The sequence below is a fragment of the Paenibacillus eucommiae genome (assembly GCF_017874215.1).
Classification (GTDB): Bacteria; Bacillota; Bacilli; order Paenibacillales; family NBRC-103111; genus Paenibacillus_AI; species Paenibacillus_AI eucommiae.
In genome coordinates, this window is the sequence record NZ_JAGGLB010000009.1 from 1 (window position 1) to 57,671 (window position 57,671).

The 57,671-nt window shown below is 47.0% G+C and carries 44 protein-coding genes (1 of these 44 running past the window's edge); 7 read left to right on the forward strand and 37 right to left on the reverse strand.

Annotated features, from left to right (window positions below):
* Positions 1-588: 588 nt before the first annotated feature.
* The 7 genes from J2Z66_RS14740 to J2Z66_RS14770 all read right to left on the reverse strand — a co-directional run bounded on the left by J2Z66_RS14740 (position 589) and on the right by J2Z66_RS14770 (position 8,398).
* Positions 589-2,103 (reverse strand): methyl-accepting chemotaxis protein, encoded by a 1,515-nt coding sequence (locus J2Z66_RS14740; RefSeq protein WP_209972210.1) that lies wholly within the window; start codon positions 2,101-2,103, stop codon positions 589-591.
* A gap of 186 nt (positions 2,104-2,289) precedes the next feature.
* The gene (locus J2Z66_RS14745) at positions 2,290-3,015 is read right to left on the reverse strand and encodes an ABC transporter permease (RefSeq protein WP_209972211.1); all 726 of its coding nucleotides are present in this window, start codon (positions 3,013-3,015) and stop codon (positions 2,290-2,292) included.
* Positions 3,016-3,018: 3 nt separating this feature from the next.
* Entirely contained in the window at positions 3,019-3,732 is a 714-nt protein-coding gene (locus tag J2Z66_RS14750) for an ABC transporter permease (RefSeq protein WP_245375561.1), read from the reverse strand.
* Positions 3,732-4,646: an ABC transporter ATP-binding protein gene (locus J2Z66_RS14755; protein WP_209972212.1), complete on the reverse strand. Its 915-nt coding sequence runs from the start codon at positions 4,644-4,646 to the stop codon at positions 3,732-3,734. Before J2Z66_RS14755 ends, J2Z66_RS14750 begins: the two co-directional genes overlap by 1 nt.
* Before the next feature lie 71 nt (positions 4,647-4,717).
* The gene (locus J2Z66_RS14760) at positions 4,718-6,205 is read right to left on the reverse strand and encodes a sensor histidine kinase (RefSeq protein WP_209972213.1); all 1,488 of its coding nucleotides are present in this window, start codon (positions 6,203-6,205) and stop codon (positions 4,718-4,720) included.
* Positions 6,202-6,954, reverse strand: a complete 753-nt coding sequence (locus J2Z66_RS14765; protein WP_209972214.1) for a response regulator transcription factor — start codon at positions 6,952-6,954, stop codon at positions 6,202-6,204. The genes J2Z66_RS14760 and J2Z66_RS14765 overlap by 4 nt, the downstream gene beginning before the upstream one ends.
* Before the next feature lies 1 nt (position 6,955).
* Positions 6,956-8,398, reverse strand: coding sequence for a vWA domain-containing protein (locus J2Z66_RS14770; protein ID WP_209972215.1), 1,443 nt, complete (start codon positions 8,396-8,398; stop codon positions 6,956-6,958).
* 230 nt (positions 8,399-8,628) lie between these two features.
* On the opposite strand from J2Z66_RS14770, the gene J2Z66_RS14775 reads away from it, so the two are divergent.
* A complete protein-coding gene (locus tag J2Z66_RS14775; RefSeq protein WP_209972216.1) occupies positions 8,629-9,066 on the forward strand; it encodes a DUF1648 domain-containing protein in 438 nt (145 codons plus the stop codon).
* A 70-nt stretch (positions 9,067-9,136) separates the two neighbouring features.
* Positions 9,137-9,559, forward strand: a complete 423-nt coding sequence (locus J2Z66_RS14780) for an organic hydroperoxide resistance protein (protein WP_209972217.1) — start codon at positions 9,137-9,139, stop codon at positions 9,557-9,559.
* 702 nt (positions 9,560-10,261) lie between these two features.
* Here the strand turns inward: J2Z66_RS14780 and J2Z66_RS14785 are convergent.
* From J2Z66_RS14785 to J2Z66_RS14850, 14 genes are all read right to left on the reverse strand, one after another.
* Entirely contained in the window at positions 10,262-11,335 is a 1,074-nt protein-coding gene (locus tag J2Z66_RS14785) for a serine hydrolase domain-containing protein (RefSeq protein ID WP_209972218.1), read from the reverse strand.
* 15 nt (positions 11,336-11,350) lie between these two features.
* Positions 11,351-12,613, reverse strand: coding sequence for a sialidase family protein (locus J2Z66_RS14790; protein WP_209972219.1), 1,263 nt, complete (start codon positions 12,611-12,613; stop codon positions 11,351-11,353).
* A gap of 485 nt (positions 12,614-13,098) precedes the next feature.
* Positions 13,099-15,099, reverse strand: a complete 2,001-nt coding sequence (locus tag J2Z66_RS14795; RefSeq protein WP_209972220.1) for an AraC family transcriptional regulator — start codon at positions 15,097-15,099, stop codon at positions 13,099-13,101.
* 297 nt (positions 15,100-15,396) lie between these two features.
* Positions 15,397-17,706: an ATP-dependent DNA helicase gene (locus J2Z66_RS14800; RefSeq protein ID WP_209972221.1), complete on the reverse strand. Its 2,310-nt coding sequence runs from the start codon at positions 17,704-17,706 to the stop codon at positions 15,397-15,399.
* Between the two features lie 52 nt (positions 17,707-17,758).
* Positions 17,759-18,979 (reverse strand): MFS transporter, encoded by a 1,221-nt coding sequence (locus J2Z66_RS14805; RefSeq protein ID WP_209972222.1) that lies wholly within the window; start codon positions 18,977-18,979, stop codon positions 17,759-17,761.
* A gap of 82 nt (positions 18,980-19,061) precedes the next feature.
* Complete coding sequence (locus J2Z66_RS43805) at positions 19,062-21,827, reverse strand: heparinase II/III domain-containing protein (protein WP_209972223.1); 2,766 nt, start codon at positions 21,825-21,827, stop codon at positions 19,062-19,064.
* Between the two features lie 22 nt (positions 21,828-21,849).
* Positions 21,850-22,734, reverse strand: a complete 885-nt coding sequence (locus J2Z66_RS14815; RefSeq protein WP_209972224.1) for a carbohydrate ABC transporter permease — start codon at positions 22,732-22,734, stop codon at positions 21,850-21,852.
* Positions 22,735-22,764: 30 nt separating this feature from the next.
* Entirely contained in the window at positions 22,765-23,676 is a 912-nt protein-coding gene (locus J2Z66_RS14820) for an ABC transporter permease (protein ID WP_245375562.1), read from the reverse strand.
* Between the two features lie 95 nt (positions 23,677-23,771).
* Complete coding sequence (locus J2Z66_RS14825) at positions 23,772-25,424, reverse strand: type 2 periplasmic-binding domain-containing protein (RefSeq protein WP_209972225.1); 1,653 nt, start codon at positions 25,422-25,424, stop codon at positions 23,772-23,774.
* Between the two features lie 269 nt (positions 25,425-25,693).
* A complete protein-coding gene (locus J2Z66_RS14830; protein WP_209972226.1) occupies positions 25,694-26,506 on the reverse strand; it encodes a M55 family metallopeptidase in 813 nt (270 codons plus the stop codon).
* Positions 26,506-28,278 carry an NHL repeat-containing protein gene (locus tag J2Z66_RS14835; protein WP_209972227.1) on the reverse strand — a complete coding sequence of 591 codons (1,773 nt, stop codon included), beginning with the start codon at positions 28,276-28,278 and terminating at the stop codon, positions 26,506-26,508. The genes J2Z66_RS14830 and J2Z66_RS14835 overlap by 1 nt, the downstream gene beginning before the upstream one ends.
* Positions 28,279-28,438: 160 nt before the next feature.
* Positions 28,439-30,220, reverse strand: coding sequence for a cache domain-containing sensor histidine kinase (locus tag J2Z66_RS14840; protein ID WP_209972228.1), 1,782 nt, complete (start codon positions 30,218-30,220; stop codon positions 28,439-28,441).
* Positions 30,204-31,835, reverse strand: a complete 1,632-nt coding sequence (locus J2Z66_RS14845; protein WP_209972229.1) for a response regulator transcription factor — start codon at positions 31,833-31,835, stop codon at positions 30,204-30,206. The genes J2Z66_RS14840 and J2Z66_RS14845 overlap by 17 nt, the downstream gene beginning before the upstream one ends.
* A 573-nt stretch (positions 31,836-32,408) precedes the next feature.
* A complete protein-coding gene (locus J2Z66_RS14850) occupies positions 32,409-32,786 on the reverse strand; it encodes a DUF4240 domain-containing protein (protein ID WP_209972230.1) in 378 nt (125 codons plus the stop codon).
* Between the two features lie 179 nt (positions 32,787-32,965).
* Here J2Z66_RS14850 and J2Z66_RS14855 point away from each other — a divergent pair, with 179 nt between their 5' ends.
* On the forward strand, positions 32,966-33,331 hold the full coding sequence (locus J2Z66_RS14855; protein WP_209972231.1) for a DUF4190 domain-containing protein: 366 nt from the start codon (positions 32,966-32,968) through the stop codon (positions 33,329-33,331).
* A 283-nt stretch (positions 33,332-33,614) separates the two neighbouring features.
* On the opposite strand, the gene J2Z66_RS14860 is transcribed toward J2Z66_RS14855, so the two are convergent.
* The 5 genes from J2Z66_RS14860 to J2Z66_RS14880 all read right to left on the reverse strand — a co-directional run bounded on the left by J2Z66_RS14860 (position 33,615) and on the right by J2Z66_RS14880 (position 39,366).
* Positions 33,615-34,145 carry a YceI family protein gene (locus J2Z66_RS14860; RefSeq protein WP_209972232.1) on the reverse strand — a complete coding sequence of 177 codons (531 nt, stop codon included), beginning with the start codon at positions 34,143-34,145 and terminating at the stop codon, positions 33,615-33,617.
* Positions 34,146-34,385: 240 nt separating this feature from the next.
* Positions 34,386-35,291 (reverse strand): SDR family oxidoreductase, encoded by a 906-nt coding sequence (locus J2Z66_RS14865; RefSeq protein WP_209972233.1) that lies wholly within the window; start codon positions 35,289-35,291, stop codon positions 34,386-34,388.
* Between the two features lie 1,169 nt (positions 35,292-36,460).
* Positions 36,461-37,327: a glycine betaine ABC transporter substrate-binding protein gene (locus J2Z66_RS14870; protein WP_209972234.1), complete on the reverse strand. Its 867-nt coding sequence runs from the start codon at positions 37,325-37,327 to the stop codon at positions 36,461-36,463.
* 6 nt (positions 37,328-37,333) lie between these two features.
* On the reverse strand, positions 37,334-38,170 hold the full coding sequence (locus J2Z66_RS14875; RefSeq protein ID WP_209972235.1) for an ABC transporter permease: 837 nt from the start codon (positions 38,168-38,170) through the stop codon (positions 37,334-37,336).
* Positions 38,167-39,366, reverse strand: a complete 1,200-nt coding sequence (locus tag J2Z66_RS14880) for a quaternary amine ABC transporter ATP-binding protein (protein ID WP_209972389.1) — start codon at positions 39,364-39,366, stop codon at positions 38,167-38,169. Before J2Z66_RS14880 ends, J2Z66_RS14875 begins: the two co-directional genes overlap by 4 nt.
* 268 nt (positions 39,367-39,634) lie before the next feature.
* Between J2Z66_RS14880 and J2Z66_RS14885 the strand changes: the two genes are divergently transcribed.
* Positions 39,635-40,195: a GbsR/MarR family transcriptional regulator gene (locus J2Z66_RS14885; RefSeq protein ID WP_209972236.1), complete on the forward strand. Its 561-nt coding sequence runs from the start codon at positions 39,635-39,637 to the stop codon at positions 40,193-40,195.
* Positions 40,196-40,347: 152 nt separating this feature from the next.
* Here J2Z66_RS14885 and J2Z66_RS14890 read toward each other — a convergent pair whose 3' ends face one another.
* From J2Z66_RS14890 to J2Z66_RS14905, 4 genes are all read right to left on the reverse strand, one after another.
* The gene (locus J2Z66_RS14890; RefSeq protein ID WP_209972237.1) at positions 40,348-41,502 is read right to left on the reverse strand and encodes a hypothetical protein; all 1,155 of its coding nucleotides are present in this window, start codon (positions 41,500-41,502) and stop codon (positions 40,348-40,350) included.
* A gap of 278 nt (positions 41,503-41,780) precedes the next feature.
* Complete coding sequence (locus J2Z66_RS14895) at positions 41,781-42,395, reverse strand: TVP38/TMEM64 family protein (protein WP_209972238.1); 615 nt, start codon at positions 42,393-42,395, stop codon at positions 41,781-41,783.
* Between the two features lie 1,091 nt (positions 42,396-43,486).
* Positions 43,487-46,108, reverse strand: coding sequence for an SLC13 family permease (locus J2Z66_RS14900; protein WP_209972239.1), 2,622 nt, complete (start codon positions 46,106-46,108; stop codon positions 43,487-43,489).
* A 49-nt stretch (positions 46,109-46,157) separates the two neighbouring features.
* Positions 46,158-47,072: an L-lactate dehydrogenase gene (locus J2Z66_RS14905; RefSeq protein ID WP_209972240.1), complete on the reverse strand. Its 915-nt coding sequence runs from the start codon at positions 47,070-47,072 to the stop codon at positions 46,158-46,160.
* A gap of 213 nt (positions 47,073-47,285) precedes the next feature.
* On the opposite strand from J2Z66_RS14905, the gene J2Z66_RS14910 reads away from it, so the two are divergent.
* Positions 47,286-47,594, forward strand: a complete 309-nt coding sequence (locus J2Z66_RS14910) for an antibiotic biosynthesis monooxygenase (protein WP_209972241.1) — start codon at positions 47,286-47,288, stop codon at positions 47,592-47,594.
* 1,019 nt (positions 47,595-48,613) lie between these two features.
* Positions 48,614-49,228, forward strand: a complete 615-nt coding sequence (locus J2Z66_RS14915; protein ID WP_209972242.1) for a DedA family protein — start codon at positions 48,614-48,616, stop codon at positions 49,226-49,228.
* 317 nt (positions 49,229-49,545) lie between these two features.
* On the opposite strand, the gene J2Z66_RS14920 is transcribed toward J2Z66_RS14915, so the two are convergent.
* The 3 genes from J2Z66_RS14920 to J2Z66_RS14930 all read right to left on the reverse strand — a co-directional run bounded on the left by J2Z66_RS14920 (position 49,546) and on the right by J2Z66_RS14930 (position 52,144).
* Positions 49,546-49,983 carry a helix-turn-helix domain-containing protein gene (locus tag J2Z66_RS14920; protein WP_209972243.1) on the reverse strand — a complete coding sequence of 146 codons (438 nt, stop codon included), beginning with the start codon at positions 49,981-49,983 and terminating at the stop codon, positions 49,546-49,548.
* A gap of 13 nt (positions 49,984-49,996) precedes the next feature.
* Positions 49,997-50,317, reverse strand: coding sequence for a DUF6932 family protein (locus tag J2Z66_RS42635; RefSeq protein WP_245375563.1), 321 nt, complete (start codon positions 50,315-50,317; stop codon positions 49,997-49,999).
* A 399-nt stretch (positions 50,318-50,716) separates the two neighbouring features.
* Positions 50,717-52,144: an extracellular solute-binding protein gene (locus J2Z66_RS14930; protein WP_209972244.1), complete on the reverse strand. Its 1,428-nt coding sequence runs from the start codon at positions 52,142-52,144 to the stop codon at positions 50,717-50,719.
* Positions 52,145-52,417: 273 nt separating this feature from the next.
* Between J2Z66_RS14930 and J2Z66_RS14935 the strand changes: the two genes are divergently transcribed.
* Positions 52,418-53,407 (forward strand): zinc-dependent alcohol dehydrogenase, encoded by a 990-nt coding sequence (locus J2Z66_RS14935; protein WP_209972245.1) that lies wholly within the window; start codon positions 52,418-52,420, stop codon positions 53,405-53,407.
* An 817-nt stretch (positions 53,408-54,224) separates the two neighbouring features.
* On the opposite strand, the gene J2Z66_RS14940 is transcribed toward J2Z66_RS14935, so the two are convergent.
* The 4 genes in view from J2Z66_RS14940 to J2Z66_RS14955 are tightly spaced (each overlapping or abutting the next) and all read right to left on the reverse strand, a layout consistent with a single transcriptional unit that may run on beyond the window.
* Positions 54,225-55,091, reverse strand: coding sequence for a DUF8832 domain-containing protein (locus tag J2Z66_RS14940; protein WP_209972246.1), 867 nt, complete (start codon positions 55,089-55,091; stop codon positions 54,225-54,227).
* Complete coding sequence (locus J2Z66_RS14945; RefSeq protein ID WP_209972247.1) at positions 55,072-56,124, reverse strand: hypothetical protein; 1,053 nt, start codon at positions 56,122-56,124, stop codon at positions 55,072-55,074. The genes J2Z66_RS14940 and J2Z66_RS14945 overlap by 20 nt, the downstream gene beginning before the upstream one ends.
* On the reverse strand, positions 56,121-57,125 hold the full coding sequence (locus J2Z66_RS14950; RefSeq protein WP_209972248.1) for a hypothetical protein: 1,005 nt from the start codon (positions 57,123-57,125) through the stop codon (positions 56,121-56,123). Before J2Z66_RS14950 ends, J2Z66_RS14945 begins: the two co-directional genes overlap by 4 nt.
* Positions 57,115-57,671, reverse strand: partial view of a sigma-70 family RNA polymerase sigma factor gene (locus J2Z66_RS14955; protein ID WP_209972249.1) — the 3' portion only. Its footprint extends 19 nt past the window's final position; 557 of the gene's 576 nt are visible here — the last part of the coding sequence; the start codon falls outside the window, past its right edge — the gene reads right to left on this strand; its stop codon occupies positions 57,115-57,117. The genes J2Z66_RS14950 and J2Z66_RS14955 overlap by 11 nt, the downstream gene beginning before the upstream one ends.

Here is a 57,671-nt window from a genome sequence, read left to right on the forward strand (position 1 = left end):
TTGTTTTTGTCCATGAAAACATCATCATAATTTACCTTATTTAGTAAATTATTCTTCATTACATTTCATGTCAGATTCAATGCATGCTTAATGTGAAAAACATCGTTAAATGGGGCACCCGCCATCTATTCGGGGGAGTCGGGCTGCTGCTATCGCTCTTCCTTCCGTATCCCTTCCCTCTAGCATCAAAGTGCCAAACATGCCACGCTCAAACGGGCTGCAAGTAGAGTTTGCTAGAGTTTGCTTTCCTGAGGGAAAGGGATAGTGGCCATATGGAAAAACTGTGCTTCCTTTATGCTTCCCTTAGAGAATGAATGGCAATATCGAGTACTTTATCACTACAAAGCGTCACCTTGTGAAATAACATTAAATCCAGTCATCCTCCAATAATTTATACTTCCCAATAAAAAAACATAAAAAAGCCAAAAAACCTGGCGAGTCGCCAGGTCCTTCCATGCATATCTTCATATGTTTCCCATATGTTTCCCACACATCTCCATATGTTTTCCACGTGTTATTCATGCGTAAACTATAAATGTTCCACGTGAAATCTCACATGCTCCAAACCGCTGTTTGTTCCGCAAACCCTTAAGATACATTTCGCAGATTCGTTTCTGCTTCTTTAATCCGATCCAGACTGATTCGGTTATTCTGGAGCAGCGACTGCAATGTTGCGGAAAGCTCTTCAAGCGTCGCAGATGCTTCCTGGCTAATAGAGGCAAGATCATTGGTGGAGTCGGCAATAGCTCCGGAAGAGCTCGTAATATTGTTCATCAACCCTTCATATCCCATAGAAAGCTGCTTCAGCTGTGAGACTGCGTGGGTAATCGATTCAAAAGAATGCTTGGTCTGCTCTGTAATCTCATTGCTTTGCTGCATACGAACGGCTGCTTGATTCATTTTGCTGCGGGTTCGCTCCGACTGGTCAGAAAACTCCTGAAGCTGCTCCGTAATACGTACTGCCGCTTGTGCGGTCATATCGGCAAGCTTGCGAATTTCCATAGCCACCACAGCAAAGCCACGCCCCTGCTCTCCAGCTCTTGCAGCCTCGATGCTAGCATTAAGTGAAAGCAGATTTGTCTGACTGGCGATATCTTGAATGGTCGCGCTGAAATGGCTGGTTTCTGCAAGGCGATCGATTAGCACTGAGGTTTCCAAAGAAACCGATTCAAGATCCGTCCGAAAGCTGGAATTCGTTGCGGACAGCATATCCATATTGCTTTTGCCCTGATCCGATAATTGTGCCGCTTCACTCGTCCTCTCCAGCAAAGTATGAATGGAATCCGACATTTCTTGAACCAGCAGGTTCATGCCCTGAATCGAATCATTAATGGAAAGTGTTGAATCCACCTGATTGCTCGCACCATGAGCGATTTCTTGAAAAGCATTATTCATCTCCTCGAACGAATAGTTGCTGTCCTCCCCTGCCTTAGTGACGGTATTCAGATGGGAGGTTACGCTCATCACATGGTTAAGAACATTTTGCTTTTGCTCCTGCTGCTGCCTGGACAGTAATTCCGCCTGTTCTCTCGCTGCCTCCATGCTTTTGATCATTTGCGTTGAAACCCTTAAGAGGGCGAACAGCATGACAGCAATCAGCACATAAATAATGATATAGCTTGATGCTTCTGAGGAAGCGATTAGCAAATCATCTATTTGCACCGTCATCATATAAAGCAGCATCGCAAAGCCGATGGAAATACTAATGACAATAGGCCATAATTTCATAAAAATCATCGCAAGAATCAGCAAATAAAATAGCGAAAACGTATTGGAAACACTAGGATTCAAAAATATCTGGGAAATGGAGCTGGCCGCGCTGGATAAAACCGCAAAATAACAAATCGTTTGAATTAATCTGCGGGAAAAATGCAAATATCCAAAAATCACAGTAGTCCCCACCTGCAGCACCATAACCATTAAAGTAGAACTATCCAGCATCGCCCCACCTAAAGCAAAAATACTCGATAATGTTAATACAGCGGTGAAAACCATGGCAATAAACACGACCAAATTACGCCTGGTCATATCCAGGTCTGCCACTGACAGATACTGATCTCTCTTGTTTAAGGTAAATTGAAACTTATCGGTTATCCATTTCATCACTTTTTTCCCCTTTTTTTGCTGAATGTTGCATGAATTCGACAAGATCTTCCACATTCCTTTATAAAAAAAGATAAGCAGGAGAAAACAAAAAAAGACCTGTCGAGGTCTCTTAAAAGATTCTCAACAGGTTCAATTCTTAAATTCTTAAATCCTCAATCCTTAAATCCCTAAATCCCTAAATCCCTAAATCGCTTTGCGGGTAAAATGGATCAATCCAGATACCAGGAAAATTGCGAAACTGCCAAGAATCACAATAAACAAGGTTGTCGGCCCCACATTGAAGGCCCCAAACCCCTGATCTCCAAAAGGCACCATCGCAAGCAGAGGCTGCGCCCACGGATAGTAAGGGCCGTATTCAGCCGAGTTGACAATCAACATATTCGGCAGTGTAAAGATAACATTCACGGCCAATGGTGCTGCAAAGCTTGCCCAAGCGGTTGAAACAGCCATTTGCAGCGCGGCAAGCGGCAAACATGCGACCCAGCCTCCAATAACCGCCCAGCTTATTTCGTACCAAGGAATCGGCGCCGTATAGCCTTTAATAGTGCCGAGCAGCAGGAGACCACCAACGATGAGCACTTGCACTACAGCCAGAAGCAGCATCACCATCGCAAGCTTGACCAAGTATACACTGCTTCGCGAAACCGGCAGAGCAAGCATTTGCTTCCAGCCACCCCCAACATGCTCATAGCGGCAAACGAAAGCAGCGAATACCCCTGTAAGTAAAGGCAAAAAAAGCATCGCATGCAGAAAAGCCATCAGGGCTAGTGTCCCAAGCCAAGGGTCAAGATCTTCATTAAAAGACTCAGCCATCCCTAACACTACGGACAATATCGGACTGACAAAAATAAGCAGCCAAATCGGCGATTTACGCAGCTTTAGTATTTCAGCTTGAATAACACCCCACATCGGTTAATTCACGTCCTTTCTAACAAACTGCAGCATCCCTATTACATAGAGCAGCAGTCCCAGGACTAAACCGGCTGCCACGGAATAAAGCGGCTCATTCCACTCATTTTTCAAATAGGGCCATTTCCAAGGCAGCCAGTCTGCGAGAATAAAGGCAAAGAAGGACAGCAACATTCCGACAATTCCCGCAGTCAGCGGAATGGCCTGGTTACGGATACTCATCGACAGCCAAGCCTGCAAGGCCAAGAAGGGCATCGCCGCCAAATAGGGGTAATAAGCCAGCTGCAGCAGCTGGTCAAAAGGAATCTGGCTGGAATCCATCCCCAGACAAAGACCCAGAATGATGGTGCCCATCCAGAGCAGCGTACTGGAGCACAGCAGCAAGACAGCAAGACATACAAACTTGCTGGATATGATCGTAAGCTTGGAAACCGGCAAGGCAAGCAGCAGCTTCCAGGCATTCGTCTGGTGCTCTATATTAGCTATCATAGAGGCAACAATCGTTAAGCCCATCAGGAGGACGGGAACGACCAACATGCCCGTATTCGTAATCAAACCTCCCCAGAAGTCGGAGGCATACTGCTGCTTCATATAATCGTAGCGAAGTCCGAAGTTCGCAGCCTGCAAGCCTACGACCCCAATAGGGCCCAGAAAGACAAGGAACCAAATCATAGTCCGGCGAAGCTTCAAAAAGTCGGAGGCTAACACACGCAGCATTATAAGCCTCCCTCTCCGCCGGTAAGCTCAAGAAAGATCTCCTCGAGCGACTTGCTTTGCTCTTCAACGCGATAGACGGAAACCTGATTCTGGACCAGCTGTTTCACAATATCCGCAATCTGCATATTAGACGCTGAATCCAGCAGCAGCTTGCCTCCATGAAGATCGGCGTGAATCCCTTGGGCACGTATAAGCTGCCTGGCAAAATCGGGCGTATCTACTTCCATCCGGATATGGCTCTTCGCCCTTTGGCGCAAGACTTCAATTGTATCCTGGAAGATCAGCTTGCCTTTTGTAATAATGCCTACCTTTGTTGCCATTTGGTCCATTTCAGCCAACAGATGACTCGATACCAGAATGGTTACGCCAAATTCCGTCGGCATCCGCTTCAGCAGCTCGCGAATCTCGAGAATTCCCGAAGGATCGAGTCCATTCGTAGGCTCATCCAGAATGAGCAGCTCAGGCTGCCCAAGCAGCGCTGTTGCTATACCAAGCCTCTGCTTCATGCCTAGTGAGAAGCCTTTAACCGCGCGGCCCGCCTCCTTAGTCAATCGGACAATGGAGAGCACCTCATCAATCCTCGCTTTGGGCACACCCAGGATTCTCCGCACAGCTTCTAAATTCTCGTAGGCATTGAGATGCCCGTAGTAAGAGGGGTACTCCACGAGCGAGCCAACCTTACGGAGAACCGCTATTCGCTCCTTCTGCATATCCTTGCCGAAGATGCGGATCGATCCTCTGGTCGGCGTCATTAATCCGAGCAGCATCCGAATCGTCGTCGTTTTGCCCGCCCCGTTCGGACCCAGGAACCCGTAAATATCCCCTTTATTAATTTGTAAATTAATTTGATCCACGACAGCAGTTCTCCCGATTCTTTTCGTCAAGTCCCTGCATTCTATCGCATATGAACCCATAACAAATCACCTCGTAAACCATCATAACGGATGAAGGTTAAATCCCGAGGTGCTTGAAGTTTAAATTTAGGTTAAAAAAAGAGGCGGATTCGGGTCCCCTCGTGACTGCTTTGAACATCCCACTTGAGCTTCATCTCCTTGAGCATAAGTGAGACAATGGACAGTCCGATGCCAGCCCCCTTGCCGGATGACTCTCCTTCCATACCTGGCCCGTGATCGGTAATCTCAAGTATCGCTTGCACGTCTGCAAACTGTGTCTGTACTTGCGTCTGTGCTTGCGTCTGTGCTTGCGTCTGTGCTTGCGTCTGTATTTGTGACTTTACCTGCGACTTTACCTGTGACTGTTCCCGTGACTGTTCCTGCTTCTTCTGAACGCGAGCCTCTACACGCATCTGCACGGAAACATAGCTCCCCGAACGAGCATGATTAAGAACATTCTGGAATAAATTATCCAGTACACGTTCGAACCACTGCGGATCGATCTCTATGAATAGAGCCGAGTCGGGCAGCTCAGAAACAATGACGAATTGCTCCCGCTCAAAAACAGGATACCAGTTGGCAAACACGGTTCTGACCAGGCGGACAATATCGGCAGACTCGGCATGATACGGATACTTGCCTGCGGATAATAAAGTAAACGAGAACAGATTCTCAATCAGCTGGCTGAGATAACCGATCTTCCGGTCAATCAGGTCAATCGAGGCTTTGCCCTTCTCACTGAGCGGCTCCTGTCTCAAGCTGTAGGCATGCCCCCGAATCGTCGTTAACGGTGTCCGCAAATCATGCGACAAATTCGCAATCAGCTCTCTGCGCAGCACGCCTTCTTCCTGCTCCCGCTGCCGGCTCCGCTCCAGCTGCAGAATCATATCGTTGAAAGCCTTGTCCAATCTGCCGATCTCATCCTGTCTCTCGATCAGCACGGGCGTTGGCAACCCCGTTTCATTAGGAGTTGTCATGGCAACCTGCAGACGAAGCAGTCGCTTGCGGATACGGTAAAAAAACACCCACGAAACAAACAGGAACAACCCGAGCATAATAAAAGCTCCGAGAAGGATGATGTTGTTATAAAGAATAAAAGCCTTATTGCTGTTGCTTTTTAGGATAGTACGCTCCATCTCAAGCACCATAAATCCCTGGCTTCGCTGTGTGCCTATAAAAGCTACTACCGTAAAGGGATCTGCACCATACCTTTTTTGCATGAATTCAATCGTATCGGATGCATTCCAGTGATGGGGCAGTGCTTCCTTGATGCCAATCTGGAGCTGTGTATCACCCTGCCCGTCAACCCAGAACAGCGCCGCGTCCTGATAGATTACCTTCAGCTCCAGCAGCCTCTTGTCAATCTGCTCCTTTGTCGCTCCATCAAGCTTCCTGGCGGCAGCATGCCAATTCTGCTGAAGCTCGCTCCCGCTTCTGTAATCTGTGGCATCACCTTCCGTGAAATTCTGCGGATAAAAGTTAAGCAGCAGCGCTACCAGCGGGAACGCGAAGGGCACAAGTACAATAGCCAGCAAAATAATGAGCATGTATTTGAACAGCAGTGAATTTCTCAGCTTCATTGTTTAACCCTGTAGCCGAGGCCGCGAATCGTCTCAATAATAACCGGATCACTGGGATCAAGCTCGATCTTTTCCCGCAAATGCCGGATATGCACCATCAAAGTCTTGTCCCCTTCCATGAACGATTCGCCCCAAACGGCCTCATAAATTTGCTCCTTGGTCAGAATGCGGTTCGAATGCTGGAGAAAATACATCAGAATGTGATGCTGCTTTCCCGTTAAAATAATCTCACTATCCGTACGATGATCCAACAGAGTGTTATGATCCAAATTGACGGTAATATGCCCCAGTTTAACTTCCCTGGAGGTGCCGCCTCCGATCATTCTGGAGCCTCCGTTGATTCCGGAGCTTCCAGTGATTCCTGCGCTTCCGGAGTTTCCGGCGCTTCCTTGCCTCCGGAGCAGCACTTCAAGCCGCGCAGCAAGCTCTTCCGGATGGAAGGGCTTGGTCAGGTAATCATCGGCGAAGTGCAGGCCCTGCAGCTTATCTTCTACAGACGTCCGGGCAGATAGCATCAGGATCGGTGTTGAGGGAGACTCCTTCTTTAACCGCTGGCCTACAGTGAACCCGTCGAGACCCGGGAGCATCACGTCCAGAATAACTATATCTGCTTGATGCACCTTGGCTGCCGCATTGTCACCCGTATATAACCATTCAATCGCATAGCCTCTGCCCTCCAGGTCATCTTTCACCCAGCTGCCAATTTCATGATCGTCTTCTATATATAAAATCCGTTTGCTAGTCGTCATTTTAAGTAAGAAGTCCTTTTTGTTTAGCTTGTTTAAGCCATACTGGATACTCGTCAAACATTCTGTCATACAATTCCTCATCGCTTACCTTGTCCAAATCATCCAGAGCAAAGAAATTAGCATTATCGATGAAACGCCCCGGCAAATCATCCAGCTTACGCAAAACGCCGTAATTAGCATTTCCTATCCCAACAAACTGCCAGAATATATTCGTTTTGGAGCTTTGTACTAGCAGCTTCGCTATTTTCTTAGTCTCGTATATACCCCCGTCACTGAAAAAAATGATATAGGTGGGCATCGATTTATTGGGTTCTTCTACCGTATACTTTTTGATCACATCTTCCATCACTACAGGCTCATTATTTCCTGGGCCAAGACCACCGAATGCCTTGGGGCTCGGATAAGTCCGCTTCACGTAATCTTCATAGTCCCGTTCAGTAACGCTGGGCGCCCGCATGGATTTGCTTCCAAAAAACCATACATCCAACGTTCCGTCATCATCCATGCAAGCTGCAATCGCCAAAACCCTTTCGAAAGCCCGCTGCACGGTCCCTTTGGAATAAAGTTGACTCATCGAGCCCGATGCGTCGAACACGACAGCGACACGGGCTTTGCCGTCATCCAGCTTTTTTTTCTGGAGCGATATCGATACTTTTTTCTTGAGCAGATCGATTTTTGTCAGATTGATGCTGGACGTTGGCGGTTGTTGAGATTGTTGCGACTGATGTGATTGTTGGGCTTGAGAAGGCTGTGAATTTTGCGAAGGCCTCGCTAGATTCATTGGCTGCCCGGTGGTAGATGCTGCTACAGAACCAGCTGCAGGTGCTGGCGTCGATACTGGTGTTGCAGGTGTTGATGCAGAAGTTGACACAGGTGCCTTCACAGGCACTTGAGGAGGTGCCGCTTCAACCGCTGCAGGCTCATCTTCCACAACCACGCCATGGGCCTCAGCCAAAGGCTTAAGTCCCCCATTAAAGCCGCGGCCAACCGCGCGAAGCTTGAACCAGCCTTGATGCCGGTATAATTCCATCAGCACCAGCGATGTTTCCTCTTTTACATCCTTGATGTCATAGTGTACTTCTGTCTGCGAGCTTCGGGCAATAGCCCTGCAGCCCTGCACGCCTGTAAACGTTCCGGGTCCATCCAAAGTAGCCGCGAATGTACATTTATCTATTTCTGTTGCCAGCAGCCCTTCCAAGTTAATTGTGAATTTGGTTGCATGACCTCCCACTGAGGAGAATTGAATATGTTTTTTAGGATCATTGGGCTGGTTATAAAAAATAAAATAATCATCGGAAGGCACTGAGCCTGTAGCATTGACCATAAAGCAGCTTACATCCAAATCGGCCGGGGAGCTTTTCCATTCAATCGTGATCTCCAGCATCTTTTCTTTGTCCAGCGGCGTATTAGCGCCTGTAACAAGAGTGATCGTATTATTCGGCATCTGTCCGTCCTCCATCTTTGTGTTTCCTCTTATTGCCACTCTTATATGATAACATAACCCGATAGCGACTTGAAGGAATGCACAGCACCTAGAGCGAATGTAAAAGTAGCAGCTAAAAAAGAGAATGCAAGCACATCAGTTAAACAGAGAGGAAGATTGCTATCACTACTACAACCAAGCGACCCGTATTATCGATCCCCAAAACAAAAATGGAAGTATTCCACGATATTTTGTCCCTTATTGTTCTTGTAGGCATTATCGGTTATTTATTTTCTGTGTGGTCTCAACTTCCTGAGCAAGTACCTCAGCACTATAATGCAGCAGGTGAAGTAGACAAATGGGGAGGACGAGGAGTCTTGTTCCCGCTGCCGATCCTTAGTGCACTCTTGTATGCAGGGCAAAGCGTATTAAGCAAGTTTCCTCAAAGCTTTAACTATCTTAGTCCTGTTACAGAAGAAAATGCGCCGCGTCAATATATAACCGCCCGTATGATGATTAGCTGGTTAAAGCTGCAGCTTGTGGTCCTCTTCAGTTACATAGAGTGGGATATGATCCAGAGTGCACTTGGAAAATCAGGCGGTTTAGGATTATGGTTTTTGCCAGTCACGCTAGTTGTAGTATTTGGCACAATCATTTTTTACGCCGTTCGATCCGTGCGAATAAAGTAGCTTATTGGTTCATCAGGCGGTATAAAGGGTAACCAGTACGTGAACCTAATTCAAGAGAGGAGCGATCAAGATGGGAACAGATTATACGGCTCAAGTTACTTCACGTGGAGGACGGGACGGCTTCGTTCGTTCGTCGGATGGACAACTCGATTTGAAAGTAGGAACACCTAAAGAAGGGGAAAAAGAAGGCACAAACCCCGAGCAATTATTCGCGGCAGCCTACTCAACCTGCTTCCATAGTGCCTTAAAAAGTGTGGCAGCAAGCAAAAAGATCAGCACCGAAAACTCTGAGGTCACAGCCAAAGTTACGCTGCATAAGGATGGTGACTCCTATCATCTTTCCGTTCAAATGGAGGTCACGGTTCCCGGATTGGATCAGGATCAAACCTTGAAGCTGGCAGAAGCAGCCCATCAAGTATGCCCTTATTCCAAAGCTACACGGAATAATATTGAGGTTGAACTGCAAGCACGTACTGCGGTGACCAATAAATAAAGAAGCAATTAAGGAAGGCGCCTTGCGGTGTCCTTTGAGGTGCATGTTCGTGACTTGGGTGCGTTGCGGAGGTAATGGCTGTGGGCTCCAGCCGCTGTTAAAGATTTGTTCCCTTAAGTGGTATCGATGAAGAGGTAGGAACAAATCTTTAAAGGCGGACGCTACCGCTCTTCCTCCCACAGCCTTTCCCTCTCTTTAGCTACAATCGCACGAATCACACGAAACACCACGCTCAAACGGACAGCCAGCAAGGCTTTTTCTTTTGGTTAGTAGAGATTTCCTAGCGGGCGCGGGCGCGGGCGGGGGAAGAAGAGAACGAGGTGAGAAGGATTTGCTACTTTAACGATGTTTTCATCGTTAAAGTAGCAGTTCCTCTCCACAACCTTGCTTTAACGATGAAAAACATCGTTAAGTGAAGCATACCGCTCATTTCTTCCAGGGGAACAGGGCTGCTACTAGCGCTCTTCCGCCCACAGCCCTTCCCCCTCTAAGCTACAATCGCACGAACACCAAACTCAAACGGACATCCACCAGTCGTCTGGTTCCTGAGCAAAAGGGATAGTTATCCTAAGGAAATTCCGGACTTATTTACTGATTTTCACTTTTTACTGATTCAATTATTTTGATCATTATCCCAATTTACCGCTTTAAAGCGCGATGCTTTTTTATTAAAAATACCTATTCCAAGCAAAAGCCAACCCTCTATTCCCTTGCGCCGCTCATCGCCATGACAAGACTGCATACCCGGCTATAATTGTTCCAATCCGCATGCCATGTCAAACTATTGGTCAGTATGGCCGCAGCAATATCAAATTCGGGATCAATCATCAGCATGCACCCGCTAAATCCGGTATGTCCAACCGCTGACGGAGAATGAAGATCACTGAAACAGCCATAGGTATCCTGCTCTCCCTTGCGCCAGAAAACTGGCGTTTTATTCAAGCGCCGATCTGGAATTTCACGCAGCATGCATGCGATTGCCGCAGAGGAAAACACTTTTGCGTTTGTTGCAGGATTAACACCGCCATTCAGAAACACGCTCGCGAATCGAAGCAAGTCGGTCGCTGTTGTGAACAACCCCCGATCACCAATAGTCGCTGTCTTTGCTTCCCGCTCCAGAAATCTGCCACTCTCCTGGTGCCATGGAAGCACATATTCACGCCCTTCCAGCAAATCGGCTGAGAAGACGGAGTCTTGCATCCCTAGCGGTTCAAAAAGGGTCGCGCGAACAAACTCTTCAAATGGCATGCCGGATACGCGTTGAACCACATCCATCAGAATGCAGTAGCCCCACGAGCAATAGTTACAAACCTCGCCCGGTTTATGGAGTAGATGACTGATTTCGTAAATACGCTGCAAGTAATGAGGCACGTCCTCATCGGAAACCGGGGCTTCAATATGGTCAGCGTCTGACGTATTGAACCCAGCCGTATGTGTCAGCAGATGAAGGATCGTTACCTCGGGAAATCGGAACTCTGGAATATGGCGGCTAATAGAATCGTTCAGCTTGAGCCTGCCCATCTCTATTAGTTTGACAAGGGCAGCACCGGTTATCGGTTTCGTTACGGACCCGACATTGAACATGGTTCCCTTACTGATTGGAGCTGCAAAACCTGGTATCGGCGAAGAGTCTCCGTGATAAAATTCATAAACAATACGATCTCGTTTCAGTACCGCAACCGATAAGCAGGACGTTTTCCCTTCCTGAATTATAAGCTCAAGTTCAGCATTGCAGCGTTCCGTATTGCGTTTTAATTCCGTATGATCGATACGCATGTCAGCTCCCCTTTCTTAATAAACAAGGTCCCGAAATCTTGGAATCGAATGAAACGAAATGATATTGCCATTGTGCGCGTCGGCCGCATGTGCATCTCCCGAGCGGCTCACAAGATGAAGATCCTCACCATCGATAACCATACTCGCATAATGCCGGCACTCTCTGTCCGTTCCGCCAGTGGCAACCAGCCCTGCGAAACACCAGTCTATGCAATTTTTAGAAAAATGAAGCTGCAGCCGATGACGTTCGTTGTTCGGGAGATTGAAACGCTCAGGGGAAAGCAGCTCCGCTCTTGTCATGCTGTCGGTTGCTTGCGAACTGAGCAGCCAATAGAGCCTAGTGACCTCGTCATAGAGAATATGGAATTTCATTTGCCCACCAGGACAAGGAACGTAAACAACAGTTTTACCAGAAGGTACAGTTTCAAGCATGGTCGTCATTGAACCATCGCTATGCTCCACCACTTTGGCAAGGGCCGCATAACCAGTTCCCCCAGTATGGGCGCGCATCCATAAATGAAAGGTACGCTCTTCCGAATACCAATAATGGCTCGGGTCGACGATCTGCACGACATTGGTTTCCAGCCATCCGATCGGGGATGCTTCCCTGCCGGGCGCAATTGCCACTAGCGATTTAGGCGGGGTCAGGAAGAATGGAACGCCAAAATAGTTCAGCTCCTGAGCCGGCACCGCATCCCGGAACACAAGTTCAGAGGCAAACGTCCAATTCTCCCGCTTCGTCAAGTCGGTGTCAAGCCGTCCTCTCATCAATACTGGAGCAAATACGCTGACTGGCCACCCCAACATATCATTATGCACTTTTTTCTCCATGACCAAATAGATACTGTCCTGCGTATAGTGGACGTTGCAAGGTGCTTGATGCCATTCCTGTCCATCCGTCAGCCGAACGGGCTCCGACCACGTCTCCCCTTCATCATCAGAGCGCATAATGGTCAGATCATGGCAATGACCAAGCACATATAGGGAAGAACCAGCGGTGAAAGGCCGGGCATGCATAAAAGGAAAATCGGTCTTGTGTGTCCAGGTGCTTCCTCGATCATCCGAGGTGAACACCTTGCCAGACCACCAAAAGCCGGCTTCGATTTGCTGCCAGGGCCCTGGTAGCTCCCTTGCCCCTGGTCCGCTTAAATCTAAACTGACGACTAATCTTCCCGAGGAAAGCCGGGTAATCCCGGGACTGTAGCAATAAACAGAAGCTGGAAGCGGTGATTCATACACTTTGACGAATGACTGGGCCAATGGCTGAATGGCACTCATGTCCATCATCTCCCTCACTATATTCAAATTTGTTAAACACTCGCACATTACGGCGAATGATCTCGATATAGCTTTCCGTTTTATAGGGTGTTGGAATAGTCCCTTAGAGTGTAGAAATTAGACACAAAAGTCCCAATTCCTGTTTCTGATTCCGTACTTGTAGGAATTCCTTTTATTTGTGTTGGATATGCTGCAAAAAGATGTCTATTGGCATTTTTTTTGGGGGAGGCGTGCTCATTGCGTGATCATTGCATGCTTATGGCGTGCTTATTAGAATGGACTTGGATAACGAGAGGGGTTTAAGGACGAAAAAAACGCTGGAGGAATGGTTCTGGTTGAGGCTCACAACTAACATCGCGAGGAAATTTTTTAGAACTGGGAGATAAAGCAAAGCAAGTAAGCACAGGAAAAAGCTGCCGTATTGTACGTACAGCCTATTGTATCTACAGCCTTTCTCCTGCACAAAACCTTGCCCTCCAAGAAAGTTACTTCACCGTAGCCAGCAAGCTGTCCACAATAAAGTCAAGCTGCTTGTCAAGCGAATAAATATCACTGTAGTAGGATAAGCCAAAGCCGATCTCAATGAGCCGCCCTTCCTTCACAGCCGGAATGCTGTTCCAGATGGCGTTATCCGATAAGTCTACCATGCCTTCATACGAAGAGCGGAACACATAATCGCCAGCGTAATCGGCCAAAAGCTCGAAGGAGACGTCGTGTCCGTTCCCGCTATCGGAGGTTTGAACCTCCTCATTAATAATTTTCGGAGCCTTCATCCCCAGGTACTCATAAATCACTTGTGAGCCCCGGCCGTAGTTTTTGCTGGCAACAACACCCATGCTGCCTTTACCGCCTTCCATAATAGTTACCGTCTTATCCAAAATGCCGGCTTCCTTCAGCTTCTTCTTGGCCTGCTCCACCTTCGCATAGAAGTTGTCCAGCAATACCTGAGATTCGCCCTCCTTGCCAATCACTTCCCCAATCTGCTTCAGGCGCTCGTCTACTGACATCTTCTCATAGGGGATATAGACCGTTGGCGCAATTTGCTTGAGCATTTGATAGGTTTCTTCAGAAGGAACAATGATGACATCGGGATCAAGCGCAAGCACCGCCTCAGGGCTCGGCTCGAACCATGTGCCCAAATCGCTGGTTCCGTCCATCTCTTTCTCGAATGCCGCCCCTTCGTAAGCACTAGAGGATCCAATTGGCTTCACGCCAAGTGCAAGCACATCGCCCACCAAATACAGGACAACGACCCGCTGCGGGTTAACTGGCACTTCGACATCTCCTTTTACGGTCGAGATGGTTTTGGTCTGCGGCTGAGCCGCTCCCTCTGCTGGCTGATTGGTACTGGTATTTCCGCTCGTATCGCTCGCGTTAGCCGCAGCAGTAGTCTGGCTGGTTGGCTGTGTGCCTCCATTTGATGCGTTTCCTGCTGTGCCCGTAGAGCACGCGCTGAGTAATAGCGTAAGGCATAGCAATAAGGTTATGCCTAAAGATAATTTGTTGTTGCGGTACATAGGTAAGTTTCCCCTTTCGTCTAATTGATAATGATTATCATGACCATTACCAATATAACGCCGCGCATTCTTCTGTACAATGTCATATCGAGCCACAGAGGATGGCATATAAGGACTAGCATTCTGCTTCTTCGGCTTCGTGTTATCCGAACGGTAGCGAATCGGCGCAATTCCAACGAATTTTTTGAACATTTTCGCGAAATAATAGCTGTCCGGATAGCCGATGCCCTCGGCAATTTCCTGCAGGGTGGCATCCGACGCAAGCAGCATCTCCTTAGCCTTGTCCATCCGGATCTGGATCACATAATCTATGGGGCTGCTGCCGGTTTGGCGCTTAAACAGCCTCGTTAAATGACGTGGGCTGCTGTCCAGCACCTCCGCTAACAAATCCAAAGTAATTGGCTGCGCATAATGCTCTTGCATGTAACGAATGGCCTGCGCCACAAGGTCGGTCTGTATCGTGGGAATGTGATGACTGTGAATCTGCCACAACAGCTCAAATACAAATTGATAGAACAGAGCCTTCACATGGAATCGCTCCAACGGCCCCTGTTCCTCCCATTCCCTATGCATGAGCTGCACCTTGTGCAGCAAGGAAGCAGGATGGTCTGGTATGAAGCCATGCTGCATATGAAATGGATTATTCCGTTCCATCATCGCTATAATTTCCTGGCGGACGGGCAGTGGGATCATAGCTTTGTAATAAATCATATAGTACTCAAAAGACTCTTCTATCGGGCAAATATCCAGACAGCAGCCCTTGCCGCCATGCAAAATATGAAAGCGATTTGCCTGATGCTTCACCCCATCGAGCTGTACATAAGCGCCGCCGCGCACCGCAAACAAGAAACCGCTGGCTGGCAGCCGATAGGAGAGGAACTCTTCTCCGAGCTTCATAGTTATATGCCGGATATCCATCAATTTAATAGATGCCTGGTTCCATAGTATAAGCTGTTCACTTAACCGCATTGTATCCGTTCAACTCCTTGGCAATCATCAGCGACCCGTACACAGATAGTTGAATTACAACTTCGCATATTCATTATATGTGATAATGGTTCTCATTATCAACAGTCTTGCTTCCTCGAATCTAACTCCACATCCCAAAAATCAAAAGTCCCCACTTAAAAACCAAGTGAGGACTATCAAGTATGATAACGAATGGCGCATTCTGCTTCGTTATGGCCATATGCAAATCTTTTTTTATCGCAAAATCAGCAAATCAGATTTCCGCTCGTGGTATTACACAGTATTGCAAAGCAATACCTACAACAAAGCCCCAAGCTCAGAGCGAACCACAGCATAATGCTTCCATTCCTCAGGCAGCAGCTGCTGATAATGGGGCTGCAAATACCGGTCATCGACAAGCACCAGCACGCCGCGGTCTTGCTCCGAACGGATTAATCTGCCCCCTGCCTGCAGCACCTTGTTCATGCCTGGAAACTTATAAGCGTAATCATACCCGTCTTTTCCCAAGTCGTTAAAATAATTCTTGATAATGTTACGCTCCAATCCAAGCTGCGGCAGGCCAACTCCAACGACAACAACTCCGTTCAGCCGGTTTCCAACCAAATCAATGCCTTCCGAGAAAATGCCGCCCATAACAGCAAAGCCCAGAAAGGCTTCCGCATTATCAGCATCAAAAGCAAGCAGAAAGCTTTCCCGCTCCTCCTCCGACATATCTGCATGCTGCAGGATCGTTCTCACTCCTGTACCTTCTGTCTCGAAAGCATCATATACATCATTCATATAAGCATAGGAAGGGAAAAAAACGAGATAATTGCCCGGCTGCTTGTCCATAAGCTGCTGAAGCAACTGCACAAGCGCACCCTTAGTCCGCTCACGATCATGATAACGTGTAGACAGCGGCTGGATGAAAACGTTCAATTGTTCACTCGAAAAAGGAGAAGGAATCGATACCGTGTAATCCTCCGGGCCGGCCCCCAGCATATCCATGTAATAAGCGCTTGGCGATAGGGTGGCTGAAAAATAAATATGCGATCGATAATCCTTGCCCATCTGCTTCAGCAGGTGAGAAGGATCCAGGCAGAACAGCTTCACTTGAACATCGTTTTTGGACAATTCCCAATAGGTAACAAAGCGTTCATCGTACAATTTTCCTATGCGCAGAAAACTCATGGAAGAGAAATAAGTATCGAGCAGCAAGGGACTGGCACCCCCGCCGCCGGAAGAAGCCAGCACCTTCTCTGCTTGAAGCGCAAAAGCTTCAACGAGCAGCATCAAATCCTGCGGCAGCCCGCTATCAACTGCCTGCTGATCCGTATTCTTTTTGCGAAGCGCTATGAAAAAGTCGTTGACTGCCTTAGCCGCCTTATGCGCTTCCGGATGCAGCCCCTTCATTTCCCTCTGTACCGCTAGAAAGGCGGATTTGTGCAAGGTCGCAGAAAACATTTCCCTCGCACGCTCGACCAGGTTATGTGCTTCATCCACCAGCAAAGCCGTTTGCTTTTTTTGCTCAGCCTGCTGCCTTTTTAATGAAGCCCGCGGGTCGAAAATATAGTTATAATCACAAATGACTACATCTGCAGCATAAGCCGCATCCAGTGAGAACTCAAAAGGACACACCCTGTGTTTACGGGCATACCGCTCGATCACCTGCCGGTTCATCAGTGTTTCATTAGATAATATATCCATGAGCGCTTCGTTGATCCGGTCGTAATGACCGTCTGCAAATTCACAGTGCTCTTTTTGGCATCTCACTTCGTCTTGAAAGCAAATCTTGTCTTTCGCTGTCAATGTCACGGCATGGATATGAAGCCCTTTGGACTGCATGAGCGCGAATGCCTCTTCCGCAGCAGTTCTGGTTATCGTCTTGGCCGTCAAATAATAGATGCGCTGGAGCCATCCTTTGCCTAGCGCCTTGATCGCGGGAAACGTCGTCGATATGGTTTTGCCGATGCCTGTGGGCGCTTTGGCGTATAAGTTCGTCCGTTCCTCTATCGTTCTGTATACCGCCCCAGCCAGCTTCCGCTGCCCCTCACGATAAGTCTGGAACGGAAAGGACAAATCCCCGATGCTGATGTCTCTCATGCTCCGATGCCTGACCACTAAGCTTGCATAAGGAGCATAACGTTCAATCAGATCGTCTACGAAATTCGCAAGCTCTTCGAATGTCGCCTCCTGCACAAATCGCTGCTGCTCCTCCGTGCCCGTCTGCACATAGGTCAACTGAAGCCGCATCAGGCTGATTCCATTCGCTTTGGCATACATGTAGGCATAGCATTTGGCCTGCGCCCAGTGAACGGGGTACATCTCCTTCGTAATAAGGCGCACATCTCTGGCTGTTGATTTGATTTCGTCGATAGTCACCGCGTCTTCGGTGAAAAGCAGCCCGTCGCAACGCCCCTCCAGCACAAACAGGAGATCCCCGCAGGGAATCTCCGTCGTTAAGTGTACTTCTTTCTGATCTTGGTCCGTATACTGCTTCTGCACCTTCTGATGGGCTTTGGTCCCCTCTGTCAGCGTGCTGGTCGTGCGGAACACTGAATCCAGGCTCCCGCTGCTGAGCACATACTCTACAAGGGTTCTTACTGCTATTTGAATCGTTTCCGACATATCATCACCTAGGATTCGAAAAGAACATTTGTTCCTTCATTATATCATGGAATCAAGATGAATGGAATTTTTGAGATCTTGTTCGCTGTGCGCCTGCAAAGAGCTGCATCATTTTTCCCTGAAGAATAGGAATGGAGAACAGACTCGCGAAAGAAATTCCAAGCAGCAGCACAAAATAAGTCCCCTGAAACTCGGAAACCGGAAGAATCAGCAGCAGCATGACACAACGTGAAAAACAAATCAGGCATTCCCGCCATACCAGCAGCCGTGCCTTTTGTATCGCCGTAAGGTTATGAATAAGTTCAAGCTGCTGAGCGCTGTACGATACATTGAAATAATACGCGCCAACGGTCGTAAGAATATTCGAAACAATAAGCAGCGGAGCCACAGGATACAAGATAAACAAATAACCTCCTGTGATAAAGACAATGCCCACCAGCATCCATACGCGATTTGCAAATTGCAGCTTGCGATAAAAATACAGAGAGACCAACACCGCCACCGTATAGCTCGTATTAAGAAGTGCGATAAGCAGCTTATCTTCCGTCACACTAAAAGTAAACAGGAGCTTGAATATACTCTGAAATTGATAAAATAATCCTGTTGCCAGGCTGATTGGAATCCATAAAGCCATTCCCTTTGCGAAAAAAACACGCTTTGGCAGAACATTATCGATCCAGCGTTCCGCCGGGGATTCGAGATTTTTCAGCGAAATATGGGGGAGAAAGAAGGATACCACGAACATAACCGCTATGAACAACAGCAGCAGCAGGAATGAACCGTAATAACCAAACGCCATAATCACAAGCGCCGAAGCAAGCGGTACCGTTACATTTAAAACTTGGATGACAGCCCCGAGAATGGCAAAATAATGACCAAAGTCTTTATCTCCATCTTTACCGGCCAATGAAATCCCTAAATTTTGAGCTGTGCTAAAAAGTCCCCACATCACCCCGACAGGAACAGCAATGCAAGCAATCCACAACAGGCGATTATCCAATACAAGCAGCGATAGCATCCCGAAAGCGACTGCTCCGAAACATGCCGATAGCGCGTTCAGCAGACGGATCGAATACCTCATGCATAATTCCGCGCCTCCGCAAAAAGACACCCCCCATACAGCGAATAATACCAAATTGAACCACGCAACATCACTAATCCGATATCCTTGCTGCCAAATATAGAAATTGACGAATATTTCGATATAAATGAAAATGACATTACCGACCGCATTCATCATCAACAGCATTTGAAATTGCCTGGATAATCCCAACGATGTCCCTTCTCTCTGTCTTGCTAACCGGTTTACTGATGATGAGGCGCGGTCTATCCTCTGTTAAAACGCGTGAATCAAGTCATATCACTTGCAGCTTTCCTTCTACAGAAATAAGCTCTACACATTCCGTTTGGGTTTGCAGGCGGATATCATGACCATCTACCCTTAACGATGTGGCATTGCCGAGCACAACTCGTTCGATACCTGCCTTCGTCCGGCGTATATGACAAAACTCCCCGGTAAATTCCACGTCCCAATCCTCTCGTACAAACACGGAGCCCGATCTGCCGCTTCTGCTTCCTAACGGATTCTCTGAATCCAAGGAAATGATCAAATCCGTTTGGCCCGCAGCAAGTTGAATTTCAACTGCAACCTCCCTGTCGTCGAACTCCTTGCCTTGCCCATCGAACAATGTCAGCCTGCGGATATTTACTATTTGCGAAGTGCCCTCATATGGTTCAATGATGCTCACGAAGGTTGAAGACAGCGGAGCATCTGTTGCACTTGCGGCACCTGTGACATCTGCAGTATTTGCAGCATCTGCAACTGCTCCACTATCCTGGATTTGCCTGCGCACCATTAAAGACGGAATCCACCGCTCCTGCTTCACTTGCTGGCCCCCGGCATTCATCCAGGCTTCGGCAAGATGGGCTTCTGCACCGTAGGTCAGCTCAGTGTGCTTCAGATGAACCCGGGGAGCATCCCCGCGCACCCTGTGCATGTCTTCAACCAGCCAATCGGCGCTCCACCCGGGCTTCGCCGCTGTATCCGCCTGGAAGTTGCGCAGCAGCGATCCATGTCCATAATCAGGGGCAGGTAATACGCTCAGCCCGCGCGTAGTCAGCTCTCCTGGATGTGCGTAGACGAATTTGGCATGGTCTTTGCCCCCGGTTACACGAAAGATATCGAGCACATAGCTGTGCTCCTCCGAGATATCCATCAGCGCCAAAGTCCGCTCGAACTGCTGTCCTCCGATAATTTCCGGTCCGCTTACACGAATGAGCTGACACCCATCGCTCTCCAGCCACATTGTTGTGCTCCCGCTCGTTGTGGGCTCATGATTCTTCCCATCCACTACAACCGTATTGTGTGAAGCTGTCATGTAATACCACAATACTTTGGGATTCACCCAGCCTTGGCCAAAATGAAGCGGAGGGTAACCAAAATCAGGGAGCAGATCGAGACCATGGGCGAAGAGCCCGATGGTCATGCCATTATAATGGCCGTGATTACCAAGGGAATCGTAAGCTACCCAGAGGGCCCGACTATGAGAGCCTGTTCCTGAGCGAAGAATGGCCAGATGCCATTGCTGCTTATTCATGCTGCCAATAAGAAGCCCTTCGCCTTCTTCTTCAACAATATGAAGGATCTCCTGTTGGATCTCTGCAAAATCGGAAGCCCCAAGATCATAAGGAAGCTTCGCAATACTGCGGCCATTTTCCAAATAGAGTATTTTGGCATAGGCCTTATCCCCGGTTATTTGGTAAAGCTTCCACAGGAATCTGTACATCGAAGGCTGTACGCGAAACTCTGCAAGCATTTGAACCCCTTTATAGCTCCCTGCAGGTTTGGCAAATTCACCCGAATCGCCTACTTGCGGGTAATACTGCTGCTCCAAACATAAAGTATCCATGAAAAATCGAAAGGTCTGCTTAAGCTGCGGAATAGCTGTAAGGGTATGCTCCAGAAAATCTGCATCCAACCGGTCATACAAAGCCAGCATTTCTGCAAGAGCATTAATGGTATAAGGCGTATAATTAGCCAGCCCCTTCTCACCTGTAACTCCATCCACTGCCGTAGCCTGCTTCAGCATGGCATATACCGCAGCAGTAATGCTCTCCCTGCTCTCCCAGCTTTCCGACCAGTCTAGAATCGTCCGGATGATCGCCACAGTGATTTCCGTTTGCGGGTAATTGCAATATATTTTATCCAGAGATACTAAAGCATCCCGCAATATGCGCTCCTCAATGTTGCTCTGAATCAGAGCAGCTGATTGCTTCCCGTTCGCCAAACCGCTTAATAATGCCTTGCTCCGTAAAAATACAACAAGCTGCTCATCCTGCCTCATACCCTCAACAACTTTGTCATAGGCTAGAGCGATTTCCTTCGTCTCCATACAAGCATCATGCCAGGTCGACACGTATCCCGAACGGGCGGGTCCTTCGTACATCACGCCTTGCTCGCCAAAATCAAAGGTGGGATACAAATCCGCTACCCGATCCAGCAATATCCCTGCCTTTCGTGCATAAACCACATTTCCGGAAGCCACATAAGCGTCTGCCAGCTTCACAATGCCATTGACAATAAGCTGCTTCCATTGCCCAAATATCAAATAAGCCCCTATAAAACGCCAACGATGACCCGTCTCGGCATCCACATAACCCTCCCCGTCATCTACCCCAAATAAATGAAGCGGATGACTTGGATCCGGATAGGCTTCATGATGGAGCAGCCTGCGGTCTGCCAGCTTTTGCTGGAAAATTCCCTCTTGATCCAATCCCGAACGATAGTACCGGTGGAAATCATTTTTCGGAAAAAGCTCACGACAATGTGGGCACTGTGTTTTCCACGGATGCTCGAAGGCATTCATCCCCCACTGAAACAGCGGCACATCCTGCCTGCATGAAGGACAGCAGCCATCGGACCAGACGAACCAGGAGCGACTGATCGTACTGCCAAACATCAACTGCCACAATTCTTCGTCAGACAGCTGGCTCCAGTAGGCAGCAGCCTCCTCTATGTGGCCAACCTCTGCCGCTGCCCACTCATGGGACTCCGCGTTCCTCTTGATGGCAAGCAGCAAATTGTCCGGATAAAAAGCACTTAATGTCTTCACGCCATTCACTCTGGCAGCCCCCAATCTATATTTACCCTTTCACTGCACCGACCATTTGCCCATGGATGAAATACTTTTGTACGAATGGATACACCACGATAATCGGCAAAACCGTCAGCATCAGCGCAGCCATCTTCAGATTTTGCGGATCTACGATACGTAAATGCTCCTTTAGCGAGCCTGGCCGCATTTCGTTGCTGAGCTGGGCGGACATTAGAATATCTCGAAGCTGATACTGGAGCGTCCACAGGTTTTTATCACGAATGTAGAGCATAACGCCGAACCACTCATTCCAGAACGCGACTGCACTGAAGATAGTGAAAGCCATCGTCATCGGCAGTACAAGCGGCAGCACAATACGAAATAGCAGCAGCAGGTCTGAGGCTCCATCCATCTCTGCAGATTCCAGCAGCTCTTGCGGAAGCTGATCGATCACATTTTTAAAGACGATAATATAAAAAACACTGCATATGCCAGGTAAAATGAGCGCCCAGTAAGTATTGTTTAGCCCGAGCCCGTTAACAAGCAGATACGTTGGAATTAATCCACCACTAAAAAACATCGTCAGCAGGATATAATAGAAAAATATTTTTTTACCCAGCATGTTTTTGCTCGCCAGTGCGTAAGCTGCAGCCAAGGATACTACGATGACCAATATCGTATTGACAATTGTAAGAAACACAGTGTTGGCAAATGAGCGTAAAAACGTGTAATTCCCCGCCAGCATTTTATAGGCATCCATTTGAAATTCTTTGGGCCACAGCCCAATTGTTCCACGTAAAACAGCGTTGGAGCTGCTTAACGAAATAGCCATTGCATTAATAAAGGGGACCACAATCGACACGCACAGCAGAACTAGCAAAATAATCGTTATAATTTCAAAAATAATTCTTGAAGGCGTTCTGTAATTTAGCATCGGTACCCTCCTGCCTTGAATCTCCTGTGGTTAATATAAGCCCATGCCTGTCAATTTTTTTGACAATTTGTTTGAGCCTACCAGCATCAAAAAGCCAAGCACGCTTTGCGTAAGTCCAATCGCTGTCGTCAAGCTGTATTGTGCCTTTTCCAGACCAATTCGGTACACATACGTACTGATCACGTCGGACACATCATAAACCAGAGCATTTTGAAGCAAAAATACGCGTTCGAAGCCGATGCCGAAAATGCTCGCCAGCTTTAGTAATAGCAGCAGCACAATCATAGGAACCATATGTGGAAGAGTGATGTGAATGACCTGCCGGAAGCGGCTCGCCCCGTCGATCCACGCCGCCTCGTACAAGGAGCTGTTGATGCCGGCAATAACGGCAAAGTACAAGATGGCTGACCAGCCGACACTTTTCCATATATCCGCGAAAACGAGAATTCCCCGAAACATGCTTTGCTGCGTCATAAAATATATCGAATCCATGCCCAGCCATTCCACTAATACGACGTTGACCAATCCATTCGCAGGTGACAATATTTGATAAAAAATCCCGGATACAACAACCCATGATAAAAAATGAGGCAAGTACGAAATGGTTTGGACGATTTTCTTAAAGTTTCGATGAACAATTTCATTTACCAGAAGTGCAAAAATAATAGGTGCTGTAAATCCGAATATAATATCGTAAAAATTGAGAATAAGCGTATTCCTCATAACTTTCCAGAACGTAGCATCATTCAAAAAGTATACAAAATGCTTAAACCCTACCCAATCACTGTTCCAAAAGCCTTTGAACACCGAATAGTCCTGAAAGGAGATAATAATTCCATATATCGGGATATAATTAAACAGAAATAAGGAAACAACCGTAGGAGCAATTAGCAAATACAGCGGCAGTGTTTTTCTTAAGGCTTGCATTCTCTGATTATGCATGCAATCACTCCAATTTCTTGTACTTAACTTGCATTCAGACCATGCCCAATCTTGTTGTGCACTGGGCATGGTCTCTGGGCCAATCGTTTATTTGCCTACCAATCTACAGTTTTGAAGCCCAAATCACGCATCATATCTTTGTTCTCATCTAAATACTTCTGCATCGGGTCATAGATCAAGCCGCGGTACTTGGCTTCCCATCCCTTGATTTCCCCATCGAACTGATCCATGGAAATTTCGCCCATAATCGCTTTTACGGTAATTTTATTAATCGCTTGATTAGATTCTGAAGTCTTCAACGCCGCCTCATCCGGCGGAGCAAAGCCCGGGAGACCAAGCTCTCCATTTTTCTTCGCCGCTTCATCAATAGGCACCATGCTGTCATATACCGCCTTGGCGTAGTCGGCTCCCAGAATCTGCTCATTTTTGGATTTATCAGCATCAGCGCCGGCTACAAAGCCGATCCCAACCGCATAAGCAAGTCCATAAGAATGCTCGGGCTCAGCCATCTTTGCTCCGTCCGGAACCTTGATTCCGTCTTTGACCGTATACGTAACCCCTTCTTCGCCCCAGAAAATCGCCTCACGCAGCTCATCTGTATAGAAGCCTTCCAGCGCTTTCCATGCGCGCTCCGGATCTTTGGTCTTGGCTGAAATATACAAGCCGTGTCCCATAATAGGAGATGTCGCATATCCACCTTGCGCATATTTCGGATCAGCCAGCTCCTTGGGATTCTCTTTCAGGAAGGGTGCAAAGGCAAGCTTTGCCTCCGGTTTCTCTTTGAGAAACCCGCCTACGACCGCAGGAAACTGTTGAGTTGCGTCCACAGTCAATAAAATATTCTTATTGTACCAGTTCGAATAATAGGTTGGGTTATCGTTAGTGGCAAATTCCTTATCCAGCAAGCCCTCCTCGTAAAGCTGGCGCATTAAGCCAACTGCTGCCTTATACTCCGGCGTAAGCACGTCTGGAATGATTTTGCCGTCCATAATTCTCCAGGTGTAAGGATTGACCCCATACCATCTGAAAATAACGGTGCCGCCATAAGCAAACAAATTGTCTCCAATCACCCAGTTCGTCAAGATCATTGAGTCAGGCTCGGCTTTCTTGATTTTGCGCATCAGCTCTACCCACTGATGGGTGGACTCTGGCCAGCGCCCTTCATTGTATTTCTCCACTAAATCGTACCGCGCTATGACCCCGCTCCCCTGTGGGGATCCCGTCCAGGCCATAGGCATGCGGAAGTTCTTTCCGGAAACCGGGTCCTTCGCCAGCTCCAGCATTTCCGGGGTAATGTACTTCTGCACCTGCGGCGATTTATCATAGAAGGGCTTTAAATCAAGGAATGCGCCTGCCCTTCCCGCTTCATTCGCTGCCGGCTGCAGCCAGTGCTCATGCACAAGATCCGTTACATTGCCGGAGGCCAGCATCAAATTAAATTTGGTAGCCAGATCGCCTGCTGGCACCAGCTCAAGCTTCAGATCCACATTCGCGTAATCCTTGACAATATTAATAAACTTGTTGTCACTTGCATTCACATTCGCTGGCAATGCCACACCTGAATCGCTCATGAACATGGTGAGCGGAACCTTAGGCTCAGCTGCGTTAGTACTGGCTTGCGGCTTCTCCCCTGCTGATGTTTCCACGGGTGTTTGCGGATCTTTCTTTGATCCGCAGCCCGCGATGACTAGAATGATTGCAAGCAAGAGAACGCTACCAACTGCTAAAACGCGACGACGACTCTTCATGTACTTCATACCCCCAGTATCCTTTTTGTTTGCTTTCAAGGTTTATTATAGGACCTGCGGCAAACCTAGGTACATTCAATATGTTTCGATAATCAAGCACTATATACTCCATTTTCTGAAACCCCTTACAACCCTATACGCGATTCAATCGGATTATTTTACGGTGTGAAAGCGTTATCGTCCTAGTACCTTCCACATTTCCTCTACACTGCACGCTACATACGCATAACGTATACATTTCGTGAACATCCGTACAGATATGCCTTACTCTACTTTCCATTAAGCAGATCGATGACACTATCCGGATGCTCGGAATAGTGCGTATAAGCCGCTTTCGTACCGTCACTGCGATAACGGATTTCCCGCCGATAGGGTGCCTGCAGCTGCAGCAGGGCAAATTGCTCTCTGTCCTCGGTAAATCTGCGCAGCGCTCTCTCCGCACCAGCCCGGATAAGCTCACACGCTACCTCAGGATGCATATGGATGGCTCCGTTATTACGTTCTTTGTAGCCCTCCGTGTTATATGCATCTCCGCTCCCCGGAATGAACCCACGCTTGACACTGACGGTTTCGATCCCATTGACCAGCGCTGCTGCTTCTTGAGCAAAAGCCTCGTCCCCCGCTCCAAAAATAGATCTCACCCCTAAGGCTGCACCACACATAGCCATTTGTCCAAATTCGCCAATAGAGATTCCATTAATTTGATAGTCCAGCACGTTGAACCAGCCGGTATGGGCCATATGTGCGTACTCCGTACCAGCCTTAGCATGCTGGCCGACCCAGGCCATCGCATCAAATGAAGCATCGAGTGTAAACGGATAAGGATCCGGGTATGGACTCGGCCCCCTTACATAGCTCGCTCTCCGGTCAAGCAGTACATTGTTGATCCCGCCATAGCCATGTCCATCCATGACCCTGATTTCCGTCGCTCCTGCAGCAGCAAAGCCAGCGATCGCCGCATTGACCTCTGCGGTCAGCAGTCTTTTGCCCTCTTCATAATAGATGCCTTGCCGCGTAACCCAATCATCATGATTCACAACGCCGCAAACGCCTTCCATATCCGTCATGATATAAATTTTCATTAAAGTCCTCCGTTCTCTACTCGCCGAAGTCCCAACCTGTACAGCCAGCTGCCCGATGCGAAAAACATCTCGTCATTTGGGCTTACAACCGCTGTGCCAACATCCCCTGGCAATTCTCCAACCTGCACGGCCTTCCGATGCTCCACATGAAGCTCATACAAATACCGCTCACCAAAAAGAGCAATGGTCGCATCATTCACCTGGACCATACAGGTGCATGACTCCCCAAGCGGGATCGGGTTTTCCCAGGATAGCGTCTGAGGATTGAAGATATGGATCTGCCCATCCCTCTCCATCCAGACACGCCCCGCGCAAGCTAGAAGGACCCGCAGCGCTTCAGGCTCTTCGAGCAGCTCGCGGTGAACTTCCGCCGAGGCTGCCGGATCCCACACAACCAAATAGCGTGAGGTGCTCTTGGCCTTTAATCCGTTGCCCGCTGTATCGGTTGTGAAATACAAGTACCTGCTGTCTGCCGACAAGCCAACGATTTGCTGTTCAGGCACGGGATCATACCAGCTGAGAACCTCCAGCGTCTGCGGGTCTACGCGGGAGAGCCCTCCGCCGTAGGTCCCATACTTCGCAGCCCAGCCAGTCCAGACCGCTCCGTCCGGTCCAACTACACTTTTGCCGCTCGGCCTCACCAGCTGCGGAGCTACAGTCTGCAGCGTCCGCGGATTGATATTGTCAAGCTGGTTCCAAGGCTGCGCCGGATCATACACCACATGATCTCCGCCTGAATATGCCGCCAGGAAGAGCCGCCCCTCGACTACACACATCCCGTATACCTCTCCGCCACTATTGCAAACTACAGGAGAATTCCAATACGACCCTGAAGCAGGCACATAACTGAAAATTGTCTGGCCGAAATTACTGGATCCCCAAATACGTCCTTCCTCGTCCGCCGTTAGTGTCAATATAGCCGAAGGAGGAGCTTCTACAGGAATATCGAGCAAGGGAGAGCATATCCCGTCCGTCTCTTGAATCCAGTACTGCTGGCCGCGAATGCCTATTGTTCTCCCGTCGCCCAGAATTTGCACGCAGGTTCCCAGAGGTCTGGCTGGTGAAACTTCCTCCATAGCAGCCTCTAAATGAGGCGGTTCCATGAGGCTGAATGTACGCGGATCGTAATAGACAAGTTGATCTTTTATTTTAATGCGCAGGTAAGTATCGGTCAGCTGATCCAATTCAGCAGGAGCTTCGCAGAAATCAAAGAATACTTCCTTTTCAATATCCCACGCCCTCACGAAAGTCGACTGATAGCCTCCCGATATCAGAATAAAGCCAGGTATGCTTCCATTCACTTCCCGCAAGTACATATTTTCCAGATTGTCAGACGCTCTGCCCAGATTTCTCAGCACATGCTGGTGAGGATCATATTGCAGCAGCAAACAGCCTGGATACGTCCCGCCGTAAATCATTCCATCCGAGCCCTCCGCCCAGTTCCAAATGTAGGTTTCATCTTCAACCCACAGCGGCTCGGCCCATGTCCGGCTCTTCAAGTCAAGACTGAACAGCTGCGCCTGCGGGTAATGCTCGCAAGTTCCAACAAGCAGCTTGTCACTCTGCCAATTATGCAGCGCCCAAGCTCCAGGACCTTCAGGGAGCACGATCCTTTCCCCTCCCCCCGTAACCGGGTCGATCACAATGAGCTCGCCTTTCCCCTTCGTTACAAAGCTCGCAAAAACCACTTTCTCATTTCCATCCTGTGGATCCTGGATCACTGCCGAAGATAGAAACTGAAAATTGCGGCAGGGCTGTTCAACTCTCTCCATCGCTCTCATCTTCCCCCATATGTTAAGTTTGAAATAAGCTTTCCTTCGCTTTAAAAGTACCTCATAACAGCAGCGTTCGAACATGCACAATTCATCTATAATATGCGAGGATCTTATGCCGCTTGCCTTGCCCTAATTCCTTCTAGCATTATCTTCCCGTTTATAGCACTATTTTCGGAATGTGCAGGGTGGCGACCGTGCCTGTGCCGTGTTCACTTTGCAAGGTAAGGCCATATTCACTCCCATAGTGCAGCTGGATACGGGTATGCGTGTTGCTGATTCCTATCGAGTTCACAGGAGTAAGCTCACTGCTAACCGCATTCATATTGCTGCGTATTTGTTCCAGCCGCTCCTCTGTCATCCCGGATCCGTCATCTGTCACCTGGATCATTAAATGCCCGCCCTCATCATGCACACTAATTTGAATTAGACCTTTATAATGCTTCTGTTCAAAGCCATGGAGAAAAGCATTCTCTACAATCGGCTGCAAAATTAATTTAAGCATGCTTGCCCCCTGCAAAGACTCCGGACATTCAATCTGCAGCTTAATCCCTTCGCCATATCGCATATTCATCATTTTCACATAATGCACGATATACTCAATTTCATCTTTTACACTGCAAAATAAAGAAGTATCCTTATAGAAAAGATGCAGCATTTTGCCAAGTGTTGTAATACTATCCGCTATATTGCGGGAGTTGCTTACGATCGCCATCCATTTGATGCTGTTTAGCGTATTGTGCAGGAAATGCGGAGTGATTTGCGCCTGCAGCGCTTTAACCTCGCTTTGCCGCTTTTTCCCTTCCGTCTTCTCATTCTGCTCAATTAATTCGGCTATACTCAGCGACATCCGGTTGAAATGCCTGCCCAACAGACCAATTTCGTTCGCTGGAAAACGCTGAATAAGAACACCCAGCTTCCCACGTTCCAGGCTTTGCATTTTTTCTGCAAGCTCTTTCAATGGATATAGGATCAGATTCGTCCAGTACAGCGTCAAAAAAACGATTAGCAATAAGCTGATAACAAATACTATTAACAGAATTTGCTGCAGCTTCATCACATCTTTGTTAAACAAAACCATAGGTATCTCTTTGATCAGCATCCAGTTATTGCTCGGCAAGCGGTAGTATACCACCTGCTGAGGCTTTTCGCCCCATTGTGAAAAGCTGCCATAAGCATCCCCCTCGCTGTTGATGGTTTCGCCCTGCTGACCCAAATCGGCTTTGTTTAACGCAGAGATGATCGTCCCCTCTTGGTCCACGATATACGTTCTCATTTCCTCGGAATCCGACAAGTCCTGGTACACGGAGGCCAGTTCTTTTTCTTTTATATTAAAAACAAGTATGCCGCTGCGGTCTTCATTGTTCAGAACTTTGACATAACGTGCGAAAGTAAGAAGATCTGGAACGAGAGCTCGTTCTGTTACTTGGGGGTCTTCCATAAAATCAGCCTGGCGCTGGCCTCCATACCAATGAACCTGGGTATATTGACTGGCACTGGCGCGATATATAGATGTTTTATAAAAGGGATGATTTTTGGTCGTGGTTAAGCTGTAGCCCCGGGAATTCGTTACACCGACCATCTCCCCTTCCTCGGTAAATAAATAAATGGAGTCAAAATAGGTGTACTTGGCCATGGTTTGCTTGAACAGCTCTCTTAATTCCAATGTCAAAAAAAGGTGATCGACCTTCGACCCCCTCTGCTCTAGTACTTCTCTGATAATCGGCTCCATGAGCAAGCTGACCGATACCTGCTCGGCCTCATTGCGAAATGAAGTGATGCCGCGTTCAACATGCCGGAACAACTGGACCGTCGACTGCTCCGACCTTGATTTCAAAATGTCCAGGACCTGTAAATAAACAAGCACAGAGCTGACAATCATAATCAGTATACTGATAAAAAGGAACATAAGACTCAGCTGGCGCTTAAGGCTGATCTGCATACGCATATTCCCCATTCCGATCCGGACTAATCCGAAAGCTTTTCGGGTTCATCCCCGTCATTTTCTTGAAAATACGGCTGAAATAGCTATGGTCGGGAATCCCCACCATCTCGGCGATTTCATAAGTGCGGTGATCGGTTTCCAGCAGCAATTCTTTTGCTTTGCCGATCCGGTACTGAATCAGGTAATCAATGGGGCTGCATTTGGTTTCTTTTTTAAACAGGGTACTGAAATAATTGGCGCTCAGATTAACCTGCTTGGCCAACTCCTGCAGTGTGATTGCCTGTCTGTAATGCATCTCGATATAAGCTACCGCTTCCGCTACCTCCTTGCTCCACTTCGGAGTCTTGACACTACCTTGAATAAGCTGGTTCAGGTAGTTCCGGAAATAGCCCATCGCTTCCCGTAAAGTACGGGCATCGCGAATGCTTGCAGAAGCCTGCTCATGATTGCTCCAGACGGACTCTCCTTGCAGCCGAACTGTAAAAAGCGGTACTTGCATCAACCGTAAAAAAAAGTTCAGCACATCGGTTGGATCATATTTACCCGCATCCATAAAAAGATGAACCTGCTCAGAAAGAGCTTTTCGCAGCGCTTCCTCCAAATGACTCCAAGAAGACTCCAGCTTCGCGAAAGCTCCCCTTACATCATCCCGGAATTGCTGCACATTTTCTTGCGAGTACCATAACGTCGATCCTTCTCCCCTTACGAACTTCATTTCCAGCGTCATCAGACTCTCTTTGTACAATGCCTTGATTTGTGAATAGCCGCTGTGGATGCTGCTCATTCCGAAGGTAACCGTAGTATTGAAATACGTAAATAAGACCTGCCGAAGATGCTGCAAAAGATGCTGCAGAAGCTGATCCATTTCTTGTTGAAAGGATTCATTTCCCTGAACATGAGCAGAGCTAATCAAGAGCATGAACCGGTTCTTCTGGTCGTGCACAACCTGAGCGTACTCATAGGTTCCCACAACATTGTGCAGCACATTAAACAAATTCATTTCTGTAAGATGTCCGTATTCATCCTTATAGCTGTCTCGGAGCGCGTCATAACGGTCAATTTCCATTAGACAAAGCAGCAGGTGGTCTGTAGAGCTTCGCCACTGAAGCCCGTCTGCTAGCGCAACAAATTCCTCGACGGAATAAAGCTCGCGGAACAGGAAATCCTTAAGCAGCTTTTCATGCCGCTCTGACCGCTGCACCCGACTCTCTTCAGTTGACACAGGCGCACTCTTGACGGTCATTTCCGAGGAAATCTTGGCAATGACGTGCTGCATCTCTTCGGGAGTCATGGTCAATTTAAGAATGTAATCATTTACGCCTAAGGAGAGTGCTTTGCGGGCCAATTCAAATTCACTCAGACACGATAAAATCACGATCTTGGTCGCATGATCCTTCTCGCGAATGCGTTCTATCAGCTCCATCCCATCCATAATAGGCATTCTAATATCCGTAATAATGAGATCAGGCCTATCCCTCACATAAATATCCCATGCTTCCTTGCCGTTGGAGACATCGGCTATAACCGACATGTCATATTGCTCCCACGGAATCGAATTTTTCACTCCGATGCGTACCAGGAATTCATCTTCGGCGATAAGAACACGAAACAAGAAAATTCCCCCTTTTTCTCTTACATCTTTGGAGTAGAAGTACTCTGTTCAGCAGCTACTGAAACTGAATAATAATAGCCTTTACTGCTGCCTTAGTGCTGCCTCACTACTGCTGGACAGCAGTAAGCAAGCGCTCTCACAAGATAGTTTAACCCCTATCCCTTAAAGTGACAAGTGTCAGCTGAGAAGGATCTCTACTTAACGATGATTTTGTGGCTGTCGATTAACAGTGGACAAAAAGATGCGTAAGTACATCATTTTTGGACCCCAATGCACCCATAAAAGGAAATTACTGCAAATCTGCAGGATTTTAGGCGTCTCTTGTCCGTTTGAGCGCTCCAAGTGACTATTTTCCTGCACTTTTGAAGTATTTACTATGGGTAGCTTCCAAGGCTTTGGCCTCCAAGGCAGGGGGAGCCTCCAAGGCTGCTGAAAGGCGATTTTTGATCGATTTCAGTGGGAGTTTGAGTTGTACCCAGTTAATCGACAGCCTCATTTTCATCGTTAACCGCACCCGATCCTCATTCAGAACATTGGAATCGGGAATCGGGATTCTCGATGATCTCAGAAGGCCTAATAAACCCCTGTTGGCTCACCATAAATTTCGTAACAAACCTCATCAGCTACCCCGAATAATATTTGATCCGTAACGTCATTAACTGAATATGGAATTTCTTCTGGATTATTTAAAATATGATCGTAATAATTTCTTCCGTTGCTAACTATCCAATTTGCAATATCCTCAACCCCATCTTCAGATTGTTCCATAAATGCTAAATAAGGTTCATCTTGTAATTCGATTGAAGCATCAAGAAATTGCTCCTGAAACTTTATGATATCTTTTTTGTTGAAAGTGGATAAAATTTCTTTTAGTTTTTGCCTGTTTGTAGCAGCCATTGCGATAATACTCCAAAACCACTCGGAATCATTTCCTTCAAATAATTCATTCATGAACTCGTTATCCTCCTTATTTCAACATCAGTCTCTCTAGCCATATGCCCTCGTATGAGAAGCTCATTGTTTCCACACTTCTAATTTCAATACTTTGTTCCTCTATTCCTTGTCCGGAAGGTAGAATTATAAATCTGATCCAAGTATAATGGGCATAATAACTAATCAGGAGGCTCCACATGGATCCCTATTCAAAAGATCAACAGCCTTACAACAACTTCTCCAAGTTTACACCTCCGCCTCATCAGCCGCCACCCAGAACGAACGGGAAATCCATCGCGGCCATGGTATTGGGCATCTGCTCCCTTGTCATTCCTTATCTGGGCCTAATTATCGGTATAGTAGCCATCGTATTCGCCAGCATCTCCTTCAAGGAGATCAAGAGAACCGGCGAGCAGGGAAAAGGCATGGCCATTGCTGGACTCGTCTGCGGGATTATTGGAACGGCGCTCTACGCCCTTATCATTATTATTATCATCCTTGTCGTTGTCGTTTTCAATGATTCATCTTCCTCATTCATAAACTCCTTCGATAACAGCTTCTAGATAAACCCGGAAAGCCGGGCAGCCAAATGATCGCCACCGACAGCTGTCGTCTGCTGCTGCCAATTGTTCTTCCGTTCTTCTTCGGCCACATAAGTAAGTTTAAACAATGGTCCTCCATCACTTTTCCAAAATATACGCTAAGCCTTCAAGCATAACGGAAGGCTTAGCGTATATTTTGATCAGCGCCGAAAAACATATTTTCTGACACAGAAAAGCCATCCCGATCAAGGATGGCCTGTTATATGCAGTAAAAGTAAATGAAGATAGCTCAGGAGGATTGGACTTAGACAGCAGAAGCTTCGATATCAAGGGAAATTTTAACTTCGTCTCCAATAAGCACTCCGCCAGTTTCCAAAGCTGCATTGTAGGTTAAGCCATAATCACTTCTTTTAAGAACTCCCTGGACACTGTATCCTACCTTCTCATTACCCCATGGATCTTTACCTGCTCCTTCGAAAGTAACTGCAAAGGTTTCAGCGCGGGTTACACCATGAAGCGTCACATTCCCGGTCACTTTGTACTCATCGTCGCCAGCTGAAACAATTTGCGTCGATTCGAAGGTAAGCTTAGGATTGTTCTCGACATCGAAGAAATCAGCAGAACGCAAATGGGCATCCCGGTCACCATTGCGAGTGTCGATACTGCTTAAATCTACGGAGAACCGAATGTCCGCGGACGTAAGATCTGTGATATCTGACTCAACTTCCGCTTCAAATGTGTGAAAGGTTCCTTTCACCTTGGCAATCATCATATGCCTGATTGTGAAGTCTACACTGCTGTGTGATGCATCGATATTCCATTTTGTTTTTGCCATGTTAAACTACCTCCATTTACTTTAATAAAATTATTAACTTACAAATATAAAGTATATATTCATTTTATTTTTTTATTGCACTTTTGTCAATATGCTTTTTTTGCAATATTAGAGATATTAGCGATATTTACAATAATTATATGTATTGGAATGTGCATCTCTGTAGACAATCAATAAAACCCTCCCGTCAACCAGGAAGGCTTTAACTTTCGCTATATACTTTCTTATTCAATTGGCAGGCTAAGAAGTTATGAAATCCCCACCATTTACGTGCATGGTCTCCCCAGTCACAAAGCCCGAATCATCGCTCGCCAGATAAACATAGGCAGGTGCCAGCTCAAAAGGCTGCCCAGCCCGCTTCATAGGCGTATCGGTACCGAATATGGCGACGCGCTCAGCCGAATAGCTTGAAGGAATAAGCGGGGTCCATATGGGGCCTGGCGCCACAGCATTGACACGAACGCCTTGCTGAACGACCGACAGCGCAAAAGAACGGGTAAAGGATACGATTGCCCCTTTGGTGGCAGAATAATCGATCAGCGTTTTTTCTCCTTGATAGGCGGTTATGGAGGCTGTGTTAATAATCGAGCTTCCGCATTTTAGATGGGGTAACGCTGCTTGAGACATAAAGATAAACGAAAAAATATTCGTGCGGAAGGTCAGCTCCAGCTGCTCCTCAGAAATATCCAACAGGCTTTCCTGGGGGAACTGCACCCCTATGTTGTTGACTAGAATGTCAAGCTTCCCAAAAGCTTGCAAGGTTTGTTCAACCACGGAGCAGCAAGCTGCTTTAGAGCATAAATCAATGCGAATGGCTAGGCATCTTCTTCCAAGCTGCTCAATTCTGGCTTTGGTTTCGTCCGCATCACGCTGTTCATAGAGATAGGCGATGACGACATCCGCCCCCTCTTTGGCAAATGCTATAGCCGTAGCACGTCCGATTCCACTGTCTCCCCCCGTGATAATGGCCACCCGATTGTGCAGTTTGCGACTTCCTATATAAGAAGGGTTCTCGAAAATTGGCCTTGGGACCATCTCATACTCCAGTCCAGGCTGTCCAGGCTGATACTGCGGTGGAAAGGCAATCGGCTGCTCCTCACACTTGGTTTTTGAACTGTAATAAGGATACACGGGATATTGGTTCATGGTCGACCTCCAGATCAATGGTTATTTGCCTAGAAACAGCGTATTCCAGAGGCAGACATTGCGTGCCTTTACTATTTGCATAAGAAAAATGCCTTTTGGGACTGTTAACAAATTACCTTTTTGACGAAATTGACGTTTGAGAACCCGCATAAACACTGGGAAACTAAAAGTCTTTTTTCGTAAAATTGACTTTTGTCAACAGTCCCTTGCGGTGTCCTTTGAGGTGCATGTTCGTGACTTGGGTGCGTTGCGGAGGGAATGGCTGTGGGCTCCTCCAGCCGCTGTTTAAAGATTTGTTCCCTGATTGGAATGGATGAGGTGGTAGGAACAAATCTTTAAAGGTGGACACTATCGCTCTTCCTCCCACACCCATTCACTCTCTTTAGCTACAATCGCACGAATCACATGAACAGCAAACTCAAACGGACAGCCAGCAAGGCTTTTTCTTTTGGTTAGTAGAGCTTTCCTAGCGGGCGCAGGCGCTGGGAATGAAGAGCGCACGCAGCTGAGAAGGCCTGCTCCTTTAACGATGTTTTTCATCGCTAAAAGCATCGGGCCAGGTCCATAACCTTACTTTAACAATGAAAAACATCGATAAATCCCTTTTTTCCCCACAAAGATGTCATCCGTGCTCTTTTAACGATGAAAATCATCATTAACGTGCCAGTTAACCTGAGATCACTTACTTTAACGATGAAAAACATCGTTAAGTGGAGTACACGCTCATTTCGGTTGAGGACTGACTGCTACTAGGCGGGCTACTAGCACCATTCCCAATGTTGTCAGGTTAACATGCAAGTTGAAGTTTTAGCTTTCCCCAATTAGAAGGCATGCCCAATCCGAAATGGTCGAATGTAGGCGGAAAACCGACCACAATGTGCTTGCACGGGGCGAAGAGGCCAAATGTAGGCAAAAACCGACCACAATGTGCTTGCGCGAGCAGAAACGGCAAGTGTAGGCGGAAAACCGCACACATTTAGCCACTTAACCTGACAACATTGGCATCATTCCTCCCACGCCCCTCCCTCTCAGCTCCAAAGTGCCGAACATGACATGACATGCCACGCCTAGAATGAACGAGAATGCACGAGAATGAAGGGGTAATATCGGTCGCTCAAAAACTAAAAGAGCCGCAACCCTATGGGCTGCAGCTCTTTACCAACAAATTATTAAATTCCTGAAATCCAAGCATCCACTTTGCCTGCATTCGCCTCTACCCATTTCTTGGCGGCTTCCTGTTCGCTCATGCCTTCGACAATGTCGATCATGACTTGTTCCATATCGGCTGGCGTCCATTCGAATTGATCGAGGAAGCGGTAAGCGTCCGGATGATCTTCTTTCAAGCCTTTACGAACAATTGTATGGATTTGCTCCTCGCTGCCGAAGGTGCCCTTGGGATCAGCTAAATACCGCAAATCCATCTTGGCGAACATCCAGTGTGGTGTCCAGGCTGTGACGATGATCGGCTCCTGCTTGTCATAAGCAGCCTGCAGGGTTTTGGCCATTGCTGCCGAAGAGCTTTCGAGTATTTTCCAGCTGGCTAAGCCGTATTGTTCTTTGGCTGCATGTGTCGCGCTCATGATACCTGCTCCCGGCTCGATGCCGACAATCGTATGATCGACTGATTTGCCAATTTCATCGGCAGCCAGGTCTTCTATAGAGTTAATTTCCATATATGTCGGGACTGCAAGTCCAAGCTTAGTTCCAGTCAGGTTCACACCCAAATCCTCGAACTTGTCTTTATTAGGCTCATAGTAAAGCTCACCATGTGTAGAAGGCAGCCAAGCAGCAACCATAGCATCTGCAGTGCCATCAGAAACCCCAAGATACATAGGTCCAGCATCCACCTGAAGCATTTCTACCTTATAGCCGAGCTTGCTCTCCAGCACTTCTCTGACCACATTGGTACTGGCAATTTCAGAATCCCATGCTACATAAGTCAGTTTTATCTTTTTATCGCTCGTCTTCGTACATCCTGCCAATACTGCAAATGCCAATACTAACGTACATATAATTAAAAATGATTTTTTCTTCATAATGTATTATCCCCTTTTGCTTTTCTTTACAAGATTTTGTGTCATTCGGTCCAGAATAATCGCCAATACAACAACGGCCAAGCCGGCCTCGAAGCCTACTCCAGTCTTCACTTGATTCACAGCCCGCAGGACATCTGTTCCTACACCCTGAGCCCCGATCATCGAAGATATTACAACCATAGACAGCGATAGCATAATGGTCTGGTTAATTCCTGCCATAATAGTCGGTACGGCCAAAGGCAGCTGCAGCTTGAAGAGCTTCTGCATGGGCGTAGAGCCGAAAGCGTCTGCCGCTTCCACCAGATCCTCCGGCACCTGCCGAATTCCCAAATTCGTTAACCGGATCGTGGGCGGAATGGCGAAGATAACGGAAGCGAAAACGCCAGGCACAACACCAATGGAGAAAAAAGCGATGGCCGGCAGCAAGTACACAAATGCTGGCATCGTCTGCATAAAGTCCAGCACAGGTGTAACCACATTCTGCAACTTCATGCTTCTGGCACACAGAATGCCAATCGGGACGCCAAGTCCAATCGATATAAAAGAGGCTATCAACACTAACGATAAGGTCTGCATGGTGTGCTCCCAATAACCGAGATTCAGCACAAGAAGCAGCCCCAGCAGCGTAAACACGGCAATTCTCCATCTTCCGATCAAGTATGCAACAATTGAAAATACTAAGATTACTATAAGCGGATGAAAAAAATTAAGAAGCTCTGCCAAGCCGTTGACGGTTCCGCCAACCACAAACTTGATCGCATCCAGAACAGGACCAAAGTTCGTATCGAACCAGCCTTCGACCGATTCCACCCAGCTTCCTATCGGTATTTTGGGTATCGTCATGGCTTATCACCCGTTTCATCTTCAGGAAATCCGGACAAGGCTCCTAGAACTGCGCCCCGGATAATGATCCCAACCAGCCGCTGACGGTCGTCAATGACGGCAACCGGAATTTTCGTGCTGCTCACGACATCGAATAGCTCTGAAAGCACAGTTTCCGGAGATACAATTGGAACATCACGGATCAGTACTGCCTCAAGCGTATGCCCCGACTTGATCGCAGCTGAAGCATCCTCCGCTGTAATGACCCCCATCAGTTGACGTGCCTTATCCACTACGTACAGATTGGAAATGCCGCGGTCAATCATAAGCTGCAGGGCAACCCGAGGCCCGCGATCAAGTGTAATCGTTTCAGCGCGAATCATAACATGAGCAGCCGTCAGCACCTTGGAGAAATCTACATCCTCGACAAATCTTGCGACATAAGCATTGGCTGGATTCATAAGAATTTCCTCCGGTGTACCAATCTGCACAACAGCCCCATCCTTCATCAATGCGATCCGGTCTCCAATTCGCAGAGCCTCTGCCAGATCATGGGTAATAAAAATGATCGTCTTCTTCATGCGGGTCTGCAGTTCCAGCAGTTCATCCTGCATATCCTTGCGGATAAGGGGATCAAGTGCGCTAAAAGCCTCATCCATCAGCAAAATGTCAGGAGCCGTTGCCAGGCCGCGAGCCAAACCTACCCGCTGCTGCATGCCTCCACTGAGCTCATCAGGACGACTGTCTGCATAGCCTGCCAAGCCCACTAATTCCAAAGCTTGGGTAGCCAGCTGCTTTCGCTCCTCTTTCCCCATCCCTTGCACCTCTAGACCGTACTCTACATTTTGTAGAACGGTTCGGTGCGGAAATAGGGCAAACTTCTGAAAAATCATGCTCATCGTTTTACGCCGCAGCTGCCGCAGCTCTTCCGGCCTTAACTGGACCACATTTTGCCCATTTACTAATACTTCTCCAGCCGTCGGTTCAATTAAGCGGTTAAATAGACGGACTAAAGTGGATTTCCCACTTCCTGACAGCCCCATAATGACGAATATTTCCCCTGGCTCGATGGATAAACTAACCCGGTTTACGCCAACCGTCAGCTTCGTTTCTTTGGCGATCCGCTCTTTCGTCCAGCCCTGCTCCAATAATGAAATGGCCCGTTTCGGATCATTGCCGAATACTTTTGTTAAGTGTTTCACTTCTATAATGGCCAGATATACTCCCCCTTTCCTTTATGTATTTAGCTCTGTAAGTCGCTCTGTGCTGTGCGTTATGTACTTACACAAGTGTATGCTTTAGGCCATTTTGGGTCAAAATGGGTATATGTCCGTATGGTACGTACAGTTTTAACTTTACGAACTTTACATACCGTATACTCTGTATTTCATACATATCCTTAGGAATGCCAATCTTTACTTTTACATTTTCATTATTTACAATAGGTTCTGTGGTTATTCGGTTAGCACATAGGGAGAGAAGGACATGGCGGAGTTTGAAGGACTCGATGAGGAACAAATCAGAACGATTGAAAAATTGCGTCGGCGTGTAATTGATTCCATTGCTAACAACATGGATTTGTATGGAGTGACCTTGTCTGTCGGGCATTTATATGGAAACATGTATTTCCACGAGGGGCCAGTTACTCTTGATGAGATGGGCCAAACAATGGGAATGAGCAAAACCAGCATGAGTACCGGTATGCGTACGCTGCTGGATTTAAAAATGATTAACAAAATTTGGGAAAAAGGAGCGCGGAAGGATCTCTATGACGTGGAGGCGGATTGGCATCAAAACTTTGCCGATTATTTTTCCATTAAATGGCGCAAATCCATGGAGATGAATCTAAGCTCTCTGAATAAATCCTTACTAGAGATTGAAAAGCTTCGTGAGGCAGATCCGACTAATGAAAAGCTGCTTGCCTACACAGATATAGATCAACGTAAAATAAAAGAGGCCATCCATTATTATAAATGGCTTGACCGCTTGATCGATTCCCTGGAATCTGGAAAGATCTATGAATGGATTCCCAAGGAATCGAATTAACCATCGCAATTGCTCTTTATATTTGACCAGCCAGAAAGAATCGAAGGGCAGCATACACCCATGCCGTGATTCTTTCTTTTTGTGTATGCAGTCCGGGCAAAAAGATCGATCCAGCGTCTGGTCAGCTTAGCTCTATTTTCTTCCTCATAACCTCAATCCTCAGCCTTCGAAACGGCTTCCAGCTGCTTTCCAACCTCCTGAACAAAAGCCTCAGGCTCATCCAGCGCCAAGAAGATTGTCGTAACCTTACGCGGCATAAAAAGCAGGGTTTCCACTTGAATCGGCTGCTTTAATTGTATGCGGATATTGGGCGTGGACAGGAGCGGTAAAGCCGCATCTTGCTGCTCCTTTTGATCAGGATGGTACTCACGGGCAGTCTCCACTTCAGCGATTTGTGCTGTCGGTATATCGGCCTGGATCCGCAGACCATATCTCAGCCGGAGCATGCCTCTATCCAGCTTGATTGGCTGCAGTGCGGATGCCCTGCTATCGGCCCAGATTAAAGCAAGCAGCCAGAGATCGGCTATAGTCAAACCCCATGCCACCCAATGTGACCACTGCTGAATCAAAAGGTGAACGACCACTCCCTCCATAATAAGGAGCTTGGTAATAATAGCAGCATACAGCACCTGACTCGTTTTGCGGTGATAGGTAAATAAAGATGAACCGTTACCCTCTTTTGCCGCTGTTGGTGTAGTGGCTATCGTCGCTGTTGCGGTTGCCTTTGCTGTCGCTGTCGCTAGCGTCTCTACCGTAGTTACCGTTGCCATTTTCTTAGTGGATCGCCTTCTCCAGGAAAACAAAAGATAATACACCACAGTGATATCATGAAGCAAAAAGGATGCCAGCTTCCCCTTTCCGATCACCTCATGTGCCGCTATACGGAGCGCTTCTCCGGTATTTGCTTCTTGACGGGCAATTTGTCTAAAGTGGCGGAAAAAACGGTATAAAACCCTCACTTCAAAGCCGATAAAAGCGACTTCCGCGGCAATAATCAGCATTTCAATCGGCCACGCGGCATTCCACACCGTATTGCGCATCGTCACTGGAAGAACAAGCCATGCCAGCATGGCGCCTAACAGAGGCAAGGGCAAAATTTTGGCAATAGACTTGCCTTGTCTCCGTAAAACAAATAACCAGAACAAAAAGGGAATGACCAGCATAAAATCGAACATTACGGCGTAGACCAATATCGGGTCATTTTCTTGGAAAGAAAACGTTCTGGCGATAGTCATATCTGTAACTAAGATAAGAATTGCAATTGCTAGGAACCAGAAAGCGGAGCGTTGGAGTTTTTTAGCAACCACTCAGGAACCCTCCTTCATTTTCACAGGGTTAATGTCAGAATATATTACACAATTCGATTTTTTTCGCTAAAATTATAGACAAATTCGCCATTCTCATGTTATAAATGATTACATAGAGATAGAGCTTGAATAGATATCGGATAGCTTTGGAGAGACCAGCGGTACAACTTCTTAGAGAATCGGACGGGGAATCGGGGGTTCCCGCGATTCGATTCGGAAAAAAGTTAAAATCGCCGTTATCCCCCACAACTAGTCTCCTAACCCCATTACTTCTCCCTTTAATTTTCTCCCTTAATCGGCGTTTCCCTTGTGTAATAGGCCTCAATTTTCTTGCTAATCAACCAAGATGCCCCAATAAATAAGACCACAAAAATAATATGCAGCGGATTATCGATAAATCGCGTCAAGTCATAACCAATATAAGAAACCGCAAATACCATAACGGCTTTCCCCATGGCAACTGCTACTAGAAAGGCAGAAAGACGCATACGGGCAACGCCAGCAGCAATATTAATGACTACAAACGGACCGATCGGAAACATACTTAACAAAAAAACATAGCTGAAAGCATTACGCCGCACCCACATCAGACTTTTCTGCACTTTGGGCTTGCGTGCCCAGCGCTCTAAATAGGGATGCCCGGCAATTTTGCGCACGATAACGAAAGTTACCAGGCAGCCGCTCACAAGACCAATCCAAGAGTACAGGAATCCCAGCCAGAGGCCATAAACAGCCGCATTAACGCCAACAATCAGGAGCGTTGGCAAGGGTGGAATGAAAGATTTCATAAAGGTTAATAAGATGCCGGGAACCGGACCGAAGGATCGGTATTTGTCCAACAAGCTCATCAGGTTTTCTTCTGTCATGTAAGACATTATATCTGTTATACCCATCTGTCAGTGTCACCCGTCTCTTTTCTACTGCACTTCTCACTACGCTTCTTACTACAATTCTTACAACACTTCTTACAACACTTCTTACTTTACCATTCCTTTATATACATTAGCATACAGGCTTGTTTTGAGAAACATTTTTATATAGGGAGGTAAGGGGTGTGGGCCAATGTTGTCAGGTTAAGCAACTTCTCAGGCGATGCGCCGAGCAGCCCGAGCAACGGCAAGTGGAGAGCGGACGGATTTCTAACGGACATGGTTGCCTAAACTTGACCCACAACGCTTCCAGAAAAATGGGATTTCATATTAGCTCCATATGAGCGTTGTTCAAGAGCGGAAAATATACTATTTTACCAATATATGATGAAATTTGATCTCTCCTCGTAGAGCCCCAGCTCTATTTTCTGTAAAAGAGCCGCTTTCATGTCGGGGGTCCGCGGCAAGCCATAGCTGTTTTTAGTAATTTTGTTCGTTCCCAGTGCGTTTAAAAGGGAAAAATTATTATTATTGGGCTCATTTGGATATTTTTTATTTATATAAAATCAACTTAATTTCCAATATTTGATGTTTCCATAAAATTGGAAGCATAGTGGGGCAAGCTTAGACATGGTTGCACCTTAGACGCGTTTTTTTCATCCGTCGCCCATCCTAACGGACATCAGCGACTCTTAACCCGCTCAACAAGGGAAAAATACGCTCCGTTAGGGCTGTAAGAGGCGCTAATGTCCGTTAGAATTCCAGCTGGGCTTTTGGGGGGCGCTTAGGAGCGCTGGTGTCCGTTACAGTTGCTGACTTCCCATTCGCGTCCGCTGCCCCTCGTTAACCTGACAACATTGGGGGCGTGGGCTCCAGCCGCTGTTAAAGATTTGTTCCCTTGAATGGAAAGGATGCAGGGGGTGGAACAAATCTTTAAATGCGGACGCTATCGCTGTTCCTCCCACACCCCTTACCTCTCTCAACTAGAAAGTGGCGAACATGTCATTCTCAAACGGACAGCCAGCAGTCGTCTGCTTCCTGACCGAGAGGAATATTACACATAAGCATAATCTGAGACACATTTACACTACCTAATTCACATCATCGTACAGGCTTCATTGGATCAAGCCAAGCCATTTCCAATAAGGCACACAAGCGACGCCCACTAGTAGAACAGCCAACACATACAGGAAAGCAACCTTTTGCCCCTGCCGGTGGCTGAAAGCTTTTCCCTCAGAGCTGTAGTATGCAGTCAGATAAGTCGGTGATTGATAGGAAAAAATAAAGGGATCTGTCGACAGCAGGATGATAAACACAAGAATCCAAGGATGGATTCCGGCCTGGCTGCCCAATGGAAGAAGCGCCGTTACGAGCAAAATAACTGCAGGATCATCTCTAACTACAAAGGTTACCAGAAAGGACAGCAGGATTACGGCCAATAGAAACAAAGTGGGTGAAGAAATAAATAGAGTCATATGCTCGCCCAAAAAAGAGGACATAGCCTCCACGATCCCCAGTTCTCTGGCCACAGCAGCAAAGCTGAAAGCAACCCCAAGAAATAACAGGAATGTCCAGTCAATACCTGTCCGAATCGTCTCCGTGTTCAAAACCCTGCTGATGACAAGTACAGAGAATCCAAGCAGCATAACCCAGGTACTGTCAATCCCATGCAGCGGCTGTAAAATCATCAGGATGATGCACCCGATAACCGTCGTCAGGGAAATAATTTCTTCTTTGGACATCGGTCCCAAAAGCCTAAGCTGTTCATCCAGCACTTCACCTGAAATCACCTTGACCTCAGACGATGGGGTACGCATTCTGAGCAGCATCAGCATAAAAACAGCAATAAAAATAAAAAATCCAGGCAAAGCATAAAGAAACCACTGCAGCCAGGATACCGGATGTTCAGCCGATACGAAGCCGTAGGCCATAATATTCGTGTACGAGCCCGTCATGACAAAAGGCGCCATAAATCCGTAAAACAGCATGGCAGCCAGACCAAGACCCGCTGCACCGCGGCTTCTCTCGGCAAACCCCATGGCTTCGGCCAGCGTCTGGGCAATCGGAACGCCCAAGGATACCTTCGCAGAGGAGGATGGAATCATAGGATTCATGATGACGCCCCCGACCATAATCCCCCACAGCTGCCCCCGGTAATTAGGCGGGAAGCGCCGCAGCGCATTCAAGGAAAAACGGTACAAAATGCCCGACCTGGTTATGACAGCACTAAATGCCATAATAAAAATCATAAACAGCCACGTCGTTGAAGCGAACCCGGACAAAGCAACCTCCGGCTGGACCAAACCGCCCATAACCCAGAGCATGACCATCCCCAAAGCTACAACGTAATCCGGAATAATATTAACAATCCACAATATGACTGCAGCAAGAGCTATACCTGTAAAATCCATCCCATGGCGCGACAATCCCGCTATTGGAGGTATATAATGGAAGATCACAACACAAGCGATCGCGGCTATTACCAACAATAAGCCCATGAGCCGGCTTCGTTTCATAAGCCTGCTAGCACGCTCTGCGAGAAAACGGCTTTTTTGGCTCGAAAATTTTTGTTTGGCTAGTTCGTAGCTTCGTTCCTGATCCTCTGCCTGCTTTCCTTTTCTTTCTGTAAGCAGGATCAGGGCTTCTGCCTGCTGCAAATATTCCAACGCCTGCTGTTTTCTATCGAGCAGTTGGCAAAGCTTGGCCCCCCACTCATAGATGGACATGATCTGCTGAGAAGTGAAGGACGTATGCTGCTTTTCCAAGGCAATTTCGACCAAGGATAGCCCGGTTTCAGGAGCATGGTGGGTACACCACTCTATATACTTTTCCAGAACCGTATAACGGGTAATCAGCAACGGCTCCGGACAGCGGGTAAGGATTTGGCAGATGCCCTCATTTTGCTCATTCGAGGCCTGATCTGCGCTCCGCTCAACAGTTTCAAAAACCGCTTCCCATTCTTTCCTCTCGGCATGAATTTCCACAGAAGCCACCCATTGTCCCTGTGCCTCATAGTATGCCGCCGCCCTCTCAGCCCATAGCTTCTTCTCGGCATAGCCTAACTTATCAGCGGATATGTCCGACAATATCCTCCTTACACTAGGCTTCAGCGTAAACCAATCGCTATTCTCCGTTTCAACCTGCAGGAATGGCTGCAGCCCAGGATTGGCCTCCAGCTCTTCCTGCAGAGAAAAGGTGAAAGTATGGGCAACCAATTGTTTACTGACCCTCGGCAGTTCAGCACACCAGAGCAGCAAATCCAATACATATTCAGGAAACTGCTCGGTATCCCGCAGAACTAATTGAGCCTCCGTTTGTTTCGAGGCCTGCAGACGTTCATTATTGACAACCAGCCGTTTGGATAACAAACGGATGAAATAACTGGAGATACTTGCCTGCTCTGCAATCAAGTTATCAAAAGTATCCCTGTCGATCACATACAGCACTGTGTCCATTGCAGCAACAGCGGCAGCTGAGCGGGCATCCCCCGACAACAGCGCCATCTCGCCAAAGGCATCCCCTTCATCCAGAACGGCAAGAGACTGTCTGGTAGCTTCAGCGGCATTGGAGAACAGCTCAATGCTCCCGCTTTTGATAATATACATCCGATCCCCTACGTCGCCTTGGGCAAATAACACCGTTTGCGAAGCAAGATAGAGCTTGTCCAGTCTTCCCAGTAATTTCGCGAGCTCGATATTGCTCAGGCCCTCGAACATTTCTATATTTTTTAGCGTCATACGAGAATTTTCCCTCTTTACTCTTTACGTTCATCCATCATCGGTTTTATCAAGAAATAGAGCTTACAATCCCCTTCAGCTTGGCAGCAGACCGCTGGAGCAGTATCCTCTCCCCATCGGAAATATCAAGCTTCACCACAGATCGGACTCCCTGGCGATCAACAACACAAGGCACTCCTATATAGATATCGGAAATATCCTCGTAATTATTCAATAAAGTCGAAACGTTAAGAACGGATCCTTCATTGCGCAGGATAGCCGTGCAGATCCGGTCAATAGCCAAGGCAATTGCATAATAGGTGGCACCCTTAGCCTGAATGATTTGATAAGCTGCATCCTTGGTATTATTAAAAATAGTTTCTTTGACATCTTCGGTTAGCTCAGGTTCCATCCCGGCAATATTGGCCAGGCTCCAGAGAGGAAGCTCCGAATCCCCATGCTCCCCCACGATATGCGCATGCACACTACGGGGATCTATATCCAAATGACTCCCGATCAAATAACGAAATCTTGCGCTATCGAGCAGTGTCCCGGTACCTATTACACGATTTGAAGGCCAGCCGGACCTTTTCCAGGAAAAATAGCTCATAATATCAACCGGATTCGAAGCGACCAGCAAAATTCCGTGCGTATTATATTTCAGGATCTCATCAATGACACTTTCAAATATAGAAATGTTACGCTGCAGCAGAGCAATTCGGGTTTCCCCAGGCTGTTGAGCGGCCCCGGCAGCAATAACGATAATATCTGCGGACCGGCAATCCTCAAAGGTACCAGCCCATACCTTCGATTTTCCCAAAAAAGGAAGCCCATGATTCATATCAAGTGCATCTCCGACCGCCTTGTCATGGTTCGCATCGATTAATACGAGCTCGTCCATTCTTTCGCGGAGAAGTAAGGTATATGCAGCTGTGGATCCCACTGCGCCGACTCCGATGACGGCTATTCGCGTTCCATTTTTCATCCCTATTTCCCGCTTTCCTAAAAGATGTATTGAAGATCCTGATTACCATTCCATTATCCAGATAGCCAGCGCTTACTGTCAAGGTACAAGCCTCAATACCTCAGCAGTGAAATTTGGTCCGCTCCACCCCTTACGTTATAATATATAGAAGCGGACATACCTGCACATTAGGAATAGGCGTGTCCGATAAATCCGTTTGGGAGGCGATCCATCATGTTAGTCGTTACAAATACAATACGAATCAAAGCCGGGTACGGAAAACAAGTGGCAGCACGTTTCGCAGCAGCAAAGGGCGTTCAGCAAATGCCTGGATTTAACCGTCTGGAGGTTTGGCTTGGAGAAGGCAAAGAAGGCGAAGAAGAAATGAAAGTATGTACAATTTGGGAAAACGAGGAATCCTTCAAAAATTGGACCTCCAGCGAATCCTTCCGTGAATCCCACCGCGGCGGCGGAGATACTAAAGAATACATGCTGGGCGCGTCCCTAAATAAATACGAGCTGGTCGTCGCTCACAGCGAATAAGTTAAGAGTTACTAACGCAAGCAGGACCCGGCAGCGTTTTTGTTGGCTGCTGAGTCCTATGCATTGGCGTTGACTTACGCATCGACTTTTGCATTGGCTTTCGCTTAGTCATCTAACCTTACCAGGCTTGCTGTCTTGCTATGTAACTCTCAGAATTTTTTTCTGAGAAGACTACAAAAACAAATTCGAAATTTACACACGGCCCAGTCCGGATCCTCCTGTTACCCTCCTTGCCTGATCCTCCCGGTAAAACCATTCAAACACATGCGTCGCATCCCTCTTCGCTAATACCGATTCCCGTAGCGCTAACCTCGATCACCATTTTATGATTCGCATATGAGGTCTTGACACCATGCCACCAATGCTATCGGCTTGATCACCCACAGCTGGTGCATCCGTTTACGGTCGGCCCCCATCATCATTTTGCACTGAAAATTGTAAATTGTGCAGCATCGTTTCTTCCACATCCACGTTCATTCAGTACCTCTAAGCCTTGGCCGCTCAACTCTTGAGACTATTTTTGAACGATAACAGCTCCTCATCTGTCTTCTTGTAGAGGGTACTCTGCACTTGCCTAATAATAATGCCAAATATCATGAAAATCACCGTGAAAGCAATAAAGTCAAAAGACTGAAGTCGCTGCTGCTGCTTTCGGAAAGTATATAGCCAAGTCTGCGAAACGTTTTGATTTTTTTATCGTAGTTATATTTTTTAAGATGTTTCCTGAGATGGTTGGCATACAATTCTAGAATTCTCTCATCAATTCCAATCTATGACCGTCAGTATGAGAAGCGGAGTTGTGATGTTCTTTTGTCTAAGCTGCTGAATCACTTCATATCCATTAATAAAAGCCAGCTGTCCAAAAGAATGACGTCATAGATTTGTTCTGTCCGAGTGCAAACAAGGCTTCCTCCATCAAACGCTTGCGTCGTTTCAAACATGCTTGATTAGCGCGTCTTGTAATTTTAAGTAGTTTTACCTATCATAGCTGCAGCAATGCAAAAAAGGAGATTCGAAAGATGGAAGCTTGGATCACAGGAATTATGAACGATTTTGGTTACATGGGCATTTTTCTCTTAATTGCTTTTGAGAATGTTTTTCCACCTATTCCATCGGAAATTATTTTGACCTTTGGCGGCTTTATGACCACCTACTCCGATCTAAGTATAATAGGTGTTGTCATTGCTTCAACGCTTGGCGCTGTAATTGGAGCCATTATTCTGTATGGCATCGGCGTCCTGCTGGATGTAAACAAACTGGAAACGCTCGTCGGTAAATATGGTCATTTTCTGCGCTTGAACAAAAAAGATATACATAGAGTCAACGACTGGTTCAATAAATACGGGGTTTGGGCTGTCTTTTTCTGCCGGCTCGTGCCTTTACTAAGAAGTCTAATTTCGATACCAGCTGGCAGTACGCGCATGAACTTCTTTACTTTTCTACTGCTTACAACCGCTGGCTCACTAATCTGGAATATTGTTCTAGTAAATATAGGCGCTGCCGTAGGTGCATCATGGGAAACAATTGTTGGTTACATGGATATATACTCGAATATCGTCTATGTCGCTTTAGTTGTACTGTTTGCTTTGTTTGTCTTCTTATTCATAAAGAAAAAGAGGCTCCTGAAGAAATAGGCCCGCTCTGCTCTGATTAATAGGGATGTTACAGGTGAACCTGACCGAAAGGGATAGTTAATACAAAGTAAATAACGTGGTTTGGATAGGCTATGGCTGTTAACTGATTTAATGATGAAAAACATCGTTATCGAAGGGAAGTTAAGCGGAACTCAGGGGATAGATGGTAGATGGATGGAAGAATGGGTGCGTGGATAAATGCTGGATAGGTGGTGGGCGCATCCTGAACTTCCCCCGCTGCATTAGCAAGTTAATTAAAGAAAACAAGAATGCCACTCTTTTTTTCCAAAGGGTGGCATTCTATTTGAAAAGAGCAGCTACGCTCCCAATCCTGCAGAAATTTCAATTTGAATGGTTGTGACCATTTCCATTGCTTTCATCACTTTTTCGATTTTTTCCGTTGTGGCCCCATAATATTCATTTCTTTCGTCCCTTGAAATTTGGGCTTCAGATACCCCCAATCGTTCCGCAAGCTCTGTTTGGCTCATTCCGATATATATTCTGTAAGCAATGAGGCTTTTGCCAATATCCGTGAACTTATGAATAGGGTTAAATACCCCTCTTTTAATTCTTTCGTAGTAACTGACTTCTTCCTTTAACTGTTCATGAAAAGAGATTAATGGTTGAATGGCCAATTCAATTTGTTCGGCATCAAGCCCCATTTCCTTGAATCGCCTTTTTTCACTGGCTATAAACTCAAGATCGGTTTTTAACTTCTCGATCGCCTTTTGATATGCCGCTTCATTTTTTATCATGTTACATCACTCCTTATTTAATGATCTGGATTATTCCTTTAGAAAGAAAGGTGTCCCGGGTTTTTCTAAAGGCAGCAGGAAACATTTGCTCATATCCATTCTCATCGAAAATTCCACAGCCTTGCCCAACATGAGGATAAAGCTCTACCTTATATCTATGCCACATTGGCAATTGATGCTTGGCTGAGTTCCGATCATAAATTCTGTCATTCCAGTTCCATGTCCATACTTTGAAGGAATCTAATGCATTTAATTCTTTAATATTATCCCTTAGACTGTGAGGGTCTGTAACAAAATAGCCATCAATATCACCTGGACTGGCTTTATCTTCCACAAAAGAACCGTCAATAAAAATTTCATTAATTCCAACTGTGTGTAATTACTCGACTAAAATCTCAAGATTGTAACGAGCATTAACCGTTTATCGTAATCCCACGGCACTTCTTCCAAAGGCCCTCGCACTAATAATGAATTCCTTAGATTTTGTACCGTCATAGGGTAGTCACCAGGTGGCAACAACCCATCATCATTGAATTGTAACGTCATTCAATCTACCTTTTGTTTATAAAATTATCTAATAAGAAAAAATTAATCTTTTTGTTATCTTAACACTTATGTTAATTTTATATTGGTATTTTGGAATTGTCAATGAGCACTCCATGGTTTAATACATGTTTCAATACAAGATTGTACTCCTAATTGGAATTGCCTTAAAGAGCTCTCATTTCCCCTGCTACTGTGGAGTGAAAGACTGCTGAAGCTGTGTAAACTCATCAATCAGCATTTTTTCATCAATGATACCGGACCAGAAGCGCTTCAGCAGGTTTCGCAGTGCGTGCTGCTCTGCCACAGTCAGTTGTAGATGTTTGTGCAGCCGGAACGTTGGAAACAGCTCGCGGAACATAGCTTCGTGCGCTGGCCGGTTGAGCTCATTCCCCGCTGCAGAAGATGGCCGCTGCTCCGCGATTGTTTTGACCACTGGAATGCTTAGTGTCATATCGCGCAGCTGCTGCTGCGCACGATGCGAAGCCAAATAGGAGGTTAACAGCTTGGCAGCCTCTTTGTTCTTCGAGCTTCTGCTAATGGCCATACCAAGTATAATCAGCAGTGTAGCTGGACGATCCAGGTAAGGCAGCGGCGAAATATCGTAATCGATACTAGCTTGCTTGAACTCGTTCATGCTGAAATAGCTCGACATAATCATCGACACTTTTCCCTGCAGAAATAGCGTATTCACATCGTCTCTACTTTCCGTTATGTAGCCTGGGTAGATGCGGCGATTTTGTGTAATCTCCTGGACTACTCGCGCCCCATTCAGCCATTCATGGTCAGGCGAACTGGCATTGGCATTGGTATCGGCACTGGCATCGGCATTGGCAGCACTTTGCAGCAAAAAAATCGGCCAGCGGTTTTCAGACAACAGATGGAAGTACAAGCCATAGCGATCCTCCGGCTTGCTGATCCGATCGGAAATTTGCAGCACATCGCTCCAAGTCCAGCTGCTGTCAGGCTCCAGTAAGCCTCCCTCACGAAAATGCTGCCGGTTGTAACACAGAATTATCGGCGAGAAAGCAACTGGCTGCACGTACATCTCACCATTGTCGGTGAAAGGAGACATAACGAAAGGGTACATCTCCCCATTTATAGGTAAAGGTTCGAATAGGTTGACAGCGTCAGCTTCCACCATTTCCTGAAATTGGCTATTGTTGAGCACCATCACATCCATCAGCCCGTTTTCCAAATAGGAACGGGCCATCTTATCGAAGCTGGACGAAGCTGCGGAAGATTCAGCCGCATAGGTGACCGTTCTCACTTCGATCCATGGATACTGCTCCTGAAAATCGGCAATCAACCGGGCCATCTCAAGGTCCCTCTCGATAATGGAGGGGCAGCCCATGGTCACGATTGTTTTGCGCTGTCCTATTGGCTCGGCTACACGGTTGCCGACGCGGTTAATTTTATGAATCAGTCCCTCTTCTGCGAGCTGCTCCAATCCTTTGCGCACTGATTTATTGCTTAAATGGAATTGTTCAGCGAGCGCACTTTCGGCAGGCAGGTAGCTGCCTGGCGCATAACGGGCGTTCGCAATATCCTGGCGCAGCCGGAGGACCATCTCGTCGAGGCGTGACTGGAACGTTTTGCGGCTTATTTTACTTTTCATGATGCGATTCTCCTTATTCATGCTTCATACATTGGCTGGTACACCAACTATTACATCAGCTGTTCCCCAACTCATACACCAGCTATTTATTATTTACAGTATACCTGTTTTTGCATGTAAGGAAAACGAGTACAGACTGTGAAAAATGAATTGACTTTGAATTAAGAGTAGCAGTATGATGAAGAAAGGAATTAAATATACATTAGTATAATATATTTAAAAACTAAATAAATATAATTATACATCAGAATGTAAATCAAAGGTGGGATTATTGTGAAAGCTGCAAAAAGTAGCAACGGTCAATTAAAAATCGTCGACATCCCCATGCACGAGCTGACCAAACAATCTGTATTGGTAAAAACCGATTATTCGGCCCTAAGTACAGGTACGGAATTGATGGTGCTTGGGTTCGCCAATGTTGAAGTATTTCTCGGATACAGCGGGACGGGCGTCGTTGAGGCTGTGGGAGAGGAAGTCACTCACGTACAGGTTGGACAACGAGTCGCTTGTTACGGCGTTCCAACACATGCTGAATATTTTCTAGCCAACAAAAATCACGTCACTCCTGTTCCTGAGCACGTTGATGCCCAAGAAGCCGCATTTGCTGGCATTGCAACAATTGGTGTACAGGCGCTGCGGCAGGCTGACCTCCGTTTTGGCGAGACAATCGTCGTGCTTGGCCTCGGCATCCTTGGGCAATTATTAGCCCAAATGGCCCGGGCTGCGGCCTATCGGGTGATCGCCGTTGATCATATGGAGGAACGCTGCCAGCTGCTGGATTCGACTGGGCTGCTCACAGCCTGCAGGAATGGCGAAGAGGTCAAGGAAAGGATTCAACAACTTACTGGTGGCAAGGGTGCTGATGCCGTAATGATATGCGCCAGCTCAAAATCACATAAGCTGATCGACCAAGGGCTTGAATGGATTCGCGATAAAGGAAAAATCGTCATCGTTGGCGATACCAATACCGAGTTTGACCGCAATGCGTTATTTGCGAAGGAAGCACAAATTACAATTTCCCGCGCGGGCGGCCCTGGCCGGTACGATACCGAGTATGAGCAGGAAGGCAGAGATTATCCTTACGGCTATATTCGCTGGACATTGGCCCGGAATCTGGAGGAATTCGTCCGCCTGCTTGCCGATGGACGCCTTAACATCAAGCCGCTGATATCCAACATTTATTCCCTCGAGGACATAGGGCTTGGTTATCAACAAGCGAAGGACGATCCCCGGAAAACAATGGGTATGCTGGTTAAATTCTAGGATGAGAAAGACGCCTCGTGGCGTCCTTTGAGGAACGTGTTCGGGACTTGGGTGCATTGCGGGAGGGAAGGGGTGTGGGCTCCAGCCGCTGTTAAAGATTTGTTCCCTGAATGGAATGTAAAGGGCGGAACAAATCTTTAAATGCGGACGCTTTCGCTCTTCCGCCCACACCCCTTCCCTCTCTTTAGTTACAATCGCACGAACACTAAGCTCAAACGGACAGCCAGCAAGAGTTTTTCTCTTGGTTAGAGGAGATTCCTAGCCGGCAGAGGAACTGGGGATGGAGATCTGAGAGGATCTGCTGCTTTAGCGATGATTTTCATCGCTAAAAGCACCGGGTCGTCTCCACAACCTTACTTTTACAATGAAAAACATCGTTAAAATCCCTTTTAAGCCCCCAATGTGAGGTCATTTCTCCTCTTTTAGCGATGAAAATCATCATTAACGTGACTGATTGACCGGAAACGCTCCCTTTAACGATCAAAAACATCGTTAAGTGAAACGCACGCTCCATTCGGGGGAGGAGCGCTTCTATGTGGCTTCTACTTCTACTTCTACTTCTACTTCTACTTCTACCTCTACTTCCTCTCACTCCTATCCCCATTCCTCTCTCAGCTACAAAGTGCCTAACATGTCACGCTCAAACAGACTTTTAGCTAGCAAGTGTCTTTTTCCTGACCGAAAGGGATAGTGAAGACAATGAAAATTTGGGCTTCCTTACATCCCACAGCCCCCATTTATCAAACATTTTAACTCTGCAATCCTTTACCGCTTTAAATTGATAACCCAAATTAATCTTGGTGTCACTGGCTAACAATTAAACGACCTGAATAACAAACGGGACTGTAATAACTTCACCGTTATACTGGAATTGACCCCATATCTTATATATCCCCGTCTCGGGAAAAACAGTGTGGAACATAACATCGCCTCCCGAGCTCATCTCTTCGGCAGCATGTACGTGAACATATACGTCGGCTTCGCTGTTCAGAATAACGCTATGTCCGGAAGCGCCAAGATAAGCTTCGAGCTTGGCAACCGGCTGCAAAGTTTGGGCGTCCGATACACGAAATTGGAGCATGACCATTTCCCCTGCTCTTATTTGATCAAGGCCCGAACTGGCGGATAGGGAAATATGGAGGTCGCCGACTTTTTTGCTGAACAGTTTATCGGGAATTATCTCCTCGCTTGGCGGAGCTTCTCCAGCCACCGTGATCCATTGCCTATGGGTCGTGATCTCCTGACGATCGGGTATAAATTCACTGATGAGCATATACGGACCGCCTTTTGGGAAAGGAATTCGGATGGTGAAAAGTCCATCCCCTTCATATTGTGGGTGGACATGCTGGAATGTAGCCAGATCCTTGCTAACCACAATCAGGTGCATCAGCTGAGTCCGGTCTTCCGTAAACTTCCTCACAGGTATCCCGGAACGGTCTTCCACCAGCAGCCTGATGTCAATGTCCCCTTTTCTAATGGATTCCCCATCAACTGCAACCGCAGTGACACTATATCCTCTATCTGTTATGTTTGTCATTCGGCTTTGTTGAATCATTGCCAGAAAACCTCTTGTCGGTGGACTCTTATCGACATTGTCCCACGTGATTTTGGAGCAGCCAGTCACCAGAATCAGTCCAAAGACTAACACCGCAATGATGAAGGATCTAAACAGAATGATGTTCATTCCCCCCTCTAGTTGGTGAAATAGCAAGAATGCTTATTGCTAGGGACAACAGCGAAGCCTGCACCATAGAGCCTGCCCATAATTCCGGATCCCAGCCAATCCCTACAGATAACGCCATGCTGAGAAAATAACCTCCCCACAACACCACAGGAACAACTAGGGCCAGAACCCGATAACCTCCCATTACGCCTTCTCTATGCCGAAAAATTACATGGATGGAATCAGCAGCCAACCCGGCAGCGAGAGAGATAAGAATAGACTGATACTGCTGGAAACCATCCAGAACCCCCATCAACACACTTATACATGTAAAAAGGAAAGTAATTGAACCGAAGGGAAGTTGCCACCGCTTCAGCAGCAAGAATACCGGATACATAAAGAGCAAGGTGTTCATCAAAATGTAAGTGAGACCGCGGATTTCCAAATCTTCGATGACCCTTATGCCAAAGAACGGATCGGTCCGGCTCTTGTACCAATCTATAACGTCTGGAGCGGCCAAATTATAGCGAAACATCCACATGTACATCAGAAAGAAACTAGCAGTTACCACACTTAAGGACGCTGAGAGCAGGGTCGGAAAAAATGGCCGCCAAGCGGGTTTATGCGGGGAGTCTTCCCAGCCAGCCCGAAACGGGCTGCTTATAATCAGCAGTGTGCCAAGCATTAACAGGAGATGGGACGGGCTAAGGAGTGCCGTCAAATTCTGTTCAATGCCAAAAATCAGGTGCCAGATCATATCACAAATCCCACCGGTAAGAAAAACAAAGACACCTATCAATCCTAACCCGTATCCAACCGGAATTGCTTGCCGCCAAGTACTTGCATTCCGCCTCTTATTGACATATACCAGCCCCAAAATCCATGCAGCTGAAGCCATGAAGCCGCTGTAAAGAATCCCATGCCAAGGCGAAAAAAACGACTCGGTCATCCCATGATTGTGCGCATACCCATCAATGAATATCCCGACCACCAACCATGTGCCCATAAGCATGGTCAGCATATGGCTGCCAATTGAAGCCTTCGCCGCGTTCATTCCTGATCCCCTCCAGCTGGTTTATCCAGTATCTGATGAGCGATGTCCAGAATATCGGCCTTGGAGACCCCAGTTGCAGACGTACCAATTTCATATCTGACAGTGACATCCCCCCAGGACTCCAGCCAAACCAATGTTTGATACTGGTCAGAATCACTGATCATATACGTTTCCGTCTTCATATAAGTGGTCTTCTTGTCATCGATGTAGATCACCTCATATTCAGATAAATCGCTAAATTTGACAATCCCTGTTTCCATTTTGAAAATTTCTGCAGTAATGATGATCTGATCCCTGGCAGGATTTCGGTAAAACGTTGAATAGACAGGGTTCAGTTCTGCCTCAGGAAGCAAGGGAACCCAAGCCTCGGATGTTTTCATGTATTGCGTCTTTTCCTTCAATGCTTCGAGCAAAGCCATATTCGATGGAATTAACATCCCGCCTGACGTTCCTTCCTTCTGACCTCCAGCAAAGGTCCAACCATGAAGAGAAAGCTCCTGCAGCCGAAGTGGTACCTTCTCCGCATTCAGTTCATTTGCCCACTTTTCATGATCCAGCCATATATACGGATTAGTGATGATAGCAAAAGGTGTGAGTTTCAGCTTCTTGTTAACAACGGGAAATAACCGCTCCATTTCTGCCGAATAATAAAGCACCCTTTCTCCGATCCCAAGGTCTCTTTTAATCTCTTTCATTCTTTCGCGAATATCCTTGGCTGCCTTGGCATCATAAGTGACGATAGGCTCCACGTTGAACACCATATGTAACAAGCCCTCCCGCATCTGAAGTCCGTATTGGCTCGTGAAACCTACAGTTACAACCAGGGCTGCGACAATCAATATGCTTCTCGTCCATACGCGTCGTGAATGAGCAGGCGCTTTCTCTTTAGACAATAAGTATTGATGATGCATCTGTTCAATTCGAATGTCTAATTCCTGAGGAGGATGCAGCTTCTGCGAAGTTTCTTTGTAAGCCTCGGATAGTTGATCTTCAATCGACATCGTATAAACCTCCTTCCTCAAACACTAGCTCACTAGCCAGCCTAAGCTTGCGAAGCGCCTCATGATGTCGGGACTTTGCCGTGCCGAGTGGAATCTGCAGCGTCTCGGAAATCTCTTCAAATGAACAATCCTGGTAATACCGGAGTACAATAACCTCTCTTAATTTGGCGGATAAAGCATTTACTAGCCTTAGGATATCGTGCTTCTGCTCCGCTTCGATAGCCATCTCGTCAGGACGCTTGGATGGCTCCACTTCGGGTATCAACCGATTGCGGCCAAGCAATCGCAGCCGCCTCCAGAGCTTCCGGTTCCAGCCCTTAACCTGTCGGATAACTAGACCATTCAACCAGGATCGGAACGGCTTATTGAAATCATACCCGGGCAAAGAACGAATAAGCTCCACATAAACCTCGCTTACCAGATCGCCAACCTCGTTTTTATTTTTCATCAGGTAGTAGGAGGTTCGGTAAACATGGTCGACTGTCAGCTTATAAACTTCTCTGAAAGCTTCTTCTTCACCTTGAATGGCGGGGATTAGCCATGGAT

What these genes read in the sequence shown, in the direction of transcription:
- J2Z66_RS14945 (WP_209972247.1), bottom strand. Translation starts at nt 56,124, where the DNA reads ATGAACGCGGCGAAGGCTTCAATTGGCAGCCATATGCTGACCATGCTT.
- J2Z66_RS14865 (WP_209972233.1), bottom strand. Translation starts at nt 35,291, where the DNA reads ATGAACCAATATCCCGTGTATCCTTATTACAGTTCAAAAACCAAGTGT.
- J2Z66_RS14755 (WP_209972212.1), bottom strand. Translation starts at nt 4,646, where the DNA reads ATGGGTTCATATGCGATAGAATGCAGGGACTTGACGAAAAGAATCGGG.
- J2Z66_RS14875 (WP_209972235.1), bottom strand. Translation starts at nt 38,170, where the DNA reads ATGACGATACCCAAAATACCGATAGGAAGCTGGGTGGAATCGGTCGAA.
- J2Z66_RS14885 (WP_209972236.1), top strand. Translation starts at nt 39,635, where the DNA reads ATGGCGGAGTTTGAAGGACTCGATGAGGAACAAATCAGAACGATTGAA.
- J2Z66_RS14815 (WP_209972224.1), bottom strand. Translation starts at nt 22,734, where the DNA reads ATGCTAAATTACAGAACGCCTTCAAGAATTATTTTTGAAATTATAACG.
- J2Z66_RS14840 (WP_209972228.1), bottom strand. Translation starts at nt 30,220, where the DNA reads ATGCAGATCAGCCTTAAGCGCCAGCTGAGTCTTATGTTCCTTTTTATC.
- J2Z66_RS14940 (WP_209972246.1), bottom strand. Translation starts at nt 55,091, where the DNA reads ATGAACATCATTCTGTTTAGATCCTTCATCATTGCGGTGTTAGTCTTT.
- J2Z66_RS14910 (WP_209972241.1), top strand. Translation starts at nt 47,286, where the DNA reads ATGTTAGTCGTTACAAATACAATACGAATCAAAGCCGGGTACGGAAAA.
- J2Z66_RS14830 (WP_209972226.1), bottom strand. Translation starts at nt 26,506, where the DNA reads ATGAAAATTTATATCATGACGGATATGGAAGGCGTTTGCGGCGTTGTG.
- J2Z66_RS14800 (WP_209972221.1), bottom strand. Translation starts at nt 17,706, where the DNA reads ATGTCGGAAACGATTCAAATAGCAGTAAGAACCCTTGTAGAGTATGTG.
- J2Z66_RS14820 (WP_245375562.1), bottom strand. Translation starts at nt 23,676, where the DNA reads ATGCATAATCAGAGAATGCAAGCCTTAAGAAAAACACTGCCGCTGTAT.
- J2Z66_RS14795 (WP_209972220.1), bottom strand. Translation starts at nt 15,099, where the DNA reads ATGCGGTTAAGTGAACAGCTTATACTATGGAACCAGGCATCTATTAAA.
- J2Z66_RS14895 (WP_209972238.1), bottom strand. Translation starts at nt 42,395, where the DNA reads ATGGGTATAACAGATATAATGTCTTACATGACAGAAGAAAACCTGATG.
- J2Z66_RS14905 (WP_209972240.1), bottom strand. Translation starts at nt 47,072, where the DNA reads ATGAAAAATGGAACGCGAATAGCCGTCATCGGAGTCGGCGCAGTGGGA.
- J2Z66_RS14870 (WP_209972234.1), bottom strand. Translation starts at nt 37,327, where the DNA reads ATGAAGAAAAAATCATTTTTAATTATATGTACGTTAGTATTGGCATTT.
- J2Z66_RS14835 (WP_209972227.1), bottom strand. Translation starts at nt 28,278, where the DNA reads ATGGAGAGAGTTGAACAGCCCTGCCGCAATTTTCAGTTTCTATCTTCG.
- J2Z66_RS14930 (WP_209972244.1), bottom strand. Translation starts at nt 52,144, where the DNA reads ATGAAAAGTAAAATAAGCCGCAAAACGTTCCAGTCACGCCTCGACGAG.
- J2Z66_RS14770 (WP_209972215.1), bottom strand. Translation starts at nt 8,398, where the DNA reads ATGCCGAATAATACGATCACTCTTGTTACAGGCGCTAATACGCCGCTG.
- J2Z66_RS14950 (WP_209972248.1), bottom strand. Translation starts at nt 57,125, where the DNA reads ATGTCGATTGAAGATCAACTATCCGAGGCTTACAAAGAAACTTCGCAG.
- J2Z66_RS14780 (WP_209972217.1), top strand. Translation starts at nt 9,137, where the DNA reads ATGGGAACAGATTATACGGCTCAAGTTACTTCACGTGGAGGACGGGAC.
- J2Z66_RS14790 (WP_209972219.1), bottom strand. Translation starts at nt 12,613, where the DNA reads ATGAGTGCCATTCAGCCATTGGCCCAGTCATTCGTCAAAGTGTATGAA.
- J2Z66_RS14825 (WP_209972225.1), bottom strand. Translation starts at nt 25,424, where the DNA reads ATGAAGAGTCGTCGTCGCGTTTTAGCAGTTGGTAGCGTTCTCTTGCTT.
- J2Z66_RS14850 (WP_209972230.1), bottom strand. Translation starts at nt 32,786, where the DNA reads ATGAATGAATTATTTGAAGGAAATGATTCCGAGTGGTTTTGGAGTATT.
- J2Z66_RS14855 (WP_209972231.1), top strand. Translation starts at nt 32,966, where the DNA reads ATGGATCCCTATTCAAAAGATCAACAGCCTTACAACAACTTCTCCAAG.
- J2Z66_RS14750 (WP_245375561.1), bottom strand. Translation starts at nt 3,732, where the DNA reads ATGCTGCGTGTGTTAGCCTCCGACTTTTTGAAGCTTCGCCGGACTATG.
- J2Z66_RS14785 (WP_209972218.1), bottom strand. Translation starts at nt 11,335, where the DNA reads ATGCGTATCGATCATACGGAATTAAAACGCAATACGGAACGCTGCAAT.
- J2Z66_RS14860 (WP_209972232.1), bottom strand. Translation starts at nt 34,145, where the DNA reads ATGGCAAAAACAAAATGGAATATCGATGCATCACACAGCAGTGTAGAC.
- J2Z66_RS14915 (WP_209972242.1), top strand. Translation starts at nt 48,614, where the DNA reads ATGGAAGCTTGGATCACAGGAATTATGAACGATTTTGGTTACATGGGC.
- J2Z66_RS14760 (WP_209972213.1), bottom strand. Translation starts at nt 6,205, where the DNA reads ATGAAGCTGAGAAATTCACTGCTGTTCAAATACATGCTCATTATTTTG.
- J2Z66_RS14920 (WP_209972243.1), bottom strand. Translation starts at nt 49,983, where the DNA reads ATGATAAAAAATGAAGCGGCATATCAAAAGGCGATCGAGAAGTTAAAA.
- J2Z66_RS14745 (WP_209972211.1), bottom strand. Translation starts at nt 3,015, where the DNA reads ATGTGGGGTGTTATTCAAGCTGAAATACTAAAGCTGCGTAAATCGCCG.
- J2Z66_RS14740 (WP_209972210.1), bottom strand. Translation starts at nt 2,103, where the DNA reads ATGAAATGGATAACCGATAAGTTTCAATTTACCTTAAACAAGAGAGAT.
- J2Z66_RS14900 (WP_209972239.1), bottom strand. Translation starts at nt 46,108, where the DNA reads ATGACGCTAAAAAATATAGAAATGTTCGAGGGCCTGAGCAATATCGAG.
- J2Z66_RS14765 (WP_209972214.1), bottom strand. Translation starts at nt 6,954, where the DNA reads ATGACGACTAGCAAACGGATTTTATATATAGAAGACGATCATGAAATT.